This window comes from Bacillus sp. TL12 (genome assembly GCF_022625245.1).
Classification (GTDB): Bacteria; Bacillota; Bacilli; order Bacillales; family Bacillaceae_G; genus Bacillus_A.
Map to the genome: position 1 here is coordinate 1 of NZ_JAJJBY010000032.1, position 51,361 is coordinate 51,361.

The 51,361-nt window shown below is 36.4% G+C and carries 51 protein-coding genes, 1 pseudogene and 2 other annotated features; of the genes and pseudogenes, 36 read left to right on the forward strand and 16 right to left on the reverse strand.

Going from position 1 to position 51,361, the window contains the following annotated elements; genetic code table 11:
- Positions 1-488 precede the first annotated feature (488 nt).
- The gene (locus LOK41_RS22105; protein WP_241818318.1) at positions 489-797 is read right to left on the reverse strand and encodes a hypothetical protein; all 309 of its coding nucleotides are present in this window, start codon (positions 795-797) and stop codon (positions 489-491) included.
- A gap of 445 nt (positions 798-1,242) precedes the next feature.
- Here LOK41_RS22105 and LOK41_RS22110 point away from each other — a divergent pair, with 445 nt between their 5' ends.
- The 3 genes from LOK41_RS22110 to LOK41_RS22120 all read left to right on the forward strand — a co-directional run bounded on the left by LOK41_RS22110 (position 1,243) and on the right by LOK41_RS22120 (position 4,663).
- Positions 1,243-2,670, forward strand: a complete 1,428-nt coding sequence (locus LOK41_RS22110; protein ID WP_241818319.1) for a YcdB/YcdC domain-containing protein — start codon at positions 1,243-1,245, stop codon at positions 2,668-2,670.
- Positions 2,671-2,739: 69 nt separating this feature from the next.
- Positions 2,740-2,991 (forward strand) — a binding site (T-box leader).
- Between the two features lie 52 nt (positions 2,992-3,043).
- The gene (gene asnS, locus LOK41_RS22115; RefSeq protein WP_241818320.1) at positions 3,044-4,435 is read left to right on the forward strand and encodes an asparagine--tRNA ligase; all 1,392 of its coding nucleotides are present in this window, start codon (positions 3,044-3,046) and stop codon (positions 4,433-4,435) included.
- A gap of 93 nt (positions 4,436-4,528) precedes the next feature.
- Complete coding sequence (locus LOK41_RS22120; protein ID WP_174098783.1) at positions 4,529-4,663, forward strand: YuzL family protein; 135 nt, start codon at positions 4,529-4,531, stop codon at positions 4,661-4,663.
- A gap of 150 nt (positions 4,664-4,813) precedes the next feature.
- Here LOK41_RS22120 and LOK41_RS22125 read toward each other — a convergent pair whose 3' ends face one another.
- Both LOK41_RS22125 and rnhC read right to left on the reverse strand, forming a co-directional pair.
- Positions 4,814-5,068 carry a hypothetical protein gene (locus LOK41_RS22125; protein ID WP_241818321.1) on the reverse strand — a complete coding sequence of 85 codons (255 nt, stop codon included), beginning with the start codon at positions 5,066-5,068 and terminating at the stop codon, positions 4,814-4,816.
- Positions 5,069-5,237: 169 nt separating this feature from the next.
- Positions 5,238-6,176 (reverse strand): ribonuclease HIII, encoded by a 939-nt coding sequence (gene rnhC, locus LOK41_RS22130; RefSeq protein ID WP_241818322.1) that lies wholly within the window; start codon positions 6,174-6,176, stop codon positions 5,238-5,240.
- A 123-nt stretch (positions 6,177-6,299) separates the two neighbouring features.
- Between rnhC and zapA the strand changes: the two genes are divergently transcribed.
- The 7 genes from zapA to LOK41_RS22165 all read left to right on the forward strand — a co-directional run bounded on the left by zapA (position 6,300) and on the right by LOK41_RS22165 (position 15,318).
- Entirely contained in the window at positions 6,300-6,569 is a 270-nt protein-coding gene (zapA, locus tag LOK41_RS22135) for a cell division protein ZapA (RefSeq protein ID WP_000082702.1), read from the forward strand.
- A gap of 1 nt (position 6,570) precedes the next feature.
- The gene (locus LOK41_RS22140; protein WP_241818323.1) at positions 6,571-7,110 is read left to right on the forward strand and encodes a CvpA family protein; all 540 of its coding nucleotides are present in this window, start codon (positions 6,571-6,573) and stop codon (positions 7,108-7,110) included.
- 54 nt (positions 7,111-7,164) lie between these two features.
- Positions 7,165-8,883 carry a DNA polymerase/3'-5' exonuclease PolX gene (gene polX / locus LOK41_RS22145; RefSeq protein ID WP_241818324.1) on the forward strand — a complete coding sequence of 573 codons (1,719 nt, stop codon included), beginning with the start codon at positions 7,165-7,167 and terminating at the stop codon, positions 8,881-8,883.
- A gap of 20 nt (positions 8,884-8,903) precedes the next feature.
- Positions 8,904-11,264, forward strand: a complete 2,361-nt coding sequence (locus tag LOK41_RS22150) for an endonuclease MutS2 (protein WP_241818325.1) — start codon at positions 8,904-8,906, stop codon at positions 11,262-11,264.
- Between the two features lie 207 nt (positions 11,265-11,471).
- Entirely contained in the window at positions 11,472-12,161 is a 690-nt protein-coding gene (locus LOK41_RS22155; protein WP_241818326.1) for a 23S rRNA pseudouridine(2604) synthase RluF, read from the forward strand.
- A gap of 117 nt (positions 12,162-12,278) precedes the next feature.
- Positions 12,279-12,530 (forward strand) — a binding site (T-box leader).
- 121 nt (positions 12,531-12,651) lie between these two features.
- Positions 12,652-13,977 carry a branched-chain amino acid transport system II carrier protein BrnQ6 gene (gene brnQ6 / locus LOK41_RS22160; RefSeq protein WP_241818327.1) on the forward strand — a complete coding sequence of 442 codons (1,326 nt, stop codon included), beginning with the start codon at positions 12,652-12,654 and terminating at the stop codon, positions 13,975-13,977.
- 141 nt (positions 13,978-14,118) lie between these two features.
- Positions 14,119-15,318, forward strand: coding sequence for a class I SAM-dependent rRNA methyltransferase (locus LOK41_RS22165; RefSeq protein WP_241818328.1), 1,200 nt, complete (start codon positions 14,119-14,121; stop codon positions 15,316-15,318).
- A gap of 92 nt (positions 15,319-15,410) precedes the next feature.
- Here LOK41_RS22165 and LOK41_RS22170 read toward each other — a convergent pair whose 3' ends face one another.
- Together LOK41_RS22170 and LOK41_RS22175 are read right to left on the reverse strand one after the other, a co-directional pair.
- Entirely contained in the window at positions 15,411-15,605 is a 195-nt protein-coding gene (locus tag LOK41_RS22170; RefSeq protein WP_174098792.1) for a YwbE family protein, read from the reverse strand.
- Positions 15,606-15,779 (reverse strand): hypothetical protein, encoded by a 174-nt coding sequence (locus tag LOK41_RS22175; protein WP_098337984.1) that lies wholly within the window; start codon positions 15,777-15,779, stop codon positions 15,606-15,608.
- A 170-nt stretch (positions 15,780-15,949) separates the two neighbouring features.
- On the opposite strand from LOK41_RS22175, the gene LOK41_RS22180 reads away from it, so the two are divergent.
- The 8 genes from LOK41_RS22180 to LOK41_RS22215 all read left to right on the forward strand — a co-directional run bounded on the left by LOK41_RS22180 (position 15,950) and on the right by LOK41_RS22215 (position 22,104).
- A complete protein-coding gene (locus LOK41_RS22180) occupies positions 15,950-16,642 on the forward strand; it encodes a response regulator transcription factor (RefSeq protein ID WP_174098793.1) in 693 nt (230 codons plus the stop codon).
- Between the two features lies 1 nt (position 16,643).
- Positions 16,644-17,579 (forward strand): HAMP domain-containing histidine kinase, encoded by a 936-nt coding sequence (locus LOK41_RS22185; RefSeq protein ID WP_241818329.1) that lies wholly within the window; start codon positions 16,644-16,646, stop codon positions 17,577-17,579.
- A 124-nt stretch (positions 17,580-17,703) separates the two neighbouring features.
- Positions 17,704-18,627, forward strand: a complete 924-nt coding sequence (locus tag LOK41_RS22190; protein WP_241818330.1) for an ABC transporter ATP-binding protein — start codon at positions 17,704-17,706, stop codon at positions 18,625-18,627.
- Complete coding sequence (locus LOK41_RS22195; RefSeq protein ID WP_347269352.1) at positions 18,620-19,300, forward strand: ABC transporter permease; 681 nt, start codon at positions 18,620-18,622, stop codon at positions 19,298-19,300. Before LOK41_RS22190 ends, LOK41_RS22195 begins: the two co-directional genes overlap by 8 nt.
- 48 nt (positions 19,301-19,348) lie before the next feature.
- Positions 19,349-20,053 carry an ABC transporter permease gene (locus tag LOK41_RS22200; protein WP_241818332.1) on the forward strand — a complete coding sequence of 235 codons (705 nt, stop codon included), beginning with the start codon at positions 19,349-19,351 and terminating at the stop codon, positions 20,051-20,053.
- A 55-nt stretch (positions 20,054-20,108) separates the two neighbouring features.
- A complete protein-coding gene (locus LOK41_RS22205) occupies positions 20,109-20,978 on the forward strand; it encodes a DUF4097 family beta strand repeat-containing protein (protein ID WP_241818333.1) in 870 nt (289 codons plus the stop codon).
- Between the two features lie 23 nt (positions 20,979-21,001).
- Positions 21,002-21,358 (forward strand): hypothetical protein, encoded by a 357-nt coding sequence (locus LOK41_RS22210; protein WP_241818334.1) that lies wholly within the window; start codon positions 21,002-21,004, stop codon positions 21,356-21,358.
- Positions 21,359-21,411: 53 nt separating this feature from the next.
- Positions 21,412-22,104: an ABC transporter permease gene (locus LOK41_RS22215; protein WP_241818335.1), complete on the forward strand. Its 693-nt coding sequence runs from the start codon at positions 21,412-21,414 to the stop codon at positions 22,102-22,104.
- 64 nt (positions 22,105-22,168) lie between these two features.
- Here the strand turns inward: LOK41_RS22215 and LOK41_RS22220 are convergent, their stop codons facing one another.
- The gene (locus LOK41_RS22220) at positions 22,169-22,672 is read right to left on the reverse strand and encodes a DinB family protein (RefSeq protein WP_241818336.1); all 504 of its coding nucleotides are present in this window, start codon (positions 22,670-22,672) and stop codon (positions 22,169-22,171) included.
- A gap of 194 nt (positions 22,673-22,866) precedes the next feature.
- Here LOK41_RS22220 and LOK41_RS22225 point away from each other — a divergent pair.
- A pseudogene (locus LOK41_RS22225) lies at positions 22,867-23,034 on the forward strand (sigma-70 family RNA polymerase sigma factor); the annotation flags it as partial.
- Between the two features lie 108 nt (positions 23,035-23,142).
- Here the strand turns inward: LOK41_RS22225 and fhuB are convergent.
- Complete coding sequence (gene fhuB / locus LOK41_RS22230) at positions 23,143-25,179, reverse strand: Fe(3+)-hydroxamate ABC transporter permease FhuB (RefSeq protein WP_241818337.1); 2,037 nt, start codon at positions 25,177-25,179, stop codon at positions 23,143-23,145.
- A gap of 7 nt (positions 25,180-25,186) precedes the next feature.
- Complete coding sequence (locus LOK41_RS22235) at positions 25,187-26,161, reverse strand: ABC transporter substrate-binding protein (protein ID WP_241818338.1); 975 nt, start codon at positions 26,159-26,161, stop codon at positions 25,187-25,189.
- 544 nt (positions 26,162-26,705) lie between these two features.
- Between LOK41_RS22235 and LOK41_RS22240 the strand changes: the two genes are divergently transcribed.
- The 6 genes from LOK41_RS22240 (at position 26,706) to trxA (ending at position 32,639) form a co-directional block, all read left to right on the forward strand.
- A complete protein-coding gene (locus tag LOK41_RS22240) occupies positions 26,706-28,403 on the forward strand; it encodes a long-chain-fatty-acid--CoA ligase (protein ID WP_241818339.1) in 1,698 nt (565 codons plus the stop codon).
- A gap of 111 nt (positions 28,404-28,514) precedes the next feature.
- Entirely contained in the window at positions 28,515-29,102 is a 588-nt protein-coding gene (locus LOK41_RS22245; RefSeq protein WP_241818340.1) for a TetR/AcrR family transcriptional regulator, read from the forward strand.
- Positions 29,103-29,113: 11 nt separating this feature from the next.
- Positions 29,114-29,890 carry an enoyl-CoA hydratase gene (locus tag LOK41_RS22250; protein ID WP_241818341.1) on the forward strand — a complete coding sequence of 259 codons (777 nt, stop codon included), beginning with the start codon at positions 29,114-29,116 and terminating at the stop codon, positions 29,888-29,890.
- 79 nt (positions 29,891-29,969) lie between these two features.
- The gene (etfB, locus tag LOK41_RS22255; protein ID WP_241818342.1) at positions 29,970-30,743 is read left to right on the forward strand and encodes an electron transfer flavoprotein subunit beta/FixA family protein; all 774 of its coding nucleotides are present in this window, start codon (positions 29,970-29,972) and stop codon (positions 30,741-30,743) included.
- A 36-nt stretch (positions 30,744-30,779) separates the two neighbouring features.
- On the forward strand, positions 30,780-31,757 hold the full coding sequence (etfA, locus tag LOK41_RS22260; protein ID WP_241818343.1) for an electron transfer flavoprotein subunit alpha: 978 nt from the start codon (positions 30,780-30,782) through the stop codon (positions 31,755-31,757).
- 567 nt (positions 31,758-32,324) lie between these two features.
- Positions 32,325-32,639, forward strand: a complete 315-nt coding sequence (gene trxA / locus LOK41_RS22265) for a thioredoxin (protein WP_003200692.1) — start codon at positions 32,325-32,327, stop codon at positions 32,637-32,639.
- Between the two features lie 309 nt (positions 32,640-32,948).
- Here trxA and LOK41_RS22270 read toward each other — a convergent pair whose 3' ends face one another.
- A complete protein-coding gene (locus LOK41_RS22270; protein ID WP_241818344.1) occupies positions 32,949-33,194 on the reverse strand; it encodes a cytoplasmic protein in 246 nt (81 codons plus the stop codon).
- Between the two features lie 286 nt (positions 33,195-33,480).
- Here LOK41_RS22270 and uvrC point away from each other — a divergent pair, with 286 nt between their 5' ends.
- Positions 33,481-35,265 (forward strand): excinuclease ABC subunit UvrC, encoded by a 1,785-nt coding sequence (uvrC, locus tag LOK41_RS22275; protein ID WP_241818345.1) that lies wholly within the window; start codon positions 33,481-33,483, stop codon positions 35,263-35,265.
- 309 nt (positions 35,266-35,574) lie between these two features.
- Here uvrC and LOK41_RS22280 read toward each other — a convergent pair whose 3' ends face one another.
- A complete protein-coding gene (locus LOK41_RS22280; protein ID WP_241818346.1) occupies positions 35,575-36,024 on the reverse strand; it encodes a DUF2507 domain-containing protein in 450 nt (149 codons plus the stop codon).
- A gap of 312 nt (positions 36,025-36,336) precedes the next feature.
- On the opposite strand from LOK41_RS22280, the gene LOK41_RS22285 reads away from it, so the two are divergent.
- The 5 genes from LOK41_RS22285 to LOK41_RS22305 all read left to right on the forward strand — a co-directional run bounded on the left by LOK41_RS22285 (position 36,337) and on the right by LOK41_RS22305 (position 40,474).
- A complete protein-coding gene (locus LOK41_RS22285; protein WP_174098810.1) occupies positions 36,337-36,963 on the forward strand; it encodes a succinate dehydrogenase cytochrome b558 subunit in 627 nt (208 codons plus the stop codon).
- 13 nt (positions 36,964-36,976) lie between these two features.
- Positions 36,977-38,770: a succinate dehydrogenase flavoprotein subunit gene (gene sdhA, locus LOK41_RS22290; RefSeq protein WP_241818347.1), complete on the forward strand. Its 1,794-nt coding sequence runs from the start codon at positions 36,977-36,979 to the stop codon at positions 38,768-38,770.
- Complete coding sequence (sdhB, locus tag LOK41_RS22295) at positions 38,763-39,524, forward strand: succinate dehydrogenase iron-sulfur subunit (RefSeq protein WP_001291832.1); 762 nt, start codon at positions 38,763-38,765, stop codon at positions 39,522-39,524. The genes sdhA and sdhB overlap by 8 nt, the downstream gene beginning before the upstream one ends.
- A gap of 145 nt (positions 39,525-39,669) precedes the next feature.
- Positions 39,670-40,116 carry an acyl-CoA thioesterase gene (locus LOK41_RS22300; RefSeq protein ID WP_241818348.1) on the forward strand — a complete coding sequence of 149 codons (447 nt, stop codon included), beginning with the start codon at positions 39,670-39,672 and terminating at the stop codon, positions 40,114-40,116.
- A gap of 163 nt (positions 40,117-40,279) precedes the next feature.
- Positions 40,280-40,474 carry a hypothetical protein gene (locus LOK41_RS22305; RefSeq protein WP_241818349.1) on the forward strand — a complete coding sequence of 65 codons (195 nt, stop codon included), beginning with the start codon at positions 40,280-40,282 and terminating at the stop codon, positions 40,472-40,474.
- 106 nt (positions 40,475-40,580) lie between these two features.
- Here the strand turns inward: LOK41_RS22305 and LOK41_RS22310 are convergent, their stop codons facing one another.
- Complete coding sequence (locus LOK41_RS22310; protein WP_241818350.1) at positions 40,581-41,360, reverse strand: M15 family metallopeptidase; 780 nt, start codon at positions 41,358-41,360, stop codon at positions 40,581-40,583.
- A gap of 233 nt (positions 41,361-41,593) precedes the next feature.
- Positions 41,594-42,421: a 5'-nucleotidase, lipoprotein e(P4) family gene (locus LOK41_RS22315; RefSeq protein ID WP_241818351.1), complete on the reverse strand. Its 828-nt coding sequence runs from the start codon at positions 42,419-42,421 to the stop codon at positions 41,594-41,596.
- A gap of 371 nt (positions 42,422-42,792) precedes the next feature.
- Between LOK41_RS22315 and LOK41_RS22320 the strand changes: the two genes are divergently transcribed.
- From LOK41_RS22320 to LOK41_RS22330, 3 genes are all read left to right on the forward strand, one after another.
- Positions 42,793-43,677 (forward strand): ABC transporter ATP-binding protein, encoded by an 885-nt coding sequence (locus tag LOK41_RS22320; RefSeq protein WP_174098815.1) that lies wholly within the window; start codon positions 42,793-42,795, stop codon positions 43,675-43,677.
- 2 nt (positions 43,678-43,679) lie between these two features.
- Complete coding sequence (locus LOK41_RS22325) at positions 43,680-44,900, forward strand: ABC transporter permease (RefSeq protein ID WP_241818352.1); 1,221 nt, start codon at positions 43,680-43,682, stop codon at positions 44,898-44,900.
- A gap of 115 nt (positions 44,901-45,015) precedes the next feature.
- Positions 45,016-45,447, forward strand: a complete 432-nt coding sequence (locus LOK41_RS22330) for an Rrf2 family transcriptional regulator (protein ID WP_174098817.1) — start codon at positions 45,016-45,018, stop codon at positions 45,445-45,447.
- A gap of 56 nt (positions 45,448-45,503) precedes the next feature.
- Here the strand turns inward: LOK41_RS22330 and LOK41_RS22335 are convergent, their stop codons facing one another.
- Both LOK41_RS22335 and LOK41_RS22340 read right to left on the reverse strand, forming a co-directional pair.
- Positions 45,504-46,154 carry an aquaporin gene (locus tag LOK41_RS22335; protein WP_241818356.1) on the reverse strand — a complete coding sequence of 217 codons (651 nt, stop codon included), beginning with the start codon at positions 46,152-46,154 and terminating at the stop codon, positions 45,504-45,506.
- A 283-nt stretch (positions 46,155-46,437) separates the two neighbouring features.
- Complete coding sequence (locus tag LOK41_RS22340; RefSeq protein ID WP_241818353.1) at positions 46,438-47,403, reverse strand: DMT family transporter; 966 nt, start codon at positions 47,401-47,403, stop codon at positions 46,438-46,440.
- A 105-nt stretch (positions 47,404-47,508) separates the two neighbouring features.
- On the opposite strand from LOK41_RS22340, the gene LOK41_RS22345 reads away from it, so the two are divergent.
- Positions 47,509-48,081, forward strand: coding sequence for a helix-turn-helix domain-containing protein (locus LOK41_RS22345; protein WP_241818354.1), 573 nt, complete (start codon positions 47,509-47,511; stop codon positions 48,079-48,081).
- A 190-nt stretch (positions 48,082-48,271) separates the two neighbouring features.
- Here the strand turns inward: LOK41_RS22345 and LOK41_RS22350 are convergent, their stop codons facing one another.
- On the reverse strand, positions 48,272-48,457 hold the full coding sequence (locus tag LOK41_RS22350) for a PspC domain-containing protein (RefSeq protein WP_241818355.1): 186 nt from the start codon (positions 48,455-48,457) through the stop codon (positions 48,272-48,274).
- Positions 48,458-48,667: 210 nt separating this feature from the next.
- Complete coding sequence (locus tag LOK41_RS22355; protein WP_174098821.1) at positions 48,668-50,491, reverse strand: APC family permease; 1,824 nt, start codon at positions 50,489-50,491, stop codon at positions 48,668-48,670.
- A gap of 638 nt (positions 50,492-51,129) precedes the next feature.
- Between LOK41_RS22355 and gerE the strand changes: the two genes are divergently transcribed.
- Entirely contained in the window at positions 51,130-51,354 is a 225-nt protein-coding gene (gerE, locus tag LOK41_RS22360; protein WP_000659484.1) for a spore germination transcription factor GerE, read from the forward strand.
- Positions 51,355-51,361: the final 7 nt, after the last annotated feature.

Below are 51,361 nucleotides of genomic sequence, written 5' to 3' on the forward strand. Positions count from 1 at the left end.
CATAGCCATCAAGTTAACAAAAATAAACCAGATGCTGAAAAGCATCTGGTTTATTTTTGTTGAGTGTGTAGAAAAAGTCGTAGTTAGTTTAAGTGAATTAACTGAATTAAATGCATTAAATGAACAATAAGATTTTTTCATTGAGACATTAGAAAGAGAAGAATTATATGGATTTATTGTAGAAGTAGCAGCTATAGCAGGATTGGAAGAAGAAGACATAACCGAAGAACGGAGAGAGTGGTGAGGTTCACTTTATCCGGCACTAACGGGCAGTAAGACCCCCACCTCAAAATCCAGCGAAACGGCTAAAATCTTCAGCCGTTTCGCTCCCTCGGACGAGGCAAAAAGCGCCTCTCTGCCTAGAGCTCCAACGTCCTACGATTTTGAACGAGCCGTTCCCGCTTTTCTAAAGAAGGTAGGTGGGGGATGAAGAACCCCCTTCTGATTAAAGTCTCACTTTATGTTCATGAAGAGAGACTAATGATTTGCTAAATAATCGTTTTTATGGAAACTTTTACAATATCTTTTTCTATAAAATTGAAAGCAAGAGTTTTCCTATCCCATAGAAAAGTATTAGTTCTTCCAAAGTTAGCTTCATTAGAGAAAACCTCACTGAATACTTTTTGTTCGCTAATGCTAAAGTGATGATTTTTTTTAATATCTTTTGATTCTATAAGACACTGAAAGGGAATATCATCTTGGATGCTATGATTTGGAATCTCTCTGTTATGAATTACTGCTGTATAAGTAACAGTTTTACGGATAAATCCAAGGATGACGACTACTTCTGAACACACCTTTTCAATTGTAGTAAATATGTGCTTATCAACTGTGACAGTTCCTTTTTTGGCAGGAGGAATTAGCTGGATCTTATGTTCTACAATTTGCCTGCAGCACATTGTTATTGCTTTAGGAGGTTTTGCTGGTTTGATTTTTTTTTTTTTTTTTTTTGAATTTGGCAGATTTGGATAATTTTATTGGTTTTTGAATTTTAGGAAGTTCTGGTAGGCCGATATCAGGAAAAAAGGTATGTTTGTAACGGAATGTTTCTTATAATATGGATTCATTCGTGCTTCCTCACTTTTCAATAATGTATAGTGTAGGATATGCTTTTTTAGTTGTAGATGCATGTTTTTAACAATGAATTGAAAAAATGAGCTACTGTCATGTATAGAAGAAAAATGAAATGTCTTTTCAGCGTTTATAATTTGGAATAAATATTTATTTTGACGGAGGGGATTTATGAAAAAAATAATTGAGCAATTAAAGCCATATTTAAAAGTGAACGAACATATAGAATTATGCACAGTTGCTTTAGAAGATGAAGAGAATGTATTTGAGATTGTTGAGAAACGTACAGATCAATCGTTAGCATGTTATGGATTGAATGAAAATGGGGAAATAGACTATTTTCAATCGTACATAGAGTTAGAGGAGGTAGAGGATAATCAACTACCCCATGCAGAAATATATGAAAAAGTACAATCTTTTATAAATACATTTACTCCGCATCTCATACAGTCAGCTTTTTTTGCATGTATCATTGAATTCGATATGATGTATCACATTGTTTATGAAAAGAAAGATGAGAGATTTGGAGTGTTTTTACCGAATTCAGGTTTCACAATTGATTTTACAAAAGATGGTCGTCTGTACCAACTTTTTTCTCATGTAGAGGAATATCAAATTAATTATCCGGAAAATACAATTTCAAAAGAAGAAGCGAAAAAGAAGTATATAGAAAACCTAGAGCTTGAATTAATGATTTCAAAGGTCGATAAAGAAACATTTTCCAATGGCGATGATACGTATCATCTTGTATATGTACCGAAAGACCATGTAATGGATGTTGCACCTGATGGAGAACTGCATACAATCGAAAGTTATGATGGGTTTCTGCAAATATATGAAAAGATAGAAAAACGTATAGTCCAAAACGATATGATTCGAGAACTCGTAGGATTAAGTGATAAACATATAAATTTTCATACAAATATAGTGGATAATGAAGTCATAGAATTTTGGGTGAGGAAAGAACAGGTACAACATATCGTCCAAGGAGAAGAGGAACAACCGTCGCAGGCGATTCAAGTTTGTTTAGATAAAGAGACTGGGAAATATACGAGTATAGTGAATAATGAGCAATATAAACAGAATAAAGAAGCCTTAACAGAAGAAGAAGCAAGAGAAAGGGCGCTACAATTTTTATTTGCTCGTTATCCAGATGCGAATGAGCGATTTATGATTGAGAAGAGTCATCCTTCTCATCACCTTATGTGGGAAGAAGGGGATGAAGACTATGAATCGGAGTATGTTTTTTATTTTCAACCTATGTATCATGAGGTCAAAGTAAATATGTATAGTATGACAATTAGCGTAGGAAAAGAATCTGGAATTATTACCCGTTTTCACGCTTGTGGCTTTGATGAAAAGGAGATCGTTGGCATTTCTATAGAACCAAGCATTTCGATTGAAGAAGCGAAAGCAAGTATAATCAACGCTGTAGATTTGGAGTTTTCATGGGGGAAAGAAATTGACAAAGATATGACTAGTTATCATGCGTGCTACATGCCTGCCTTCCCTAAGACTAACGGGCATGTGAAGATGATTGAAGCGCAAACAGGTAAGACTTTTTACATTGATACCGGAATTATCATGGAAGAAAGTTGAAATATCTTTTATGCTAGGCACCTTGCATCTTTCCCTCGAATGTAGTACATTAATTTTAGTTTAACAAAATGAAAGACGATGATAAGGAAAAGTAGTATATACTATAATCCATAGCGAGTCAGGGACGGTGAGAGCCTGATGAGGCGGTATATATGAAGAACACCTTGGAGTTGCTAACCGAAATTGAAACTTGTATTCAAGAGTAGACTTAGACGGGAATCCGGCCTGTTACAAACCGGGAAGTATGTATTACATACGAGTTAAAGTTGGTCTTTATGACAAATTGGGTGGTACCGCGAAGTTTAACCTTTCGTCCCTTTATGGATGAAAGGTTTTTTTGTATTTAAATATATCAGCAAAGGAGAATTTCGCTATGAAAAACACATTAGTAAAAAGTCTGTATAGAGATACAGAAAAGTATGCAGATCAAACAGTACAAGTATCAGGTTGGATTCGTAACTTACGTGATTCAAAAGCATTCGGTTTCATCGAATTAAACGACGGTAGCTTCTTCAAAAGCGTTCAAATCGTTTTCGATACAGAATTAGAGAACTTCAAAGAAATTGCAAAGCTTCCACTTAGCTCTTCAGTTAAAGTAGAAGGTAAAGTAATTGCAACACCTGGAGCAAAGCAACCATTTGAAATTAAAGCAGACAAAATTGATATCGAGGGCTTATCAGATTCTGATTACCCACTTCAAAAGAAACGTCACACGTTTGAATACTTACGTACAATCGCTCACTTACGCCCAAGAACAAATGCATTCTCAGCAACATTCCGTGTACGTTCTATCGCAGCATTTGCAATTCACCAGTTCTTCCAAGAGCGTGGTTTCGTACATGTTCACACACCAATCATCACTGGTAGTGATACAGAAGGTGCAGGCGAAATGTTCCGCGTGACAACGCAAGACTTAAACAACTTACCAAAAGGTGAAGACGGACAAGTTGACGAATCAAAAGACTTCTTCGGTAAAGAAACAAACTTAACAGTAAGTGGACAACTTAATGCTGAAGCTTATGCATTAGCGTTCCGTGATGTATACACATTCGGACCTACATTCCGTGCTGAAAACTCAAACACAACTCGCCACGCTGCTGAGTTCTGGATGGTTGAGCCTGAGATTGCATTCGCTGAACTTGAAGATGTAATGGATCTTACAGAAGATATGCTGAAATATGCAATGAAATACGTACTAGAGCATGCACCAGAAGAAATGGAATTCTTCAACAGCTTTGTTGATAAAACAGTTCTTGAGCGCATGAACAACGTAATTAACTCTGACTTCGGTCGTATCACATACACAGAAGCAATTAAAGTGCTTCAAGAATCAGGTGCAGACTTCAAATATCCAGTAGAATGGGGTATTGACTTACAAACAGAGCATGAAAGATACTTATCAGAGGAAATTTTCAAACGTCCTGTATTTGTAACAGACTATCCAAAAGATATTAAAGCATTCTACATGCGTATGAACGATGATGGTAAAACAGTAGCTGCTACTGATCTTCTAGTTCCTGGCATCGGCGAATTAATCGGCGGAAGCCAACGTGAAGAAAGAATGGATGTTTTAGTAGACAGAATTAAAGAATTAGGCATGAATGAAGAAGACTACTGGTGGTACTTAGAACTTAGAAAATACGGCGGTACAAAACATGCTGGATTTGGTCTAGGTTTTGAACGTTTCCTAATGTACATCACTGGTATGGCAAACATCCGTGACGTAATTCCATTCCCAAGAACTCCAGGTTCTTCGGAGTTTTAAGATATGCAAAAAGAGAGAGGAAAATCCTCTCTCTTTTTTGTGCTGTATACTTTCTTATTTCTAAGTAAAAAGTAACAAAAAGGGGTGAATGAAATGGGTAAAAAAGTAAAAAAAGATCCTTCTAGAGCAAGCCTTGGTTCCTCGCAAGTTGAAGGACAAGGAACTACAACGCACGAAACTGGTTCCTTTAAAGTGCCTTCATCAAATAAGAGACAAAAGCGTAGTTAACCGTATAAAAAGAGTAGTCAAGATGACTACTCTTTTTATACGGTTTTATTTTTCTTATTTTCAATTTCTTTCACAATTTTATTGTAAAGTGATTCAATAGCTGCTCTTTTTTAGGTAAATATTCCTATCTCTGACTTATTATAAGTATTGTCATTTTGAAACCATTTTCTCAAGCTCTTTACAAAATTGTTCAAGTTTGTTAGGGTTATGAATCAATTCGTAAGCATCATAAGTACTAATATATTTGCGAACTCGAAATTTTAATAGAATAGATCTGCCGTACCGTTCTATTAATTCATTAAACTTTGGTTCTTCGTTTAATAATCGGATATTTTCTCTAATCCTGCTTTGTTTTTCATGTGGTTTACCTATTAAAACATTCAAAATCATTTGTAGTAATAACAAAGTAATCCCCCTCTTTTGTATAGTTTTATAATGAGTGTGTAAAGAATTGAACTTTAATAGAACGAAATTTCTGTATATTTAAATTATAACAAAAAAACAAGGCGAAAAGAAATACGGATTCTTTTCGCCTTGTTTAGTTCATTTATATATTGTCGATACTAAAAACTAGCTATTTTTTCAATAAACGAAATGCTTTCTCTGTATTTGCAAAGTGAAGTTTCACAAACTCAGGAAGTCGTTCTTTCCCTAGTTTTTGAATCAGTTTAGCTGCGGCAATATCAACTTGCTTGCCTGCCCCTTTTGGAAGGGGCAGACCCGCTTTTTTGCTTAGCTCATCAAATTGTTTTACGAATGAGTAACGAGCTAAGATGGACGCTGCTGCTACTGCTAAGTGGACACTTTCGCCTTTCGTGGCGAAGTAAACATTTTCACGCTGTACTTCTTTTTGTTTTGCTAAGTATTTGTAATATGTATCAGGCTGCGCAAATTGGTCAATTAGGATGCCTTCTGGTTTTGTCGGCGCAATCTTTTTCAGTAAATTTGTAAGAGCCTTATTGTGTAAGAGCGCTTTAAGTTTCCCTTGATTGTTTCCTTTTTCGAACATTTCGTTATATTTTTCGTTATGCAAAACGAGAGAACTGTAAGGAACGACGTTAAGTAGTTGTTTTGCGATTTCGGCAATTTGTACATCATTTAAGTTTTTTGAGTCTTTTACACCAAGTTCTTTTAATAATGGAATTTGCTTTGCATCTACATATACAGCAACAACTGTCATTGGGCCGAAGTAATCTCCAGTTCCCACTTCATCAGATCCGGCTATAGACATTGTTCCAATAGAAGCAGGCGGAGCGTAGCGATGCGAATTTACTGTTTTCTCACCAAGAGATTTTGGTGCTTGGGAAACATCTTGCCAGTGTGCTGCTTCTTCCTGAGCACGAATACCTTGAAACATTACTTTACCGGATTTATAGGCTGTAATTGTGCAAGATGGGACTTTTGCCATAAAGACACCGCCTTGCGGAACTTTCGGGGCAATTGCTTGTTTGTACTTTTGTTTCATATCTTCAATTGTTGCAGGATTTGTTTGGATTACAATAGAATTTGACAAAGTAGTCGCTCCTTTTCTATATTGTTATTTTTATCATATCGGATTGTTCTTTCTGTTTCCATATTATGATGGTTCATGGTATGATAAACTTTAGGATTCTGTACGTGATTGGAGGCCGGTGAGTTGTCACAACAAAAGGGAAATAAAAGTCGAATTAATGTAGAAATCTATGGTCAACAATATTCAGTTGTTGGCGATGAAAGTACAAGTCATATCCGCATGGTAGCAGCGATTGTGGATGATAAAATGCGCGAACTCAATGCCAAGAATCCTTCGCTTGATACGAGTAGACTAGCGGTATTGACGGCGGTAAACGTCATACACGATTACATAAAATTAAAAGATGAACATGAAAAATTGAAAGAAAGTATGACAAAAAAAGGAATGGAATAACATGATTGATATTATTATCATTTTGTTGCTTGTTATGGGATTTTTCCTCGGTTTAAAAAGAGGATTTGTCTTACAACTTGTAAAGTTAACAAGCTTTATTATCGCATACCTTGTTGCATACTGGTACTGCAAAGATTTAGCTCCAGTGCTCGAGAGATTTATTCCGTATCCATTTGATAAGAACGTATCGGTTCCAGAATGGATTGATGCGAATAATATCGAAGCAGTATTCTATCAAGCAATTGCATTTATTGTATTATTTATTATTACAAAAATCGCACTTTCATTGCTTGGAAATCTGCTGAATATGTTTACAGAAATCCCGGTTTTAAAGCAAGTAAATGCGTTTGCTGGGGCACTTCTTGGCTTTTTGGAAGTGTATATTATTTTGTTTGTCTTAATTATTATTGGAACAATTCTTCCAATTGAACAAGTACAAACACCATTACAAAAATCATCAATTAGCAAAATCATTATAGACGATACACCGATTCTTTCTGAAAAGGTGAAGGAACTATGGCAGACTGGTAGCAGAGTATAACTTCTCTTTTTTCGGAAAGAGGAGTTTTTTCTATGAAAGAAAGGCGGGGTAAGAATGAAAGTGAATAAAAAACAAGTGATTAAATTACTGGAAACAATTGGCCTTTTTATGGAATTAAAGGGCGAAAATCCATTTAAAATATCAGCATTTCGTAAAGCGGCAGCAGCGTTAGAAAGTGACGATCGTAGTCTTTCTGAAATTGAAGATTTTACAAAAATTCCGGGAATCGGAAAAGGAACAGCGGCGGTTATTCAAGAATATATTGAAGCTGGAACTTCAGAAGTATTAGAGGAGCTTGAAAAGGAAGTGCCAAGCAGCCTATTACCATTATTAAAATTACCAGGGCTTGGTGGAAAGAAAGTAGCGAAGTTATACAAAGAGCTTGGCGTTATTGATATGGAGACATTGCAAAAAGCGTGTGAAGAAAACAAAGTACAGGCACTTGCTGGATTTGGAAAGAAAACAGAAGAGAAAATATTAGAAGCAATTGCTCAAGTTGGGTCTCGTCCAGAGCGTTTACCAATCGTAATGGTCCTGCCTATTGCCGGGGAAATAGAAGAGAAATTGTCGAATATCCAGGAAATTATTCGGTTCTCTCGCGCTGGTAGCTTGCGCCGCGTTCGTGAAACAGTGAAAGATTTAGATTTCATTATCGCAACGGAAAACCCAGCAGCAGTACGTGAACATTTACTACAGTTTGATAATATGATTGAAGTGATTGCAAGCGGTGATACAAAAGTATCGGTTCGCCTTCAATATGAATATGACATTTCAATTGACTTCCGTCTTGTGAAACCTGAAGAATTTATTACAACACTTCATCATTTCACAGGTTCAAAAGATCATAACGTAAGAATGCGCCAAATTGCAAAAGATAAAGGCGAGAAGATTAGTGAATACGGTGTGGAAAACTTAGAAACAGGTGAAGTGAAAACTTTTGAAACAGAAGGGGCATTCTTTGCTCATTTTGGCCTGCCGTTTATTCCGCCAGAAGTACGTGAAGATGGAAAAGAGATTGAGTTAATTCAAGAATATCCGAATTTAATTCAGTTCTCTGATATACAAGGTGATTTACATATGCATACAACATGGAGTGACGGTGCTTTTTCGATTGAAGAAATGGTACAAGCATGCCGCGCTCGTGGGTATAAATTTATGGCAATTACCGACCATTCACAATACTTGAAAGTGGCAAATGGTTTAACGAAAGAACGTCTTCGTGAACAAGGAAAAGAAATTGAGCGTATTAATGAAAAATACCCGGATATCACAATTTTACGCGGAATCGAAATGGATATTTTACCAGATGCAACACTCGATTTTGATGATGAGGTATTAGCGGAACTGGATTATGTCATTGGTGCAATTCATTCTAGCTTCTCACAAGATCGTGAAACAATTATGAAACGTTTGCGCACAGCGATTGAAAATAAGCATGTTACAATGATTGCTCACCCAACAGGTCGTCTTCTTGGGCGCCGCGAAGGGTACGATGTAGATACAGATTTACTGATTGAACTCGCAAAAGAAACGGATACAGTTTTAGAATTAAATGCGAATCCGAACCGTTTAGATTTAAGCGCAAAGCTATTAAAACAAGCACAAGATGCTGGTGTAAAAGTAGCAATTAATACAGATGCTCATACACTTGAAATGTTAGAAGATATGGAGACAGGTGTAGCGGCAGCGCGTAAAGGTTGGATTCAAAAAGATACCGTGATTAATACATGGGATATTGAACGTTTATTAGACTATATTAAACGGAATAAGTAACACAAGGGGGACGTGCAACTATGTTAGAACGAACGTTGCGTGTATTAGAATATAACAAAGTAAAAGAACAATTGCTTGAGCATGTTGCATCTTCGCTTGGTCGTGATAAAGTGAAGAGCCTTATGCCAAGTACAGATTTTGAAGAAATTGTAGAAATGCAAGAAACAACGGATGAAGCAGCAAAAGTCATCCGTTTAAAAGGGCATGTGCCACTCGGCGGAATTTTTGATATTCGTCCGAATGTAAAACGTGCAAAAATTGGAAGTATGTTAAGCCCGCATGAACTTCTTGATATCGCAAGTACAATGTATGGTAGTCGTCAAATGAAGCGATTTATTGAAGATATGATTGATAATGGCGTAGAGTTACCAATCTTAGAAACACATGTGGCACAAATTGTATCTTTATATGATTTAGAAAAGAAAATTACAAGCTGCGTTGGCGATGGTGGCGAAGTACTTGATAGCGCGAGTGATAAACTGCGCGGCATTCGTAACCAAATCCGCACTGCGGAAAGTCGCATTCGTGAGAAACTTGAAAATATGACGAGATCTTCTAATGCGCAAAAGATGTTATCAGATGCAATTGTGACAATCCGTAACGATCGCTATGTAATTCCTGTAAAACAGGAATACCGCGGTGTATATGGTGGTATTGTTCATGATCAATCAGCGTCTGGGCAAACGTTATTTATTGAGCCACAAGTCATTGTGGAACTAAATAACGCGTTGCAAGAAGCGCGTGTGAAAGAAAAACAAGAAGTAGAACGTATCTTAATGATGTTAACAGAAGAAGTAGCAGTCGAAGCGGATATTGTGTTAGCAAACGTAGAGGTTATCGCAAACCTTGACTTTATTTTCGCAAAAGCATTTTATGCAAAGCGTATTAAAGCAACGAAACCAATTGTAAATAATGAGCGATATATGGATTTACGACAAGCACGTCATCCGCTGATTGATCCGGAAATTATTGTGCCAAACGATATTAGGCTTGGTAAAGACTTCACAACAATTGTTATTACAGGCCCGAATACAGGTGGTAAGACAGTTACATTAAAAACAGTCGGCATCTGTGTATTAATGGCGCAATCTGGTCTTCATATTCCAGTAATGGATGAATCAGAGATTTGTGTGTTTAAAAATATCTTTGCTGATATCGGTGATGAACAATCGATTGAACAAAGTTTAAGTACGTTCTCCTCACATATGGTGAACATTGTAGATATTTTAGAAAAAGCTGATTTTGAAAGCTTAGTATTATTTGATGAATTAGGTGCTGGAACAGACCCTCAAGAAGGGGCAGCCCTTGCGATTTCAATTTTAGATGAAGTATATAACCGCGGAGCACGCGTTGTTGCAACGACGCATTATCCAGAGCTAAAAGCATATGGTTACAATCGTGAGCAAGTTATTAATGCGAGTGTGGAGTTTGATGTAAATACATTAAGTCCAACTTATAAGTTATTAATCGGTGTACCAGGACGCAGTAACGCTTTTGAAATTTCAAAACGCCTTGGTTTATCTGATCGCGTAATTGACCGTGCTCGTAATCATATTAGTACCGATACAAATAAAATTGAAAATATGATTGCAAAATTGGAAGAAAGTCAAAAAAATGCAGAGCGCGAATGGAACGAAGCAGAAGAACATCGAAAACAATCTGAAAAACTGCATCGTGAATTACAGCGTCAAATTATTGAATTTAACGATGAGCGTGATGAAAGATTACTAAAAGCGCAAAAAGAGGGCGAAGAAAAAGTAGAAGCTGCGAAAAAAGAAGCAGAAGGAATCATTCATGAACTTCGTCAATTGCGTAAAGCGCAGCTTGCAAATGTGAAAGATCATGAGTTAATTGAAGCGAAAAGCCGTCTAGAAGGGGCAGCGCCAGAACTTGTGAAAAAACAAAAAGTAAAAGTGAAAAATACAGCGCCAAAACAACAATTACGAGCTGGCGATGAAGTGAAAGTATTGACGTTCGGTCAAAAAGGCCAGTTGTTGAAAAAAGTAAGCGAGAATGAATGGAATGTCCAAATTGGTATTCTAAAAATGAAAGTAAAAGAATCTGATATGGAATACATTAACTCTCCACAACCGGTTGAGAAAAAAGCAGTTGCGACTGTTAAGGGAAGAGATTATCATGTTTCCTTAGAACTTGATCTTCGCGGTGAGCGCTTTGAAAATGCGATGATGCGTGTAGAAAAGTATTTAGACGATGCACAGCTTGCAAACTATCCGCGCGTATCGATTATTCACGGAAAAGGAACAGGAGCACTTCGCCAAGGTGTACAAGATTACTTGAAAAAACATCGCGGCGTGAAAAACTTCCGCTACGGTGATATGGGCGAGGGAGGCCTCGGCGTAACAGTTGTCGAATTAAAATAGCACAAAACCAAGCAAAAGGGGTAAACCATTATGTTTATGGACAAACTTGCAAAAGTATTGTTAGCTTGTTGCGGCATATTTTTTGTCATTGGGATTATTTATTTAGTGGTTTTTGCGAAGTAAGAGAGCGTCAATCTCAGTATGATTTATACCGCCTGTGATTGACGCTTTTTCTTTTTGGATAATCTATAGAAAAAGGAATAGACGATGAAAATTAACCAATTTATAAGCGAAGCATTATCCTGCTCAAGACGAGAAACAGATCGCCTCATTAAAGCAGGACGCGTGGCAATTAACAGTGAAATTTGTACACATGGCATGATTGTTACGACGGATGATATTGTATCGATTGATGGTAAAGCGATTGAAAAAGAGGATAAAGAAAAAATCTATATTGCCTTCCATAAACCTGTTGGGATTACTTGTACGGCTGCGGAACATATTGAAGGAAACATTATTGATTACATTAAGCACCCGGAGAGAATCTTTCCTGTTGGTCGTTTAGATAAAGCGTCGGAAGGTTTAATTTTGTTAACGAACGATGGAGCGATTGCCAATCAAATTTTACACGGAGATCATGATCACGAAAAAGAATATATTGTAACAGTTGATAAGCCTTTTACAGATTGGTTTATTGACAGTATGTCTCATGGCGTGAAGATTAAAGACGGGATGACGAAGCCATGTAAAGTAACGCGAGTAGATGGTTCTACATTCCGAATTGTGTTAACGCAAGGAATGAATCGGCAAATTCGCCGAATGAGTAGGGCGTTTGGATATACGGTAACGAAGCTACAACGGGTACGAATTATGAATATTAAGCTTGATGGATTAGAAGTTGGAAAGTGGCGAAATGTCACAGAGCAAGAGTTACAAGAACTAGTGCGGCAGTTATAGGGAGAGAAGGAGCTAGTCCTTTTTCTCCTTTTTATTTTTGTCAGAAAAAATATAACTATTGATTTTTTTGAAAATAGCCCATATAATAAAAAACAACAAGATTCGACAATATATTTTGAAAAAGTAATGATGAGGACATGAGTTATTTTTTACGATTTTCAGAGAGGGAAGCCTTAGGCTGTGAGCTTCCTAATACGAAAAGGTACACTTACCACCTCTAAACTTCAAGAGTGAACTGCATGACGCATTGTAATTCTTGGCGGATAAAACCGTTATCAATTTACACGAGCTATAAAATGAGTTTATTTTGTTATACATTCATTTTATTAGAATAAGGGTGGAACCACGATTTCAACACTCGTCCCTTTGTTAGGGACGGGTGTTTTTTGCGTTCTTTTATAGGGCAAGTAGGATTGAAAGAGGAAATGTAACGAGTTTTTATTTCTGAATATTTTGTCTTTTAAATGATTTTTTTAGGAGGTAGAAAAAAATGAAATCATCTTTAAAATTATCTGAGATATTTGCGATAAGTTTAATGTTATTTGCGTTATTCTTCGGTGCAGGTAATATGATTTTTCCGCCAGCATTAGGACAAAGTGCTGGAACAGATGTATGGATTGCATTGTTTGGTTTTGTGATTACAGGTGTAGGGCTGCCTTTACTGGGAGTTATCGCCATTGCTTTAAAAGGAGATATTAATAAACTCGCAGGTCGTGTTCATCCGTTATTTGCACTTGTTTTCATCGTTGCGATTTATTTATGCTTAGGTGTATTTGTTAGTGTACCCCGTACAGGAACTGTTGCTTATGAAATGGCCGTTGCACCATTTTTACCAAGTTCAGTGGCTAGTGCGGGATATCCACTTGTTATGTTTACGTTTATTTTCTTTGCGGTTACTTTTTATCTAGCATTAAATCCTTCGAAACTAGTAGGGCGCATCGGGAAAGTATTAACGCCGATTTTATTAGCCATTATTGCAGTGATTGTAGTGAAAGCATTAATTTCTCCAATAGGCGAGTTTGGTGCACCAACTGAAAATTATAAAGATCCGCTTTTTAAAGGAGTTATTGATGGATATTTAACATTAGATGGATTGGCAGCACTTGTTTTCGGAAATGTAGTTATTAATACTTTAAAAGGACAAGGAATTACAAATAAGAAAAGTATTGAGAAAGTCACAATTATTGCAGGAATTATTGCGGCATTTGGTTTGCTTATCGTTTACTTGGCACTTGCTTATCTTGGAGCTTCTAGTGTATCGCTTGGTATGGGGGAGAACGGCGGCGTTATTTTAACAAACGTTGTACATCATTTATTCGGTAGTTACGGTACACTATTACTTGGCGTAGCAATTGCAGCGGCATGTTTAACAACTTCTGTTGGAATCGTCGCAGCTTGTGGAGAGTATTTCTCAGCATTACTACCAAAGCTTTCGTATCAAAAAGTTGTTTTCATCTTCTGCGCATTAGCATTTATGGTAGCAAACCTTGGTTTAACACAACTAAATGCATTAGCGTTACCAATTTTGATTGCAATCTATCCAATTGGAATCGTATTAATCGTATTATCACTTATTGAAAATTACATTCGTATCCCACTAGCGATGTATGTGGGCGGAATTGTAGGAGCATTTGTTATTAGTTTCTTTGATGGTTTAAATAATGCGCATATTCAAATTGCAGCACTAGCGCCGATTCTAGAAAAAGTTCCATTTTATAGTGTAGGGATTGGCTGGCTCGTTCCAGGATTAATCGGCATGTTTGCTGGATATGTTGTTTCTGTTTTTCAGAAACAAGAAGTTGTTGTAGAGAAGTAGTTAACAGTTGCGCTAGGTGACGAGCTAGTTGTACTCGCAAAGCAATATTATGGTATAGTGAAACGAGGCTGTTTTTTCAGTCTCGTTTTTTAAATGCTTCCTACTAGAGAGAAAGCATTCAAATGGAAAGGAAGACATTACATGCGATCAGAAGTAACTGTAAAGATAAAACCGAAATTTATAAAAGAAATTAAAAGTGGTTACCCACTTATTTTAAAAGATGCGATCCAAAACTTAAATGATATACGTGAAGAGGGAACAATCATCAAAATTGTTGATGAGAAGAACCAATTTCTTGGTAAAGGCTACTACGGAAAACAAAATAAAGGATACGGCTGGATTTTAACTCGAAAAGAGCAAGAACACATTGATCAAGCTTTCTTTGAACGAAAAATCAAATCGGCGCTACATAAGAGAAAAGGTTTTTACAAATCAAATGATACAACTGCATTCCGCGTTGTAAATGGTGAAGGTGATGGCCTTGGTGGTTTAATCATCGATTATTACGATGGGTATTATGTAATAAGCTGGTATAGTGAAGGAATCTATTCATTCAAAGAGGAGATTATTGGAGCCCTTCAAAAAGTAGCGAACTTTAAAGGTATTTATCAGAAGAAGCGTTTTGATACAAAAGGAAAGTATATTGAAGAAGATGACTTTGTAACTGGAGAACGCGGTGAGTTTCCAATCATCGTGAAAGAGAACGGTGTAAACTTTGCAGTGTATTTAAATGACGGAGCAATGGTCGGCGTATTTTTAGATCAGCGTAACGTTAGAAAACAAATTCGTGATACGTATGCGAAAGGGAAAACAGTGTTAAATATGTTTTCTTACACAGGTGCTTTCTCTGTGTTTGCAGCACTTGGCGGAGCAACAAAAACAACTAGTGTTGACCTTGCAAACCGTAGCTTAAGTAAAACAATTGAACAATTTAGCGTAAATGGCATCGACTATGAAGCGCAAGATATTATCGTAGAAGATGTATTCCATTACTTTAAATATGCAGCGAAGAAACAAATGAAATTCGATATGGTCGTATTAGATCCTCCGAGCTTTGCACGATCTAAAAAATATACATTTAGTGCAGCGAAAGATTATAAGAACTTATTAAAAGAAACAATCGCTATTACAGAAAATAATGGTATTATTGTTGCTTCTACAAATTGCAGTACATTTGATATGAAGAAATTTAAAGGCTTTATCGACACAGCATTTAAAGAAATGAACGGGAAATATAAAATATTAGAAGAACATTCACTGCCGGAAGATTTCCGCACAATTGATCAATTTAAAGAAGGCGACTATTTAAAAGTAGTCTTCATCAAAAAAATTAAAGGATAATCATAATATATCAGTGCAAATGTACTAGATATTTACTTGCAGACAAAAAACGATAGAAAAAAGGAGCTCAATTTCAAAGTGAGCTCCTTTTCTTATTGAACAATATGCTGTACTCTACCGACTTGTCCATCTTGCAATCGCACTTTAATACCGTGCGGATGAGACGGTGAGTTTGTCAAAATGTCTTTTACAATCCCTCGAGTGAGTATACCAGTACGTTGATCTTTTTTTAAGACAATATCAACTTCAAGACCTGGTGAAATGTTTACTCGTTTTTGCCCGTTCATTTACACACCTGTACGTCTACGTTGATTGTTTGTTTTCTTCGTTTGTTGGTTTTGTAGTTTTTTCGTTGCTTGACTTTGGTTTTTCGCATTTGCGCCATTCCCATTTCCTTGCTTTTTCTTTGCAAGTTGCTCGCGCATTAAATCAGCTAAGCTTACTTTTTTATTTTCTGACATGGTAAGTCTCCTTTATATAAAGTGAATTTGTACATATTAGTAGTGAATTTTATCATATCATTGTTGGAGGAGGAAAGGAAGTTGGTTTGAAAATTCATATAATTCTTTTCCGTCTCCGGTAGTTACGATACAATGAAAATGTTAATGATTGTAATAAAGGGGATGGAAACATGTCACATCATATTTTATTAGTTGAAGATGACGTCTCAATTCAAGAGATGGTTGAAACATATTTAGTAAAAGAAGGCTTTCAAGTTACAATCGCATCAGACGGAGAAGAAGGAGTTATCACATTTTTTAAAGGTTCATTTGATTTGATTATCCTTGATATTATGATGCCGAAGTTAGATGGTTTAGAGGTCGTCAGAATGATTCGCGAAAAAAGTGCGGTTCCAATTTTAATGATGTCAGCGAAAGATACGGATGTTGATAAGGCGGTTGGTTTAGGGCTTGGAGCGGATGACTATATTTGTAAGCCATTTTCTATGATTGAGCTGGCAGCGAGAGTTAAAGCTAGTATTCGAAGATCAACAAAATATTCAAATTCGCAGCAAAAAGAAGAAATTATTGAGATTGGTGATTTGAAAATTGATCCAATTAACTTTACTGTGCATAAACAAGATAAACAATTAAAACTTACTTTAAAAGAGTTTGAGATTTTAAAACTGTTTGTGAAAAATCAAAATCGTGTATTTACAAAATCGCAAATTTATAACTTGATTTGGAATGAAGAATATTATGGTGATGATAATGTAATTAATGTTCATATGAGAAGGTTGCGTGAAAAGATTGAAGATGATCCATCTCATCCAAAGTATATTAAAACACTATGGGGCATTGGCTATAAGCTGGAAGTGATATAGTATGATCTCTCTGTTAACGATTGTTATTTTCATATTATTAGGTGCAATTTATTTTCAATATAGAATAGGAAAAAGCAAGAGTGCGAATGTACGTTATACATATGAAAAATTAGAGAATATTATAAAGCAGCGAACGGGTGAGAAATTATTAGTTGTGACGGATGATAAAGAACTGCAAAAGTTATTAGTAGCGATTAATCATTTATTAGATGCGAAACAAAAAACGAATGCTGATCATGTGAAGGTCGAGATTTCGATGAGAAAGATGCTTTCTAATATTTCACACGATTTAAAAACACCGCTTACTGTTATTCTTGGATATGCAGAAATGTTAAATGTGGATAAAACGATAAATAAAGAAGAACAACAAATTTTGCTAGAAAAGGTACATTTAAAAACATTAGAAGTGATGGAACTCATTCATAAGTTCTTTGATTTGGCGAAATTAGAGTCTGGGGATAAAGCAATCGAAATGACAAAGGTGAACATGAATGAAGTGTGCCGAGAGCGAATTTTATCGTTTTATGATTTATTGACGACGAAAGGATTTGAGGTGCATATCGATATACCGGAGAAAAATGTATACGCACTTGGAAATGCTGAAGTATTGGGACGAGTGCTAAACAATTTAATATCAAACGCGATTGCGTATGGATATGATGGTAGAACACTTGGTATGACATTAAGAGATGATGATAGTTGTGTGTACGTTGATGTATGGGACAGGGGAAAAGGAATTGATGAATCTCATATTGATAAAGTATTTGAACGGATGTACACGTTAGAAGATTCGAGGAACCGATTGTATCAAGGAAGTGGCCTTGGACTTACAATTACAAAGCGACTTGTAGAGGCTTTAGGGGGAGAAATTCATCTTTCTAGTAAGCCATATGAGAAAACGGTATTTACAATTGTACTGAAAAAAATGAAGTTTTAGCTTGTAGAAACGATGATTCTACAAGCTTTTTTGAACGTAAGGAATTTGTAAGGAATGGGTAAGAAAAAAGAGACTTTCATTGACTATGATAGAAATATAAGGTAATGCGAAAGGGGAAAACAGTATGAAATATATATTAAAAACAAACCAGTTAACAAAAGTGTTTCACGGAAAAGAAGTAATTTCCGGTGTTAATATGCATGTGAAAAAAGGTGAGATTTATGGATTTTTAGGACCAAATGGTGCTGGTAAAACGACGATTATGAAGATGCTTACTAATTTAATAAAACCAACGAGCGGAGATATTGAAATTTTTGGTGAGAAGTTAACAGATACATCTTATGAAGTGTTAAAACGCATGGGAACGATTATTGAGTATCCTATTTTTTATGAAAAATTAACAGCTCAGGAAAATTTACATCTCCATTGCGAATATATGGGTTACTACGATAAGAAAGGAATTGAGCATGCATTAGACCTTGTTAATTTACACAATGTGGAGAATAAAAAGGTAAAAGACTTTTCACTAGGGATGAAACAAAGGTTAGGAATTGCTAGAGCGATTTTGACAAAGCCCGAGTTATTAATTTTAGACGAACCAATCAATGGTCTAGATCCAATCGGCATTAGAGAATTGCGTGACCTATTTAAAATGCTTTGTAAAGAATACGGAATTACTCTATTAGTCTCTAGTCACATTTTAGGAGAAATGGAGCAAATGGCAGATACGATTGGTGTGATTCAAAATGGAAAGTTGATAAAAGAAGTTTCCATGAAGAGTATTAATGGTAAGCAAACGGAGTATATTGAAATTCACGTTCAAGACGTGAAACGTGCAGCTTACGTTTTAGAAAATAAGCTTAGCATAACAAACTACAAAATGATGAGTGCAAATATCATTCGTGTGTATGAAATGACAGAGGCACAGCAGACGATTTCAAAAACATTAATTATGGATGATGTGGAAATTGAAAGTATAAATAAAAAGCAAAGTTCATTAGAAGCGTACTTCTTAAACCTTGTAAATGGAGAGGGAATCCATGCTTAATTTAATGAGGCTTGAGCTTATGAAATTTAAGTTGTGGCCGACTATTAGAGGGGCACTCATTGCAATATGTATTGTTTCTATATTTATTCCAGTAATTATTTTTGATGGGGAACTTGATAGCTATGATAGTGCCTTTCAATTTATTGATCATTTTTCTCGAGGGGTATTTATGATTTTCGGAGCAAGTTTAATTACGAAATTTATTATTCAAGAGTTTCAAAATAAAACGATAACAGTCATGTTTATGTATCCGATTAATCGAAAAAAAATGATGGCAGCAAAAATTCTTATCATCATTCTGTTTACTTTATGCGCAATAATAATTTCAGATATTATCTTGTTTAGTTTCGTTTATATTTTAAATGTATATCATCCAGTAATCATGGAACCATTAACGATGGCAATTCTAACTCAGAACGCAGCGGAATTATTAGTGAATGCTTTAGCATCAACAGGAATCAGTTTAATCCCACTTTACTTTGGAATGAAAAAGTACTCAGTGCGGACAACATTTGTATCTGCAATTATTATTACGTGTTTATTTGCTTCTAGTTTGAATGGTGAAATTTCGTTATTCAGCTTTATTGTGATACCTATCATGATAGCGTTTGTTGGTCTATTTATTGCTTATATGACCATAAGAAAAATCGAACAAGTGGATTTGTTTAAATAAGAGCAAACAAGTACAGCAAAAAAATGTAGTAGATGGGGGAGAAGCACCATGCTTAAATTGATGAAATTAGAATGGAAAAAACATCGCTTATCTCGTTATTTTAAAGGAGTAGCCATTTACATTATAGCAATTTTTGTTGCGGTCGGTCTCATGGCATGGGGTTCTAAAGCTGAGAGTGAGAGGATGTTTCCAGATTATGCAGGGTTCATGTCTTTAACAAATATTTTTATTAGAACAACATTTATGATTTTTTCAGCTGTTATTTTATCACGTTTAATTATTGATGAATACAAAAATAAAACGATGCAATTATTATTTAGCTATCCATTACAACGAAAAAAATTAATGCAAGCTAAGTTAGCGATTGTCTTTGGATTTTGTTTTGGGAGTATCGTTATCTCTACTTTTATTATTAGCATGTTAACATTCTTCTTAAATCCAATGATAGGATTCTTTGAAGCACGTGTTGCTATGGATGAAATGATTGCTACAATTCCAGCTACCTTTATTAGTGCATTTATGATGGCTGGAGTAAGTCTGATTCCTTTATATTTTGGTATGAGAAAAAAATCAACACCTACAACGATTACCTCGTCTATAATGATTGGATTATTGATTAACTCAACTGTTTCTAATGGGGGAGGACAGATTAGTTTGTTTGACTTCATTGTAGTACCGATTGCGCTTTGTCTACTAGGTCTTGCAATTGGCTATCTGTCTTATCATAAAGTGAATAAAATGGATGTGGCTTAAATACAGATACAATCTTGAATGAGATGTAGATTTAAAATGAACTGGGGAGTAAAAAATGAAGAAAACGATGTTAGCTTCTATTTTAATAGTTCTAGTTGCAGGAGTAGTTTTTAGTCTCAAGGAAGTAGGGGCAAAGAGTTTTGAAAAAGAAACTTCTTTTATAGTAGATAGCGTAGAAGAAATAGAAATAAATAACGAAAATTGGGATGTTGCGATCAAAGGCGCAGAATCAAACAAAGTAGCAATCGCAGTTGAGGGGAAGCAGGAAGATAAGAAGAATGATCCTGTAACAATGAAAAAGGATGGAAAGAAAATTGTCGTGGATCAGAAAGAGCAAAAGGAAGGTTTTGCGGGAGGATTCAGTTTTGGAAAGAAAGGTACTATTTATATTTCCATCCTAAAAAATGGAGTAGATACGATTACATTGAATAATAGTTCTGGTGATATAAAAATGAATGATGTAACAACTAAAAATATTGTATTTTCAAACGAATCTGGTGCTGAAAAGATTGAGGGGCTATCAGCAAAAAAAGGTGATTTTACATCAAAAAGTGGGGAACTAAGTTTAAAAAATAGTTCGTTACAGGAACTATCTGTAGCTTCTATTACTGGTGATAACTACCTTACAAATGTAAGGAGCCCTAAGACAAAAGTTACTTCGACAGATGGTGAAGTATTGATTACAGAGACGATAGAAGGAAAGTCATTACTTGTAGAAACAAAATCAGGAGATATTGGGGTGTCTTATAAAGAAGCTCCAACTTCATTACAGCTTGCTGCTAACAGCGACTCATCCGACATAGTAGTGAGTTTAAATGGATTTAAGAAAAGAACGAATACGGAAAAAACAAAAGAAGGTGTAATTGGTGATGCATCAAATAAGGTGGAGCTTTTAAGCAAAAAAGGCACTATATATATCAAATAATAATCAGAAGAGGTGAATATATCATGCAGAAAAAATCAACGCGTTCCGTCAGTGACGTATTGGCTATGCTTGGCTTTTACTGTACGACGGGATTGCTAAGCGTTATTGTCGTTCCAGTTTTGGCAACGATTGCGTACGGTTTTGGTTTTTGTACTGTACTTATATTAATTGCAGGTATTATTCGTTCCTTTGGAGTTAAATGGGTACAAATGGATATTGGTCCTGGTTTATCAATCCCTCAGGAGTGGAGCATGGTTTATGCTCTGGTCATAGGTGGAATCGTGGGAAGCATCGCCTATTTTAGTTGGAAGTATCTTTGTATTTATTTGAATTTTTTATCGAGAAATTATCGTAAAGTATTACCAACGAATAAACAATAAAATCAAACCGGTGGATTTTTAAAAATAAAATAGATGAACTAAGGGGGGATAAAATGTTGCAACTTATAAAGCTAGAAATGAAGAAATTTAAGCTTGGGTGGTATATAAAAGGTGCGGTTATTGCAAATATAGTGATGGTTGCGATGTTATTTTTTGTAAGCTATATGTCACAGATTGAAGGGGATGTAGAACTAGGAAATCCTCAAGGAATTCTTTTAATGGCGAGTGCAATGGTGCGAGGAACGTTTATTGTCTTTGCTGGAGTATTAATTGCAAAACTAGTAATTGAAGAATATAAAAACAAAACAATATTACTCATGTTTTCGTATCCAATTAATCGAAAAAAAATCATTGCTAGTAAGTTATTAATCACAGCAACGCTAACGTTTGTAACAGTTTTATTATCTAATATTTTTGTAATAGGTATCTTCTTTACATTGAATAGTTATATGTTAGTTATTCCGAATACAATAACGGTAGCTGAGTTGATTCAAGAAGGTATAAAAGTGATTCCTTTTGCTATTGCAGCTGCAGGAGCAGGGTTAATTCCATTATATTTTGGTATGCGTAAATACTCTGTTCCAACAACAATTGTTTCTTCCTTATTTGTTGTGATGATTGCATGTCAAAGTCAGCCAGAATTCTCATTAGCAACCTTTCTCCCACTTCAATTAGCACTTGCGGCTATTGGTACTATAATTGCTTATTATGGAATTAGAAATATTGAGAAGGAAGATGCGTTATAAAGTTTCACATGAAACAAGTAACAGAAAAAGACAAGGTGCTCAGCCGCCTTGTCTTTCTCTGTTACTACATTTTCGGAGCATCCATCCCCGCAGCAGCCCATTCTTCCTTAGCTGGCCCATAAATACCTGGAACCTGTAACCCAGCTTGACGCATTAAGACAGTCATTTGACCGCGGTGATGATTTTGATGATTAATAAGAGTCATCAAAAAGATAGAGTTCGGCATGGGACGCCCAAAGAAGTCATTAATTGTTGCTAGATCCTTATCAGTCCACTCTGTTTGAAGTGCTTCCACAAAAGCCGTGTTTACTTTGCGATAGCCTTCCGCAATCGTCTTCGCAGAAGTTGGAACAGGATAATCTTTTGTTTCCCCCTCAAACTGTAAACCAGTTCCTGATAGCATCACAGGAACTGCAGTAACGATATGCCAAGCCACTCTTCCTAGAGTCCAATGCCCAGGTGCAATCTCTTGTGATAAAGATTCATCCGTTAATGCATCCAATACCTTTTGTGTAGACTCAGACTCGTATTTCCATGTTGTTAGAAAGCCCTCAATTGTTTGATACATGTTATCCCCCCAATGGTTATATTCATAGAGTAAATTCGTGAAGCGAGGGGTTTTTCCTGCTCTTTTTATTTTGTATATTTACATTGATATAATATGGAATATATATAAAAAATTATATATATATGTGTCAGAAAACTAACATGATAATTCGTATATTAAGTGAATAGAGAATGATACAAAGAGTGGTGATAGGGATGCGAGAATTGGAAATAGTAGAGGGGTTGCGAAAAAAGGATATGACTGCATTGCGTGCAGCAATTGATCAATATGGTGATTTAATTTATAAAGTTGTTCATAGTGTGTTAGATACATCGCACAGTAAAGTACTCGTTGATGAATGTGTGGATGATATTTTATATATTAATGTATTCATGGGTAATATATTTCTTTTATAAAGCTTATATTAATTTTATGCCACACTAATAAAAAACGAAGGCTTCTAAAATAATAAATGCCTTCGTTTTTATTCATTAACTAACTTTCTTTCCACTCTTCCTCATCAACCAAAGGAAGTATGGTGCTCCAAGCACAGCGACAACAAGCCCGGAAGGAATCTCTTTCGGATATGCAATCGTCCGTCCAAGTAAATCAGCGATGCAAAGGAGAATAGCTCCAAATAGCGCTGAACAAACAAATAATCTTTGATGGTTCATCCCAACAACGATGCGTGCTAAGTGCGGCGCAACGAGTCCTAAGAAGGCGATTGTACCAACGGCAGCAATGTTCACTGACGCGAGCAATGTTGCTAGGATAATAAGTTCAAAACGTGTTTTGTTTACACGTTGCCCAAGTCCTGTTGCTAAATCATCCCCGAGTACGAGAACGTCAAGCTGTTTCATCAAGAAGAATATGGTTGGTACGAGAATAAGAGATGGATATAAGAGTATGTTTTCTAAGTGATTCCAGCCTCTTGCGTACGTACTACCTGATAACCAAGTTAAGGCAGCAGCTACGTTTAAGTTTGCTCTCACGATAAAGATTTGAATGATAGCTGATCCAAGTGCTGATACACCAATTCCAATTAATGCAAGGGCAGTAGGGCTAAATCCTGATTTCCATGAAAAGAAAAGGACGATTCCAACTGCAAGTAGTCCACCAATAAATGCACCGATTGGTAAGAAGAATCCTGGAAGTGCCGGGAAGACATACATAATTGTTAAAGCACCGACACCTGCACCAGATGAAATACCAATGATAGATGGATCGGCAAGCGGATTGCGTAATATTCCTTGAAAGACTAGCCCGCTTATTGCAAGACATGCTCCAGCAACAGCAGCAACGAGCATTCTCGGTAAACGAAGGTTCATCATCATGTTTTGATCAAATTGGGTAAGCTGTCCTGTTATTACATTTGTTATGCTTTCTATGTAAGCATTGCTGCCGATTACAACGCCAAGAGCAACTGCTACAATACAAAGAACGAGTGAAATACTAATCACTTTTTTATAAGAGAAATATTTTGAGCTAGCACCAGCTGCATTTGCTCCGTTATCGTTCATATATTGTTTGGATTTCATCATGCGATAAACTAAGTAAATGAGCCATGGTGAACCAATCATTGCAGTAACAGCACCAACTGGAAGTTCAACGCCAGTTGGGTCTATTAATCTACCAACAACATCTGCTCCAAGTAATAAAATAGCTCCCCACAAGAAGGAGGAGAGAAGCAGTGGGAAATGTTGGCGATAGCCGATCAGGCGCATTAAATGCGGTGCAACTAAGCCAACAAAACCGATTGGCCCAACGACTGTTACAACGACTGCTGTTAAAAAGATTGCAGCAATAAAAGCAATCAAACGTGTTACTTCTGTTTTTTCTCCAAGTGAAACAGCAACAGCATCACCTAGAAGAAGCACATTTAGTTTACGTGACATAAACAGCACAGCAAGGAAGGCACATACAACAAATGGAACCGCAAATTGAACGCCATCCCAGTTGTTTTGTACAAGTGACCCTGCACCCCAAAGGAATAGTCCTGCGGTTTCGTTTTCATAAAAAAGTTGCATCGTTCCGGTAAAAGCAGAGAGCATTAATGTGACAACCATACCTGCTAATGCCATACGTAGTGGTGTTCCCTTTTTGCCGCCAGAAATACGATATACGAACAAAGCGGTTACTGCTCCTCCAATAAATGTGAATAGAAGCGAGTGGCCTTGTAAGTATTCCGGTAAAAAGATAGTAGCGGCAATTAAAAAGAAATATGCTCCTGAATGAATTCCCATTGTACTTGCCTCAGCAAGTGGATTTTTCGTTAAAGTTTGTAAAATAACGCCTGATGCAGCAAGCGCGCCACCAGCTAAAATAGCAATAACAGCTCGTGGTAAGCGAAGCATAATTAATGTTTGATGCTCGAGAGATTGATTCGGTGAGAAAAGAGCATCCATAATTATATTATAAGAAATGTTTGCTTGCCCTTGGCCAATATGAATAAAGAAAAGGAGGAGCAAGAGAGCTGCTCCTCCTCCGAATACAAGACTTGCTCGAAGTGTATGTTGTAAGTTATTCATTATGCAATCACTTCTTCGCTGTCATTACATCTGCAACTTGTGTTGCTAATGATTTAGCAGATTCAGGACCACCGAAGATCCAAGTGTCACCTTTTAATTTATACATTTTGTTTTCTTTTTTGAATTTTAATTCTTCCCATGCTGGGTTACCTTTTAGTTGCTTGTCAAAGATGTTATCGTCATCAGCTACGATGTATAAGAAGTTTGCATCTTGTACACCTTGAAGCGCTTCTACAGTTGTTTGCTTGAAGCCATCTGGCTCAGATTTACCAGGTTCAAATGCATTTGTTAAACCTAATTTTTTCGTAACTTGCATTGCTGTAGAATTGTCTGTTAATAAACGGAATGTTGGAACATCTTTTGCTGTAAATGATTGTGTCATTACGATGTTTTTATCTTTTAAGTTAGCTTTTTCAATTTTTGCTTTTGCATCAGCAAATGTCTTGTCCATATCTGCTAATACTTTTTTACCTTGGTCTTCTTTTCCAACTGCTTTTGCAATTTGTTTAAATGTTTCTGTCATTTCTGCAAAGTGATCGTTGTTACTTGTTGATGGATCGAACATAACTGTTGGTGCAATTTGTTCTAACTCATTTTTAATCGCTTTACTACGGAATGAAGCTGTAATAATTAAGTCTGGTTTTAAGCGGTTAATTTCTTCTAAGTTTGGTTGCTGACGCGTACCGACATCTACAACATCTTTATTTGGTTTTGTTTCTGTATTTACCCATTTATTATAATTCTTAATATCAGCCATCCCAACAGGTTGAACGCCAAGTGCTAATAAATCTTCTGCATATACCCACTCAAGTACAACAACTTTTTTCGCTGGTTTATCTAACTTTGTTTCACCTTCAGCGTGTTTAATTGTTATAGCTTGTTTTTTATCATCTGTTTTTACTTCTTTCTTCTCTTCTTTTTGTTGTCCACATCCGACAACGAATAGAAGGATGACCATAAAAATGCTAAGAACCTTTTTCATCTTTTTCCCCCAAATGAATTATTTTGAAATGATATATAATCTTTCTTCAATTGAAAAAGATTATCAGTTTCAACACGGAAATCATACTATGGAGGCTTTTGTGGTGTCAATCCTTTTCTTTCTATTCTGATAAAAAAACCTCTTTAGAACATTGAGGAATTTGTTTGCTACTATAACGCTTTCAAAATACGGATTTGTGAATGAGCCTGTAAGAGGAGTAGAAGAAGAGCGGAAATTATAAAATAATTAGGATGTTATTATGTATAAATATAAATTTAAAAAGGCATACCCCTTTTTTTACGTAGCCGTGACTTGTATATTGAACAATCGAAATGGAAGGAGAAGTGAAAAATATAGAATAAGGAAACAAGCTAAAATATTTTCATAGGACAATAATATAAATAGTTATAGAGTTACAATGGAATAGTTATATAAAAGTCAGAATATTATGATTGTAACGCGATTGTGACTATAATATAATGAAAACAATCATCATGAATGAACATTCATTTTATTCTTGTAAGAGCAGAAAGGGGGAATGGGGATGGAAAAACCTTGGCTACAAAGTTATCCGAAGGAAATTCCACATACAATTTCTTATGATATTCAGCCACTTCACGTATATTTACAACAGATGTCTACGCGGTATCCAGAAAAGAAAGCGCTTTACTTTCTAGGTAAGGATATTACATTTTCAGAGCTAGATCGTAAGGTGAAACAATTTGCTAATTATTTGCGTAAGCTTGGTGTGAAAAAAGGCGATAGAGTTGCGATTATGTTACCAAACTGCCCGCAAGCTGTAATTGGATACTATGGTACATTGCTCGCAGGTGGTATTGTTGTACAAACAAATCCTCTTTATACAGAGAGAGAACTACAATATCAGCTCCATGACTCTGGAGCGAAAATTATTCTTTGTCTCGATTTAGTCTTTCCGAAAGTTATTGATGTCCAGTCTGCTACAAAGGTTGAGCACATTATCGTAACACGCATTGCAGATTTTTTACCATTTCCAAAAAATTTAATTTATCCATTTGTACAAAAAAAGCAAACAAACCTCGTTGTAAAAGTAACTGAAAGTGAAACGATTCATGTTTGGAAATCAGTAGAAAGAGAAAGTGATGCAAGTGTAGAAGTACCTTGTGATCCTGAAAATGATTTAGCACTCCTGCAATATACAGGAGGTACAACAGGATTTCCGAAAGGAGTCATGTTAACGCACAAAAATCTTGTATCGAATACATTGATGGGTGTGCATTGGCTATATAACTGTGAAGAAGGAGAAGAAGTGGTTCTCGGTGTCCTTCCATTTTTCCATGTGTACGGGATGACAGCTGTGATGAATTTAACTGTTATGCAAGGATACAAAATGATAATTGTTCCGAAGTTTGATATGAAAATGGTGTTTGAAGCAATTAAAAAGCATAAAGTGACACTGTTTCCAGGAGCTCCGACAATTTATATTGCCCTTTTAAATAGTCCTTTGCTTCAGGAATATGATATTTCTTCGATTCGTGCTTGTATTAGTGGTTCTGCTCCGCTTCCAGTAGAGGTACAAGAGAAATTTGAAAAGATTACAGGCGGTAAGCTCGTAGAAGGGTATGGGCTGACAGAATCATCTCCAGTCACACATAGCAATTTCTTATGGGAAAAACGTGTGCCGGGAAGCATTGGCGTCCCATGGCCAGATACAGATGCCCGCATTATGTCACTTGAAACTGGAGAGTCATTACCACCAGGGGAGATTGGTGAAATTGTTGTGAGAGGTCCGCAAGTAATGAAGGGATACTGGAATAAGCCTGAGGAAACAGCGGCCGTATTACAGGATGGTTGGTTACACACAGGTGATGTTGGCTATATGGATGAAGATGGATTTTTCTATATAAAAGATCGTAAGAAAGACATGATTGTTGCTAGCGGATTCAATGTTTATCCACGCGAAATAGAAGAAGTACTATATGAGCATGAAAAGGTGCAGGAAGTGGTTGCGATTGGTGTTCCAGACCCATATCGTGGTGAAACTGTGAAAGTATTTATTGTATTAAAAGAAGATGAAGTTTGTTCTGAAGAAGAGCTAGATCAGTTTGCACGTAAATATTTGGCTGCTTATAAGGTGCCAAAAGTATACGAGTTTCGGAGTGAGTTGCCCAAAACAACGGTTGGGAAGATTTTACGACGTGCCCTTATAGATGAAGAGAAGAAAAAGAAAGAGAAAGAGAACGAGGATGAGCAGACGGGCTAAAGGCCCTTTCTTTTTGGAAATATAAGATTGACAATTTTTACAATAGTCAGTATTATTGAGGTATGAATGATTATTCATTCAGTCATTCATCATCTTGAAGGGGACAGTAAAGTGAAAAAAAATCGACCAAAATATAACCAAATTATTGATGCGGCGGTTATTGTGATTGCAGAAAATGGATACCATCAAGCACAGGTTTCAAAAATTGCAAAGCAAGCTGGCGTTGCTGATGGGACTATTTATTTATATTTTAAAAATAAAGAAGATATACTAATTTCCTTATTCCAAGAGAAGATGGGAGAATTTATTGAAACAATTCGTCAAAAAACAGCAGGAATTGAAAGCGCTGTATCGAAGTTATTTATGTTGGTAGAAACGCACTTCTTGCTGTTGTCGCAAAATGATCCTCTTGCTATCGTTACTCAACTAGAGCTTCGGCAATCCAACCAAGACCTGCGCTTCAAAATAAATGAAGTGTTAAAAGGATATTTACAAGTCATTGATGAAATTTTGGAAACAGGTATAGGGCAAGGTGAGTTTAATGCGGATTTAAATGTTCGCATAGCAAGACAAATGATCTTCGGAACAGTAGATGAAGTTGTGACCAATTGGGTAATGAGCGATCATAAATATAATTTGGTCGCACTTTCAAAAACGGTACATGGGCTGCTTGTTTCAGCTTGTGGTTATCGTCAATAATGGGAGGGATCATGTTGAAATTCCTATCTGTAACAGTAGAAGACCATATCGCGGTGGCGACATTAAATCATCCGCCAGCTAACGCTATGTCTTCACAAGTTATGCATGACGTTACTGAGTTAATTGATCAAGTCGAAAAGGATGAAAATGTCCGCGTTGTTGTTCTTCATGGCGAAGGACGCTTTTTCTCAGCAGGAGCAGATATTAAAGAGTTTACTTCTGTTGAGGAAGCGAAACAAGCGACAGAGCTAGCACAGCTTGGACAAGTTACGTTTGAGCGTGTAGAAAAGTGCTCAAAACCAGTTATTGCGGCAATTCATGGAGCGGCACTTGGCGGTGGTCTTGAATTCGCTATGTCTTGCCACATGCGCTTTGTAACTGAAAGTGCAAAGCTTGGTTTACCAGAATTAACGCTTGGACTCATTCCTGGCTTTGCAGGTACACAGCGTTTGCCACGCTACGTTGGTAAAGCGAAGGCTTGTGAAATGATGTTAACAAGTACGCCGATTACAGGCGCACAAGCGTTAGAATGGGGACTTGTTAATGGGGTATTCCCTGAAGAGTCGCTGTTAGAGGATACTCTTCAAATTGCAAAACAAATTGCTAGTAAAAGCCCAGCGACAACTCGTGCTGTGTTAGAGTTATTACAAACAACAAAATCATCTCATTATTATGAAGGTGTGCAGCGTGAGGCGCAAATATTTGGGGAAGTGTTTACGAGTGAAGATGGAAGAGAAGGTGTAGCGGCATTTTTAGAAAAACGCAAACCTTCATTTAGTGGTAGGTAGTTCAAATTATTTTTTTAGTATAAATTAACAGAATATTAAAATTGGTGGAATCTTTCTGAAAAACAAGGGGGTAAATGGAATGAACATCTACGTACTCATGAAACGAACATTTGATACAGAAGAGAAAATCGCAATTAAAAACGGTGCAATTTATGATGGCGAAGCGGAATTCATCATCAACCCTTACGATGAATATGCGATTGAAGAAGCAATTCAAGTAAGAGACGGACAAGGCGGTGAAATTACAGTTGTAACAGTTGGCGGTGTAGACAGCGAAAAAGAACTTCGCACTGCGCTAGCAATGGGCTGTGATAAAGCGGTATTAATTAATATCGAAGATGATGTTGAGAATGGTGACCAATTTACAACAGCAAAAGTGCTTGTTGAGTACTTAAAAGATAAAGAAGCAGACTTAATTTTAGCTGGAAACGTAGCGATTGATGGCGCGTCTGGACAAGTTGGCCCTCGCGTAGCTGAAGCACTAAATATTCCATATGTAACAACAATTACGAAGCTTGAAATTAACGGTACAAGCGTGAAAATTGAGCGCGATGTTGAAGGTGATACTGAAGTGATTGAAACATCATTACCACTTTTAGTAACAGCACAACAAGGGTTAAATGAACCGCGTTATCCATCGCTTCCAGGTATTATGAAAGCGAAGAAAAAACCGCTTGAAGAACTAGAATTAGATGATTTAGATTTAGAGGAAGTTGATGTGGAAGCAAAGACAAAAACAATTGAAATCTATTTGCCTCCTAAGAAAGATGCAGGAAAAGTGTTACAAGGCGAGCTGCAAGATCAAGTAAAAGAACTTGTATCGTTGCTCCATACAGAAGCGAAAGTAATCTAATAAAATACGAAATTATATATGCAGGAGGGAAAATCTATGGCTCGTAAAGTATTAGTAATGGGTGAAGTTCGTGACGGATCACTACGTAACGTTTCATTTGAGGCAGTAGCAGCAGCAAAAACAATTGCAGAAGGCGGTGAAGTAGTTGGCCTTCTAGTTGGAGAGAGCGTTGCATCTTTTGCAAATGAATTGATTCATTACGGTGCAGATCGCGTTGTGACAGTTGAAAATGATAAATTAAAATCATATACATCCGATGGCTATGCACAAGCGTTTCTTGCTGTGTATACTGAGGAAAAGCCTGAAGGAATCGTATTTGGGCACACGGCGCTTGGTAAAGATTTATCGCCAAAGCTAGCTGCAAAACTTGAAGCTGGTCTTGTTTCCGACGTCACTGCATTAGAAGTAGCGGGTGGTAATGTTGTATTCACACGCCCAATTTACTCTGGTAAAGCGTTTGAGAAGAAGATTGTAACAGATGGCATTTTATTTGCGACAGTACGTCCAAATAACATTACGCCACTAGAAAAGGATGAAGCGCGTACAGGTGATGTGTCTTCTATTGCAGTTGATGTAAAAGATTTACGTACAATCATTCAAGACGTTGTGCGTAAAACGGCAGAAGGTGTAGATCTTTCAGAAGCGAAAGTTATTATTGCTGGCGGACGCGGCGTGAAAAGTGAAGCTGGTTTTAAACCGTTAAAAGAACTAGCAGATGTATTAGGCGGTGCTGTTGGAGCATCACGTGGTGCGTGTGACGCAGAGTATTGCGATTACTCACTGCAAATTGGCCAAACAGGTAAAGTTGTTACGCCAGACTTATATATCGCATGCGGTATTTCCGGCGCGATTCAACATTTAGCAGGTATGTCTAACTCAAAAGTAATCGTTGCAATTAATAAAGATCCAGAAGCAAGTATCTTCAAAGTAGCTGACTATGGTATTGTGGGCGACTTATTTGAAGTGGTTCCTTTATTAACAGAAGAGTTTAAAAAGTTAAAAGTGCATTCTTAATTTGAGTAACCCTTGAGTTCCAAGTGAAATACCCCTATATATAGAAAAAACGGGAGGTCCCCTGCCTCTCGTTTTTTAGCACGTATTTCTTTCTGATATAAAATTCGCGGCTATGAAAACAAAAGGAGGCTTGCACTCATTTTCTCTTTTTGTTTTGACATGGCATGGGGCTAAAAAAGGGCCTGACCGCTTCTATGCATGGCTGGATGCTCTTTTCCACCTAAAAAAGAAAGGTTTTATGTCGGTTTTTATATTGTGTTCATATATGTTGATTTTTTGACATATAATTCGCGGCTATGAAAACAAAAGGAGACTTGCACTCATTTTCTCTTTTTGTTTTGACATGGCATGGGGCTAAAAAAGGACCTGACCGCTTCTATGCATGGCTGGATGCTCTCTTCCCATCTAAAAAAAGAAAGTTTTTTCATTACGTATCTATATAGCTTGTATTTTTATATAGTATAAAGAGACCCTTTTTTGTTACAATACATAACGATACATAATATTCGCCACGTATATAACTTAATGATATACTTTTGGTAGAATACACTTGAAGGAGGAAATAAAATGGCAATTGTAAACGCAACTGACCAAAACTTCGCAGCTGAAACTAGCGAAGGTATTGTATTATTAGATTTCTGGGCACCATGGTGTGGACCTTGTAAAATGATCGCTCCTGTATTAGAGGAAATCGATGCAGAATTAGGCGAAAAAGTAAAAGTAGTAAAAGTAGACGTTGATGAAAACCAAGAAACTGCTCGCAGTTTTGAAGTTATGAGCATTCCATCTCTTTTCGTATTAAAAGATGGTAAAGTGGTTGACCAAGCGTTAGGTTACAAACCAAAAGAAGCGTTAGTAGAACTAGTTTCTAAACACTTCTAGTCGAAAAAGCTGCCGTAGGGCAGCTTTTTATTTATCCCGCCTTAACGGGCAGTAAGACTCCCACCTCAAAATTCAGCGAAGGCATTGTTCAGCTCTAGCGGGAATCTCCGGTCGTTTCGCCCCCTCGGACGAGGTGAAAAGCGTCTCTCCGCCTAAGGCTCCAACGTCCTACGATTCTGAGCGAGCCGCTTCCGCTTTTTTAAAGAAGGTAGGTGGGAGATCAACTGCCCGTAAAGGCCCGATTGGTGAGGGCTGATAATCAGTGGGGGACGAAGAAAACCCCACTGATTAAAGTTTCACTTTATCTCATTAAAACCATCTTTGATGCATTTCTTTTAGAAAGCTTTCTGTGATTTTGTATCCAGAATTCTCTCCGATAACAGAGTCAATACCACAATAGGGACACGTTGCTGTATTATCATCATCACACCATTCATCAATTTTAATTGGATTAAAAATTTTTAAACAATAAAAACAACCACATATAGTATCTTTTTCTAAGGAAGCTCTATTATGAGAACTAAAACGGTGTGCATCTTTAAAATGTTTTTCCATTGTTATCCTCCTGTTTACGCTGTTCTTTGATTGTCATATTTGAATGAATTTTTTTGTTTTATGCCCAAATCGTTTGTATCGTGTATTATTAAAATTTAAAAGGAAAAAATCCCAAATTCTATTTTTTTAGTTTAACATGAAAATCAATAGTAAAATACGATGTGAAAAGATAAAAATATGTATAATAATTTCATTTTTTTTGCGCTTTCCGTTACAATGAAAGAACGTATGTTGGGGATATTGTGTTTAAAAATCATATAAGTATATAAGAAACGGAGGTATACGAGTGCACGAGCATTTAAAAGAAAAGTTAGCGATTTTACCAGATCAACCAGGTTGTTATTTAATGAAAGATAAACAAGGAACAGTTATATATGTCGGGAAGGCGAAGGTGCTTAAAAATCGTGTGCGCTCGTATTTTACCGGTTCGCATGATGGAAAGACACTCCGTCTTGTTGGAGAAATTGTTGACTTTGAATATATTGTTACTTCTTCGAATTTAGAGGCTCTCATTTTAGAATTAAATTTAATTAAAAAGTATGATCCGCGGTATAACATTAAATTAAAAGATGATAAAACATATCCATTTATTAAAATTACAGCAGAAAAGCAGCCACGGTTGCTTATTACAAGAAATGTAAAAAAAGATAAAGGGAAATATTTTGGGCCTTATCCGAATTCACAGTCAGCGCATGAAACGAAAAAGCTACTGGATCGTATGTATCCGCTGCGTAAGTGTACAAAAATGCCAGATAAAGTGTGCTTGTATTATCATATGGGGCAATGTCTAGCGCCTTGTGTTAAAGAAGTAACCGATGAACAAAATAAAGAAATTGTTGATGGGATTACAAAATTTTTAAATGGTGGACATAAGGAGACCCGTTCAGAACTTGAAAAGAAAATGTATGAAGCATCCGAGAAATTAGAATTTGAGCGAGCGAAAGAGTTGCGCGATCAAATCGCCCATATGGATGCAATTATGGAAAAACAGAAGATGATTATGAATGATATTGTTGACCGTGATGTATTTGGGTATGCGGTTGATAAAGGCTGGATGTGCGTGCAAGTTTTCTTTGTTCGGAAAGGTAAGTTAATCGAGCGTGATGTCTCTTTGTTTCCAATCTATGATGAGCCTGAAGAAGGATTTTTAACATTTATCGGTCAATTTTATGAACAAAACAACCATTTTAAACCGAAGGAAATTGTAGTGCCAGGAAGTATTGACCCTGAGTTAGTAGAGCGTTTCTTAGAAGTTGATGTAACGCAGCCAAAACGAGGAAAGAAAAAAGACCTCGTTGAATTGGCAAATAAAAATGCGAAAATCGCTTTAGAAGAGAAGTTTTATTTAATTGAACGTGATGAAGAACGTACAGTTAAAGCTGTTGAAAATTTAGGTAAGCAGCTTGATATTGAAACGCCATATCGTATTGAAGCATTTGATAACTCAAATATTCAAGGTACGAATCCAGTTTCCGCTATGATTGTCTTTATTGATGGAAAGCCAGCGAAAAAAGAGTATCGAAAATATAAAATAAAAACGGTTCAAGGGCCGGACGATTATGAATCGATGCGAGAGGTTGTACGTAGGCGTTATACGCGCGCTTTAAAAGAAAACTTGCCACTACCTGATTTAATTGTGATTGATGGAGGGAAAGGACATCTCGCAGCTGCTAGTGATGTGCTTGAAAATGAACTTGGGCTATATATTCCGATGGCTGGACTTGTTAAAGATGATAAGCACCGTACATCGCATTTAATTATTGGCGATCCACCTGAGCTTGTTGCACTTGGAAGAAATAGCCAAGAGTTTTATTTGTTGCAGCGTATCCAAGATGAAGTACACAGATTTGCAATTACGTTCCATCGTCAGCTTCACGGGAAATCAATTATTCAATCTGCTTTAGATGGGATTCCTGGAATTGGAGAGAAGAGAAAAAAGGTATTGTTAAAACACTTTGGATCACTAAAAAAGATGAAAGAAGCCTCAGTGACAGAATTTGTCGAAGCAGGAATGCCGCAAAATGTTGCAGAAACCATTTATTCCTATTTAACAGATAAGAAGACGTTGTAGTTTACAATGTCTTCTATTTTTTGATATAATTTCAGAAGATTAAAAATAATTAGAAGTGAATGAATATACAATGTGAATCCATTTTGATTTTTCGACATATAATCTGTAGCTATGAAAATAAAAACAGTTTTCCACTCATTTCCTTCTTTTGTTTTCACACGGTATGGGGAGAAAAAAGCACTGACCGCTTCTATGCATGGCCGGATGCTCTCTCTACTTAAAAAGAAAAGGTTTATGTCGTTTTTTAATTTGGATTTATATAGAAAAGTCAACTAAACCTATATATCTAGTTGACTGTTAATGTAGATTCTACACTTCGACAGGATCTTTTACGTCCCATTTTACAAGAAATGTGATAGAATCTGAACGTTTTTTTTGCTCTTCATATGACTCTGCAACAACATTTCGCTGTGCTTGAATTTGCTCTGCAACAAATCCAGTCTCTAATTGGTAAGAAGAATGTCTATTTTGCTTTTGGCGCTCTGTAATGAGCGGGCTTGTTAGCTGAAAATGCATTTCACGGCGTTTATGCTCGATGATGTTCAAACGGCCCCAACCAGCTTTTTCAAAGAAATGAATGACGTCTTCAATCGTCTCTAGCGGATATTTTCGTGCTAGGTTTCTGCCAGCCCAGTATAAGATGTCATCTAATTCTTTTCCAATTAGGTCAGGTAATACTTCTTCACGCAGCAATTCATAAGCGAAGGCGTTCAATGAAACATCTTCAAAAGATGCGATATCAATTGTATTTTTGCTCACAATATTCCCCTCTTTCTATAGGAATTATTATATAACATTTCTCATTTATAAAAACAGAACTTTCTTTAGGGAAATCTGAATATAGGGGAAGAAAAAAGGAATTGGCAAATTATATGCAAATTATGTACAAATTATGTATACGTTTTCTTGACGCTTCGACAAAAATAGGAGTAAAATGAACTTGGTATCAAATTATGCTGAAATATTTCGAATAATTTTTTCAGTTTTTCTTATAGCAATAGTGAAAAAACATTATTGTTATAAACTAATACTGGAAGCAGCAGTCAAACATTCAAGGGGGGTAATGGGGACATGAAAGGCCGCGAGTATACGTTTCGCAAGTGGCACTCATTAATGGGGGTCATCCCGGTTGGTGTCTTTTTGACACAACATTTAGTAGTAAATAATTTTGCAACAAGAGGAGCAGAGGCTTTTAACAAAGCTGCTCATTTTATGGAGCTCCTTCCATTCCGTTATGCGCTAGAAATTTTCGTCATCTTTTTACCGATACTGTACCATGCTATATATGGATTATATATTGCATTTACAGCTAAGAACAATGCAACATCTTATAGTTACTTCCGTAACTGGATGTTTGTTTTTCAAAGAATTTCAGGGGTGTTCACGCTTATTTTCATAGCTTGGCACGTTTGGCAAACTCGTATTCAAGCATTGTTAGGTGCGCAGGTAAATTATGATATGATGGCAGATATTTTAAATAATCCAGCTATGTTTGGCTTCTATTTAGTTGGGGTTATATCAACAATTTTCCACTTTGCAAATGGACTATGGACATTCTGCATTAGCTGGGGAATTACAGTATCGCCACGTTCACAACGTATCTCTACTTATGTAACATTAGCTATTTTCTTAGGTTTATCTTATGTAGGTGTGAGTGCATTATTAGCGTTCATCGATCCACAGCTAGCAAATCAGTAAGGAGTGGGAGAGCATGAAAGGGAAACTTATAGTAGTCGGCGGTGGCTTGGCCGGCTTAATGGCAACGATTAAGGCAGCAGAAGCAGGAGTAAACGTGGAACTGTTCTCTTTAGTACCAGTAAAACGTTCGCATTCTGTATGTGCACAGGGTGGCATTAACGGTGCCGTAAATACGAAAGGTGAAGGGGATTCTCCATGGATCCACTTTGACGATACAATTTATGGTGGGGACTTCTTAGCGAACCAACCACCAGTTAAAGCAATGTGTGAAGCAGCGCCTGGTATTATTCATTTAATGGACCGTATGGGTGTTATGTTTAACCGTACAGAAGAAGGACTTCTTGATTTCCGCCGTTTCGGAGGAACACAACATCACCGTACAGCATTTGCTGGTGCAACAACAGGACAACAGTTGTTGTACGCGTTAGATGAGCAAGTGCGTCGTCATGAAGTAGCAGGACTTGTAACGAAATATGAAGGTTGGGATTTCTTACGGGCTGTTGTGGATGACGAGGGTGTATGCCGCGGAATCGTTGCACAAGACTTACAATCTATGGAGATTAAGAGTTTCCGAGCTGATGCCGTGATTATGGCAACAGGGGGCCCTGGTATCATCTTCGGAAAATCGACAAACTCTATTATTAATACAGGTACGGCAGCATCTGCTGTATATCAACAAGGTGCATATTATGCAAATGGTGAGTTTATTCAAATTCACCCAACTGCAATTCCAGGGGACGATAAATTACGTCTAATGAGTGAATCTGCACGTGGTGAAGGTGGACGCGTTTGGACATATAAAGATGGTAAACCATGGTACTTCTTAGAAGAGAAATACCCTGCATATGGAAACCTTGTACCTCGTGATATCGCAACGCGTGAAATCTTTGACGTGTGTGTAGAACAAAAACTAGGTATTAATGGTGAAAACATGGTGTATCTAGATCTTTCTCATAAAGATCCGAAAGAGTTAGATATTAAACTTGGTGGAATCATTGAAATCTATGAAAAATTCACAGGTGATGATCCTCGTAAACTACCGATGAAAATCTTCCCAGCTGTTCACTACTCAATGGGCGGACTATGGGTTGATTACAAGCAAATGACAAGTATTCCAGGGTTGTTCGCAGCAGGTGAGTGTGATTACTCTATGCACGGCGGTAACCGATTAGGTGCGAACTCATTATTATCAGCGATTTATGGCGGTATGGTAGCAGGACCAAACGCGATTGAATATATGAAAGGTCTTTCAAAATCATCTGATGCTGTTTCATCAGCTACCTATGAGCAAAATGAGCTAATCGAAACAGAGAAATTTAACAATATTTTAACGTTAGACGGTAATGAAAATGCATATGTTCTTCATAAAGAGCTTGGAGAATGGATGACAGATAACGTAACAGTAGTTCGTGAAAATAAAAAGTTACAAGAAACAGATGCAAAAATTGTAGAGTTAATGGAGCGTTATAAACGCATTAACATTAACGATACCGCGAAATGGAGTAACCAAGGTGCTTCATTTACACGTCAGTTGGCAAACATGTTTGAATTAGCTCGTGTTATTACAATTGGTGCATATAACCGTAATGAAAGCCGCGGTGCACATTATAAACCAGAATTCCCAAATCGTGATGATGCGAACTTCTTAAAAACGACAATGGCTAAGTTTGAGGGAGAAGGAAATGCACCAGCATTCCATTACGAAGACGTTGATATTTCATTAATCAAACCACGTAAACGTGATTATTCTTCAAAACATGATGTAGCTGCTAAGGGTGAAGAGAAGGGGGATAAACAACATGTCTGAGAAAACAATCCGCCTCATCATTACGAGACAAGATGGACCAGATGCACAATCGTTTGATCAAGAATTTGAGATTCCATATCGTCCAAATATGAATATTATTTCGGCTCTTATGGAAATTCGTCGTAATCCTGTTGATGCAAAAGGAAATCAGACAACTCCTGTTGCATGGGATATGAACTGTTTAGAAGAAGTATGTGGTGCTTGTTCTATGGTGATTAATGGTAAACCGCGTCAATCATGTACGGCTCTTATCGATAAATTAGAACAACCAGTTCGTATAAAACCGATGAAGACATTCCCGGTTGTACGTGACTTACAAGTTGACCGTAGCCGTATGTTTGATGCGTTAAAACGTGTTAAGGCTTGGGTTCCAATTGATGGTACGTATGATCTAGGGCCAGGACCAAGAATGCCAGAGAAAAAACGTCAATGGGCATATGAGCTTTCGAAATGTATGACATGTGGTGTTTGCTTAGAGTCATGTCCAAACGTGAACAGTAAATCTGACTTTATTGGACCAGCACCACTTTCACAAGCGCGTTTGTTTAACTCACATCCAACTGGTGAAATGCATAAAGCAGAGCGCTTACGTGCGATTATGGGTGATGGTGGACTTGCGAACTGTGGTAACTCACAAAACTGCGTGCAATCATGTCCAAAAGGTATACCATTAACAACATCAATTGCAGCATTAAACCGTGATACAACAATTCAGTCGTTTAAAGATTTCTTTGGTAGCGACAATAACTATTAATAAATATTGCCTCTTCGATTCGAAGAGGCAATATTTATATAGATTGATAATCCTAGTTTACTTATCGCTTTAATTTTTTGTTTCTTCTGAAATTTAAGTTTGAGCGTACACTACTTATTAGAATAGAAGAAAAGGAGAGACGATTATGAAGAAGATTTCTTATATTGAAGACTTTGAGAAATGGGAAAAAGGTTTTTCATTTTATATTCCTGTGAAAGTTCGTTTTTGTGAAACAGATATGTTTGAACACATGAATAATGGGGTCGCCTTTACATACTTTGAGGAGGCACGTATTGAATTTTTTAAAGAATTAGGTTTTATGCAAGAATGGACACATGAAGCATCCGAAACAATGATTGTTGTTGCTGACTTACAATGTAACTTTTTGAAACAGATCTTTTTTGATGAAAACTTAAAAGTTTATGTGAAAGCTGAATCTATTGGAAACTCTTCTTTAGATTTGCACTATATGGTGAAAAATGAAACTGGGGAAGTTTGTTTAGTAGGGCGCGGGGCAATGGTACAAGCATCGAAGAAAACGGGAAAAGGATCACCTTGGCCTGAAGAATGGAAGCAAAAGTTACTACAATAAGGTGAGATATGAATAAAGTAGGCGCATATAAAAAATAATAATGTTGGCGGAGGACCTAATGACCATCTATTATTTTTGTTTTGAGGCTATATCGTACTCTGATAATCTGGAAAAACACGACAGTATAGGAGCGTTTATTAATTGTTGGGTAGGCTCAAGTGATATGAATTCAGCATGGACCGAAGCGAATCGCTACATTGAGAATGAAGGCTGGAAAATAATAAATGTTAAAGATCAATTTATTGCAGATCGAAAGCAGTACGAGACGGATTATGAATTAAAGGAAGAACTTGAGTGTTTTGATCTAGCCAAAAAGGATGGGATTGCCGCGATCCTTTACACATGGTCTGAAGAATAATGAGATATAGTATGTTAAGTGAAAAGAAATAAAAGTAGAAAACATATTATATATGGTTAATATGTTTTCTACTTTATTTTTTATGTCTGAATAAGAGAGAATTCTCTTATTTTTTTGCCCCCATTGCTTCTTCTAATGTTAAGTGATGTTTGTGTAAGTATGTAGCATATGGATTACCGACGTATCTAAGGTGCCACGGTTCATATGAGTATTCTGTTGTATCTGTTTTATCTTCTAAATAGCGAATGACAAAGCCGAATTCATGAGCATGTTTGGCTACCCATTTTCCTTCGTCTGTTTCGCCAAAAATAGGTTCTAACTGATATTTTGCAGATTTAGAGCTAATATCCATTGCAAGGCCTGTTTGATGTTCACTTGTTCCAGGGATTGCGCTTACTGAATCTGCTTCAGCTTGTCCTTGTCGTTTTACGTACATATTATGTAATGATTGTTGTCGTTTATAAGAGCGGTATCCTGATACAGCAGTAAGTTCTAGTCCTTGCTCTTTTGCTGCATGGAACATTTTTTCTAGTGCTGTCGCGGCATCTTTACGAAGTAATGTTTTTTCTTTATCTTTTGGATATGCAAATGGAATGTCTGGTCTTATAAGGTCATCTGGTGTATAGCCATCTGGTAATTTACGATGCTTATTTACTAATACAAGAGGTGAATCCGGATTTGTAACAAGGGAGAAGTTCTCATCTGTTTTTTTGGCTGTATGAGCTGCTTTTGGAAATGCAGGAATTTCTTCTTTTGGATGTTCAATATGTTTCTTTGTTTCGACAGCTTTCGCTTCATTTTGTAGTGGAGATTTAGAGCCGAAGTAAGCGAAGGATGTGATACCGATTACAATCGCAGTGGCAGAAATAATAATTACTTTTTTCATAACGCTGTGTAATCTCAGTCCTTTCATATAGTTTGTCTAACAGTCTTTATTATAAGTCTAGTTATTATAAAAAGAAATATAAGAGTCATAACGTAATAGAATTGCAAAGAAAATGTCAAAAAATGTGTGATTTTGTTGAATTTTATATGTGACGTTCAGATATATGCATAATTGGATTTAGGGAATTGGAAGAGGAAATAGCAAAAAAGGATGGCCTAGGCCATCCTTTTTTGCTATTTTACTTCAAATGATTTTAAGTTATCACGACGAATTTTATCTTTTTCTGCATCAGATTTTTTGAAGTTGTAATCATATAGTGCACCTTCCCAATCACCGTACATTGGGTTAGGGAAAATGATAAATTTTTCGCCAAACTGTGCTTTTGTTTCTTCAACTGTTTGATTACGATCTTTTACAGATTTTCCATCGAATCCAGTGAAGTCAGATAAGTTGTCACCAAAGAATAGGACAATATCATGCGATTGTGAAACAAGTTCACGGCGCTTTTCTTTTCCTTTTTCTTTCGGATCTTGTAGTAAAATATGTTCTTTTGTTGCTTGCGGAGCACCAACGCGCTCAAGGTTTTTAATTGTTGCATCTAGTTGGTTTGTTTTGCGGTTTGAAATGTAATAAATGTCTACACCTTTAGATTCCGTATATTTTAAGAAGTCAATTGCACCAGGAAGAGCCTCAGCTTCTGCTTTATTGATCCACTCATCCCATTTATAAGGGTAGCCCTTTCCTTCTTTAATAGTCATTGCTTGGTGAGGACTGTTATCTAAAACAGTCTCATCTAAATCTAGTACAATTGCTGGCTTTTTGCTTGTACCTTTTGCAAGAGCTGCATCAAGTTTCAATTGTCCAATGTTATACCCTTGATAATACAATGCTTTCGTTTCACCAGCTGTTTGGAACCATAAATCAGCCATGAGTTGCTGGTCTGTTAATTTTACTTTTTCTTCTTTTGCCACAGTTTTCTCTGCTGTTCCTGAACATCCTACAAGTGATGTAGAGAGAACGGCTACAGATAATAATGTGGTAATTCCCCTTTTCATCTTCATATGTATCCTCCTTGATGTAAATAAATCATTTAATATTATATATTAAAATATAATATTTTACGTAATCTTTTTTATGAACTTTTGCATATTGTCCTTTGTATATACAGTAGTATGTCCTAGTTAAGTATAATAAGTAAAGAATTAGATGATGATAAATGACAATTATAATTGTCATAATGACAATTATAATTGACGAATGCTAGATTTTTATTTACAATTTTAACTAAATAAAACAAATGGTGGATGGATATATGAGTGATCTTAAATTTAATTATAAAAATTAAAAGATTTATATATGTTACAATATTTTTCCTGTATTCAACATACCATTTAGAAGATTGGAAGAATGATGAAAAAGGGGAGGGCTATATTTGAGCTTGCAAATAAAAAACTTAACGAAAATATTTGGAGAATCAAAAGCGGTCAATCAATTAAAAATTTCATTACCAAAAGGTGAAGTGTTAGGACTACTTGGAAGAAATGGTGCAGGAAAAACGACAACGATTAAAATGCTCCTTGGTTTATTAACTCCTAATGAAGGATCCATTACGTGGAATGGGAAAGCAATTTCTCAAAGCGGTGTAACAATTGGCTATCTTCCGGAAGAAAGAGGATTATATACGAAAAGTAGAGTGATAGACCAGCTTCGCTATTTCGGTAGATTAGAAGGAATGACGAAAAAAGAAGTAGACCGTGCAATTGATCGATGGTTAGAAAAATTAGCGATCCCGGAATATAAATACAAAACGGCGGGGGAGCTTTCAAAAGGAAATCAGCAAAAAATCCAATTAATTGCTGCGCTTATTCACGATCCAGAGCTCCTTATTTTAGATGAGCCGTTTAGCGGACTAGATCCAGTGAATGCTGGTATGTTAGCAAACATTATTGAAGAACAAGTGCAAAGCGGAAAAACAATTATCTTGTCTAGCCATCGTATGGAACAAGTAGAAGCGTTCTGCCAACATGTGTGTATTTTGAAAAAAGGGGAAGCGGTTGTAGAAGGGAAACTAAGCGATATTAAGCAAGAATACGGTTTTCGAAATTTAACAATTGAAGATGCGGCGGAAAATGAACAAGCATTACAAGCCTTACATATTTCGTATGAAAAACAACAAGGACTGCTATATGTGAAAGTCCATGATGATGCAGAAGCTTTAATGATTTTAAAGAAATTGCAGGAACAAGGTATAAGCTTAAGACAATTTAAAATGTTAGAGCCGACGCTAAACGAAATATTTGTAGAAAGGGCGAAATAACAATGCGTAAATTTTCTCATGTATTTTCATTTTATTTTAGAGAATCATTTTTATCTAAAAAATCTTTGATTACGAGTGCTATTTTATTTTTAATTGTGTTTGGGATTGTAGCGTTTACCCACTTTACTTCTGATACAGATAAAGGGAAAGATAAAATTGCGGTGGTAACAGAAAGTGCTACATATAAAGTAAAAGAAAGTGATTTAAATAAATTACTTCCTTCAGCAAAAGTAACTGTAGCCTCAAAGGAAGAGTTTGATAAACTGTATAAGAAAGTGGAAGAAGGAGATTTAGACGGTTTATTTCATATCACAGAAAAAATTGGTATTCCAGAAGTTACGTATATGTATAGTGGATTTCCAAGTCAGTCAACTTCTACGCTCATGGTAAGTTATTTGAAGGAGCAATACACAGCTGTAATGATTGAGAAGAATAATGTTTCACCAGAAGTAGCAAAACAATTGCAAATGGAAATTCCGATGAAGCAAGAGGCAATAAAAGATCGGGCATCTTCCTTTGGTATCGGTTATGCATTTTCGTTTGCATTGTATATGTTTATTATCTCATTTGGAAATGCAATTGGGACAACAATTGCATCTGAAAAAGCATCACGTGTTATGGAACTTATGCTTCCAAAAGTAAAACCGCTTACAATGATGTATGCGAAAATTTTAGCTGTTGTAGCTACAGCTTTATTACAAATTGCTGTACTTGCTTGTGGATTTATCATTCCGTATTTATTAGGATGGATTGATTTAAATAATGCTTCAATATTTGGACTTTCTTTAGATTTTTCAACTTTAGATACATTAGTAATCAGTATGTTTATTATCTACTTTATTACAGGATATTTACTATATGCGATGTTATACGCAGCGGCTGGAGCAGTTGTATCTAAGCTAGAAGATTTACAATCAGTTGCATTGCCGATTACATTTTTAGGTATGGGAGCATTCTTCATTAGTATGAAGTCGTTATTTGATCCAAATAGTACACTGGTTTTAATCAGTTCCTATATTCCATTTTTTACACCGATGGTTACGTTCTCGCGCGTTGTAGCTGGTGAAGCAGGAGCATTAGAGATTAGCGTTACATTAGCAATTTTAGTTGTAACAATTTTAATTATTAATTGGATTGCAAGCCGTATTTACGTCAATGGTGTGATGACTTATTCTGATAAAGTGAAATTTAAAGATTTAGCTAAATTTATTAAGCGTCAATAACCATGAAAGCATGATTTTTAGGGAATCATGCTTTTTCTTTATGTATAAATGAAATATAGTATATAATGATAAGTATCATCTTTTGATAGAATGAACGTAAAGGAGGGGCGTGCAGATGGGAATTAGTAGCCGTTTTACAGTAGGTGTTCATATGTTAACGTTACTTGCGATAGATCGAAGCTCTCGCTGTACCTCTGAATGGATTGCTGGTAGTGTGAATACAAATCCAGTAGTGATTCGCCGCATTACAGGAATGTTAAAAAGAGCGGGTCTTGTTGATGTCCAAGCAGGAAAGGGTGGCACATCGCTTGCTCGTGATTTAGAGGAAATTACATTACTTGATGTATATAAGGCAGTGGAAGTAGTCGAAGAAGGACATCTATTTTCTTTCCATGAGAGTCCTAACGTTGAATGTCCAGTAGGGGCTAATATTCAATCAGTCTTAGAGATTATATTGATGCAAGCGCAGGAAGCAATGGAAAATGTGCTTGCGAACGTAACAGTTCAGCAACTTGTTACAAATTTACAATCAAAGATTCAAAAGTAAAAAGCGAGTCTCATATAAATGGGCTCGCTTTTTTACTTTCAGAAATACTGAAAATTCTATTTTTCAGTATTTAATGCAAATTTCCCTACAATGGCAGCAACGATACCACCAAGAATTGGAGCAACAATAAATACCCATAATTGAGATACAGCTTCTCCGCCAGCAAATAAAGCTGGTGCTAGGCTACGTGCAGGGTTAACTGAAGTTCCTGTTAATGGGATGCCTTGTAAGTGAACTAATACTAACGTGAAACCAATTACTAATCCAGTGAACTGTGCATTACCCTTTTTACCTGTTACAGCAATAATAACTAAAATAAAGACGAATGTTAAAATAAATTCAACTAAGAAAGATCCTGTTAATCCAAGTTTTCCAAAACCATTTTGTCCTAAGTTATCTAAAGATAGATTAGCAGATTTTAAAATTGTTACTAATGTTGTAGTTCCTAGTAACCCCCCTAAAACTTGAGCTAATAAGTAACAGCCAAGCTCCTTAGCATTCATTCGTTCGTTTATGAACATGGCAATTGATACTGCTGGGTTTACGTGACATCCAGAAATCGTTCCAATGCTATATGCCATAGCGACAATTGATAATCCGAAAGCCATGGCGATTCCTAAAATACCAATCCCCTCAATTCCGCCGCCTAAAACAGCAGTTCCAGTTCCGAATAATACAAGTACAAAAGTACCAATAAATTCAGAAATTCCTTTTTTTTAGCATAATTTTCCTCCTTTAAATAGGCATGAAAACGTATTATAACATAGAATGATGCTGTTCTAATTATAAACAGGGAATGAAAAAATATTCCGATTAAATAAATGATTAAGATTTATCCCGCATTAACGGGCAGTAAGACCCTGATTGGTGAGGGGGGATAATCATTGAGGGATGAAGAAACACTCACTGACTAAGGTTTCACTTTATACGATTTCAATTACATAAAAAAGCATGGTTCTCGAAAGAAGAATCATGCTTTTTAACGCCCTGTTATGCTGTTTTCTTTTGCCTAGCGACCGGAACAGAACGATTCAAAATGCTATTTGCGACCATTCCAGCCATAATGATAATCATCCCAATAAGTGAAAGCCCGATCGGAAACGAACCATTTAAGAAAATAATTTCACCAAGAACAGTAAATATCATCGTTCCGGCTTGCGTTGCTTCTACAGCTCCTAGTAAGGAAAGATTATCTTTCGCTAAATCTGTTGCAAAGAAAAACGTCATTGTGGCAATAACGCCTGAACATAATGCTAATAAAAATCCTTGAAGCATTTGGCCTGATGTTGGCATACTCGTTTCCCAAAAACCATATATTCCAAGAATAACTGCTATGGGAAGGCTACCAATCGCCATTCCTAATACACGTTGGAAGGTATCAAGGCGTCCCCCTACAACTTCCATCATTTTTCGATTGCCAAATGGATATAGGAAAGCTGCGAGAACAACAGGAAGAAAACCGGATATAAATTGAGTTGCTGTAATATGCCCAGCTTCGGTTGCTTGCATACAAATGACACCGATTAAAATGAAAAGTGATACGTATAAACTACGAAGTGGGATTTTTCCCCGTACTCGTTTTGGACCTGTTTTTGTTTCGGTGGTAATAAAAAATAATGGCGATAGTAGCAAACCAGCAAGTATTGTAACTTGCCAAGTTCCTGCAACAAGCCAAGCTGGAGAAAAGACGGCTGCAAAGCTTAATAAAGAATAAAAACCGGTGCCTGCTAAAGACCCCCAGCCTAGCCATGCAAAAGGATGTTTTCGCATTTCTGACCATAGTCCCCCGAGGTTTTTGCGAAATAAAACGATAAGGAATAAAATAGGAAGAGCAAATAAAAAACGGAAAGAAGCAGTCCACGCCCAGCTTGTTCCGGATACATTCATCGCTCTGTTAATAATAAATGTTGCAGAGAAAAAAGCGGATGATAAAATACCTAATAATATTGCACGCATAATGCGGAAGCACTCCCTTCGAGGTTCGAAACATTTATGTATAGTATAATATACTTATATAAAATAAAAGTAAACTATTTTATACTTTAAGGTGGTTTTGTTAATATGAAAGAAAAAGAGGATATGCAAACAAAAGAAGTCATTCAGCAAGTTGGTCAGTTATTACGACAAATTCGTAATGAACAAAAATTAAGTTTAGAAGAATTGGCACAAAAAACAGGAGTTAGTAAATTAACATTAGGAAAAATTGAAAGAGGTGAAACGAATCCAACATTAGCCGTCATCTGGAAAATTACGAAGGGGTTGTCAATCCCGTTGTCGAGATTAATGGTAGTTGGAGAGCCAGTAGCTATTTCACGATCAGGGGAAGGGTTTGCGGTAGATGCAGGGCAGGCATGGCGATTAGAAACTATATTTCGATATACGAAAGAAACCGATATGGAGATGCATCGTGCTTGTTTAAGGCCCCGTAGTATATACGAACCGGAGTCTCACCATGAGGGAGCGATCGAACTCGTTACAGTTATGAAAGGACAAGTCGCGATTCAAGTTGAAAATGACGTGTATGAATTAAATGAATTTGATTCGATTCAGTTTGAAGCAAATAAGAAGCATAGTTACAAAAATGCTGGAGATGAGGTTGCTGTTTTACATTTAACGATGAAGTATTCTTCGTAACGGAAAATCGGTATAAAACCTATTTTTTTAGGTGGGAGAGAGCATCCGGCCATGTGTAGAAGTAGTCAGCTCCTTTTTTACTCCATGCCAAGTGAAAGTAAAGCGGGGAAGCCAGTGAGGTTATAGCCATGACTTATGTGTTAAAACGTTAAAATGTATAAAAAAGGCACTGATTGGGCACCGGTGCCTTTTAGTAAGAACGTGGCATAAGCAATAGACAAACGAGGTAAGCTAAAAAACCTGTTCCGAAACATAGAATCGCAATAACCCAAAGGATACGAATCATACTAGCGCTTATATCGAAATATTCTCCTAAACCACCGCATACACCAAATAACATTTTATTAATTTCAGATCTACGTAACTTTTTTTCCATTATAAAATCTTCTCCTTTTTAATATCACCATGTTTTTCTTTTATGTATTGGTGATACCTTATACTTTTATCTTACATGGAAAAGAATATGGAAACTATTGAATTATATTACATTTTTCTGAAAAAAGATTGCAGTTTTGTAAGGCGTTTTTAGGAATATGCACCTAAATGGAAATGGATAGAAAGGTTTCTTTTTAGGTGCATATTTTTGTTATTTTTGAAAGCGATAAGGTGCAGTCGTAACAATAACATTTTGCTTATATAAAAGGTATACGCGTAATAATACACTTGATTGATTGTGTAAAACGTTATGCCATCTTTTTTTAGTGATGAATTGTGGAATAAGAACTGTAACAAAATGATTCTTTTCCTCTGCCTTATGCTGAATAATCGTAATTAATTTTGCGATAGGTCGCATTAAGCTTCGGTAAGATGAGACAAATGTAACAAGACGAATGTTTGGTTGCCACTCTTTCCATTTTTCCTGCATACGTATTTCGCTTTCTTTATCAAAAGCTACATATACAGCGATAACTTGATCACCAATTGTTTCCGCGTAATTGATAGATTGTTCGACTACTTTTGTAATACCGGCGATGGGTACGATGACGACATTACCAGTCATTTTTTTAGGGAGGTTAGTGCAATCAATACGTAACTGTTCTCCCACCGCAACGTAATGATTATGAATGCGGTGAAAGATGAAAACAATGATAGGTAGGAAAACAAGAACGGACCATACGTGTGTGAATTTAGTAATGAAAAAAATAAGAAGTACAGTTAATGAGATGAGGGCACCTAGTAAGTTTGTTAATAATTTTGGTACCCAGCCTTGTGGTTTTTCGCGTAGCCACTTTATAATCATCCCTGTTTGTGACAATGTAAAAGGAATAAATACTCCGACAGCATATAGCGGAATTAATTGTTCGGTTTTACCTTGAAAGGCCATAATTAAAAATATAGAACCGATGCCTAGTGTAATAATTCCATTTGAATAGCCTAATCGATCTCCACGCATTAAATACATACGCGGCATATATTTATCTGATGCTAAATTAAATGCTAAAAGTGGAAATGCTGAAAACCCTGTGTTGGCAGCTAGCACTAAAATAAGAGCAGTTGTTCCTTGAATAAAGTAATACACAAAATTTCTTCCAAATATATTTGAAGCAATTTGAGACACGACAGTTTCATTATGTTTAGGTGCGATTCCATACCAATATGCTAAAAACGTGATACCAGTAAATAAAACCGCAAGAATCATGCCCATGATAACTAATGTTTTTGCTGCATTTTTTGCAGCAGGTTCTTTAAAGTTTGGAATCGCATTGGAAATGGCCTCTACTCCTGTTAAAGCGGAACAGCCAGATGAAAATGCCTTCAACAAAAGGAAGAGTGTAATTCCAGGCACGACAGTTCCCATCGGTGCATGTAAATTGGCGGGAGCTTGTCCAGAAGAAATCTTAAAAATACCTACAATTATTAAAATAACAAGTGCTAATACAAAGAGATAGACCGGATACGCCAATATCGAAGCGGATTCAGTTACGCCTCGCAGGTTTAAAATTGTAATGAACATTACAAGGATGACTGCGATAGGAACAGTATAGGTATGCAGCGCTGGAAATGCTGATGTAATAGCATCGGTTCCAGCAGAAACACTTACGGCTACAGTAAGGATGTAATCAACAAGTAGGGATCCTCCTGCAATGAGCCCGGCATTTGTGCCTAAATTTTCTTTTGAAACAACATAAGCACCACCTCCGTGTGGATAAGAAAAAATGATTTGCCTATACGATAAAATGAGCGCTGTCAATAAAATAAGAACTCCTATTGCGATGGGGATGGAATACCAAAAAGCAATTGCCCCAAATGCCGCCAGTACAATTAAAATTTGTTCTGTTCCATAAGCAACAGAAGAAAGGGCGTCAGAAGACAGAATAGCGAGTGCTTTTAGTTTGTTTAATTTTTGTTCCCCTAATGCTGTTGATTTAAGTGGTCTACCGATTAGAACACGTTTGAAGGCTGAAAACATAATGACACCACCAATACATAAAATTTTGCAGATGAAGCGTATTGTTAGAAATATCTACATTCCTACCTAGTAGTATTAGCGTTTTTTCACTGAATCTTTCTGAAAAGAAGAAGGTAATAACTGGAGTGAATGGTCTTAGGGGGAGAAAGGGTAGGTTTCTTTTTTATCTAATCTAATATTGTGATTGAATTGTTATTTTCAATAAGAGATATAAGTAAAGAGAAAGTTTAAGTGAAATTTGCTTAGACTTTTTTATTTAAGAAAGAAAGTGCATGGGTTTACAATACATAATTAGTTATTATAAGAAATCTTACCTTCTGTGCATTGAATGTTGAAAAACATGCTTAAGCATTAAGATGTAAATTTTAAATAAGAGAAGCAGGTTGTTATGAGATAAATAATTATGTATATGATGAGCATTTTCGCGTTTATTATTTAGTAATTTTTTGTGGATAGTGAGTTGGTGTTTAAAAAGGGATTTTGAGAAATTCTGAAATGCATATAGAGCGTAAATAACGTATGCAATTTAGCCCATTTTCATTCACCTCTTGCACATTTTGTTCATACAATATCTTGACTAAATAAACACCCAACTTACACATATACAGCTCTGGCTTAAGCAAGGAGGGTTATACCAGTTGAAGGAAAAAGCATATCAATCTAAACCTTTATTGACAAAGAGAGAGAGAGAAGTGTTTGAATTATTGGTTCAAGATAAAACGACGAAAGAAATTGCAGGTGAACTTTTTATTAGTGAGAAGACCGTACGTAACCATATATCAAATGCAATGCAAAAGCTAGGGGTTAAAGGACGTTCACAAGCGGTTGTTGAGCTTCTTCGTATGGGAGAACTCGAATTATAAACAGATG

What these genes read in the sequence shown, in the direction of transcription:
- LOK41_RS22110 (WP_241818319.1), top strand. Translation starts at nt 1,243, where the DNA reads ATGAAAAAAATAATTGAGCAATTAAAGCCATATTTAAAAGTGAACGAA.
- asnS (WP_241818320.1), top strand. Translation starts at nt 3,044, where the DNA reads ATGAAAAACACATTAGTAAAAAGTCTGTATAGAGATACAGAAAAGTAT.
- LOK41_RS22120 (WP_174098783.1), top strand. Translation starts at nt 4,529, where the DNA reads ATGGGTAAAAAAGTAAAAAAAGATCCTTCTAGAGCAAGCCTTGGTTCC.
- LOK41_RS22140 (WP_241818323.1), top strand. Translation starts at nt 6,571, where the DNA reads ATGATTGATATTATTATCATTTTGTTGCTTGTTATGGGATTTTTCCTC.
- polX (WP_241818324.1), top strand. Translation starts at nt 7,165, where the DNA reads ATGAAAGTGAATAAAAAACAAGTGATTAAATTACTGGAAACAATTGGC.
- LOK41_RS22150 (WP_241818325.1), top strand. Translation starts at nt 8,904, where the DNA reads ATGTTAGAACGAACGTTGCGTGTATTAGAATATAACAAAGTAAAAGAA.
- LOK41_RS22155 (WP_241818326.1), top strand. Translation starts at nt 11,472, where the DNA reads ATGAAAATTAACCAATTTATAAGCGAAGCATTATCCTGCTCAAGACGA.
- brnQ6 (WP_241818327.1), top strand. Translation starts at nt 12,652, where the DNA reads ATGAAATCATCTTTAAAATTATCTGAGATATTTGCGATAAGTTTAATG.
- LOK41_RS22165 (WP_241818328.1), top strand. Translation starts at nt 14,119, where the DNA reads ATGCGATCAGAAGTAACTGTAAAGATAAAACCGAAATTTATAAAAGAA.
- LOK41_RS22170 (WP_174098792.1), bottom strand. Translation starts at nt 15,605, where the DNA reads ATGAACGGGCAAAAACGAGTAAACATTTCACCAGGTCTTGAAGTTGAT.
- LOK41_RS22175 (WP_098337984.1), bottom strand. Translation starts at nt 15,779, where the DNA reads ATGTCAGAAAATAAAAAAGTAAGCTTAGCTGATTTAATGCGCGAGCAA.
- LOK41_RS22180 (WP_174098793.1), top strand. Translation starts at nt 15,950, where the DNA reads ATGTCACATCATATTTTATTAGTTGAAGATGACGTCTCAATTCAAGAG.
- LOK41_RS22185 (WP_241818329.1), top strand. Translation starts at nt 16,644, where the DNA reads ATGATCTCTCTGTTAACGATTGTTATTTTCATATTATTAGGTGCAATT.
- LOK41_RS22190 (WP_241818330.1), top strand. Translation starts at nt 17,704, where the DNA reads ATGAAATATATATTAAAAACAAACCAGTTAACAAAAGTGTTTCACGGA.
- LOK41_RS22195 (WP_347269352.1), top strand. Translation starts at nt 18,620, where the DNA reads ATGCTTAATTTAATGAGGCTTGAGCTTATGAAATTTAAGTTGTGGCCG.
- LOK41_RS22200 (WP_241818332.1), top strand. Translation starts at nt 19,349, where the DNA reads ATGCTTAAATTGATGAAATTAGAATGGAAAAAACATCGCTTATCTCGT.
- LOK41_RS22205 (WP_241818333.1), top strand. Translation starts at nt 20,109, where the DNA reads ATGAAGAAAACGATGTTAGCTTCTATTTTAATAGTTCTAGTTGCAGGA.
- LOK41_RS22210 (WP_241818334.1), top strand. Translation starts at nt 21,002, where the DNA reads ATGCAGAAAAAATCAACGCGTTCCGTCAGTGACGTATTGGCTATGCTT.
- LOK41_RS22215 (WP_241818335.1), top strand. Translation starts at nt 21,412, where the DNA reads ATGTTGCAACTTATAAAGCTAGAAATGAAGAAATTTAAGCTTGGGTGG.
- LOK41_RS22220 (WP_241818336.1), bottom strand. Translation starts at nt 22,672, where the DNA reads ATGTATCAAACAATTGAGGGCTTTCTAACAACATGGAAATACGAGTCT.
- fhuB (WP_241818337.1), bottom strand. Translation starts at nt 25,179, where the DNA reads ATGAATAACTTACAACATACACTTCGAGCAAGTCTTGTATTCGGAGGA.
- LOK41_RS22235 (WP_241818338.1), bottom strand. Translation starts at nt 26,161, where the DNA reads ATGAAAAAGGTTCTTAGCATTTTTATGGTCATCCTTCTATTCGTTGTC.
- LOK41_RS22240 (WP_241818339.1), top strand. Translation starts at nt 26,706, where the DNA reads ATGGAAAAACCTTGGCTACAAAGTTATCCGAAGGAAATTCCACATACA.
- LOK41_RS22250 (WP_241818341.1), top strand. Translation starts at nt 29,114, where the DNA reads ATGTTGAAATTCCTATCTGTAACAGTAGAAGACCATATCGCGGTGGCG.
- etfB (WP_241818342.1), top strand. Translation starts at nt 29,970, where the DNA reads ATGAACATCTACGTACTCATGAAACGAACATTTGATACAGAAGAGAAA.
- etfA (WP_241818343.1), top strand. Translation starts at nt 30,780, where the DNA reads ATGGCTCGTAAAGTATTAGTAATGGGTGAAGTTCGTGACGGATCACTA.
- trxA (WP_003200692.1), top strand. Translation starts at nt 32,325, where the DNA reads ATGGCAATTGTAAACGCAACTGACCAAAACTTCGCAGCTGAAACTAGC.
- LOK41_RS22270 (WP_241818344.1), bottom strand. Translation starts at nt 33,194, where the DNA reads ATGGAAAAACATTTTAAAGATGCACACCGTTTTAGTTCTCATAATAGA.
- LOK41_RS22285 (WP_174098810.1), top strand. Translation starts at nt 36,337, where the DNA reads ATGAAAGGCCGCGAGTATACGTTTCGCAAGTGGCACTCATTAATGGGG.
- sdhA (WP_241818347.1), top strand. Translation starts at nt 36,977, where the DNA reads ATGAAAGGGAAACTTATAGTAGTCGGCGGTGGCTTGGCCGGCTTAATG.
- sdhB (WP_001291832.1), top strand. Translation starts at nt 38,763, where the DNA reads ATGTCTGAGAAAACAATCCGCCTCATCATTACGAGACAAGATGGACCA.
- LOK41_RS22300 (WP_241818348.1), top strand. Translation starts at nt 39,670, where the DNA reads ATGAAGAAGATTTCTTATATTGAAGACTTTGAGAAATGGGAAAAAGGT.
- LOK41_RS22305 (WP_241818349.1), top strand. Translation starts at nt 40,280, where the DNA reads ATGAATTCAGCATGGACCGAAGCGAATCGCTACATTGAGAATGAAGGC.
- LOK41_RS22310 (WP_241818350.1), bottom strand. Translation starts at nt 41,360, where the DNA reads ATGAAAAAAGTAATTATTATTTCTGCCACTGCGATTGTAATCGGTATC.
- LOK41_RS22315 (WP_241818351.1), bottom strand. Translation starts at nt 42,421, where the DNA reads ATGAAGATGAAAAGGGGAATTACCACATTATTATCTGTAGCCGTTCTC.
- LOK41_RS22325 (WP_241818352.1), top strand. Translation starts at nt 43,680, where the DNA reads ATGCGTAAATTTTCTCATGTATTTTCATTTTATTTTAGAGAATCATTT.
- LOK41_RS22330 (WP_174098817.1), top strand. Translation starts at nt 45,016, where the DNA reads ATGGGAATTAGTAGCCGTTTTACAGTAGGTGTTCATATGTTAACGTTA.
- LOK41_RS22340 (WP_241818353.1), bottom strand. Translation starts at nt 47,403, where the DNA reads ATGCGTGCAATATTATTAGGTATTTTATCATCCGCTTTTTTCTCTGCA.
- LOK41_RS22345 (WP_241818354.1), top strand. Translation starts at nt 47,509, where the DNA reads ATGAAAGAAAAAGAGGATATGCAAACAAAAGAAGTCATTCAGCAAGTT.
- LOK41_RS22350 (WP_241818355.1), bottom strand. Translation starts at nt 48,457, where the DNA reads ATGGAAAAAAAGTTACGTAGATCTGAAATTAATAAAATGTTATTTGGT.
- LOK41_RS22355 (WP_174098821.1), bottom strand. Translation starts at nt 50,491, where the DNA reads ATGTTTTCAGCCTTCAAACGTGTTCTAATCGGTAGACCACTTAAATCA.